The sequence below is a fragment of the Alkalicoccus luteus genome, from assembly GCF_052061695.1.
Lineage (GTDB): Bacteria > Bacillota > Bacilli > Bacillales > Salisediminibacteriaceae > Alkalicoccus > Alkalicoccus luteus.
Map to the genome: position 1 here is coordinate 1 of NZ_JBPZEY010000016.1, position 46,696 is coordinate 46,696.

A 46,696-nucleotide genomic window follows, 5' to 3' on the forward strand; every position below is an offset into this window, starting at 1 on the left:
ATTCCTGTATTTCAAAAATTGACAGAGAATGATTCATTCTCTTTCCTTCTTCTTGTCTTTTGTTTAGTTTTCAAAGGGCCGTGTTGCTCGGCGTCGCTCGTTTTGGCGACTTTATTAATATAGCACGCTGAACATTTTGCGTCAACAACTTTTTATTAAGAAGTTTTCAGCTGTTCGTTGCGGCTGCGCTGTCCTGCAGCGACGAATAATAATATATCACGATTCATTTCTATCTGACAAGAGATAATCAGAAAAAAGATATTACTTTTTTTACGGCAGCTGTTTCACTCTGCTTAATGGCAGAAAGAGGCTGGTCATCCAGCCTCTTTCTTGCCTTTGATGTGATGTTACTCGTGATCATCCTGCGGACGCATCTGCGGAAACAGCAGTACGTCACGAATGGACTGGGAGTTCGTCAGCAGCATAACGAGACGGTCGATACCGATGCCGAGCCCTCCTGTTGGAGGCATGCCGTACTCCAGTGACTCGACGAAATCTTCGTCCATCATATGGGCCTCATCATCACCCTGCTCCCGCTCTTCCAGCTGCGCTTCGAATCGGCTGCGCTGATCGATCGGGTCGTTCAGCTCGGTGAAGGCGTTAGCGTGTTCACGTCCAACAATGAACAGTTCAAACCGATCTGTAAAGCGCGGATCATCCGCGTTCTTCTTCGCAAGCGGGGAAATATCAAGCGGATGTCCGTAAACAAACGTTGGCTGGATCAGTTTTTCTTCAATAAAGTGCTCGAAGAATTCGTTCACAACATGACCGAACTTCATCGTGTCTTTAATCGGTACTCCATGCTCCTTTGCAAGAGCTCTTGCTTCCTCATCGCTCATCTCCTGCCAGAAGTCGACTCCGGTATGCTCTTTCACAGCATCGACCATGTGCACCCGCTTCCAGCGGGGCTCCAGATCTATTTCCGTGTCATCATAAACAACCTTCGTGCTGCCGAGCACCTCGCGGGAAATGTGTGCAACAAGTTCTTCTGTCAGATTCATGATGTCTTCGTAGTCCGCGTAAGCTTCATACAGCTCGATCATCGTAAATTCCGGATTGTGACGTGTGGAGATCCCTTCATTTCGGAAGACGCGGCCGATCTCATAGACCTTCTCCATACCGCCGACGATCAAACGCTTCAGGTGCAGCTCGATCGCAATACGCATGTACAGCGTCATATCGAGCGCATTGTGATGAGTAACGAACGGACGAGCTGTCGCTCCGCCCGGAATGGAGTGCATCATCGGTGTCTCTACTTCCAAGTATCCGCGATCATCCAGGTAGCGGCGCATCGACTGCAAAATCCGGCTTCTTGTGACAAACGTATCGCGCACTTCCGGGTTTACAATCAGATCAAGGTAGCGCTGCCGGTAGCGCTGCTCGACGTCTTTAAGTCCGTGGTACTTGTCCGGAAGCGGACGAAGAGATTTGGACAGGAAGATCAGCTCCTCTGCTTTTACGGAGAGCTCGCCTACCTTCGTTTTAAAAATCACGCCGCGGACACCGAACATATCGCCGATGTCTGACTTTGTAAACTGCTCGTACTGCTCTTCTCCAACGCTGTCTTTTCGTACATAAATCTGGATCTGGCCGCTTAAGTCCTGAATATGGGCAAATCCGGCCTTCCCTTTACCTCGTTTTGTCATCATCCGCCCTGCGATCGAAACAGGAACCTCTTCTTCTGCAAGGTCTTCTTTTGTCATCTCTTCATACTGCGCCAAAATAGAGGCTGCATCGTGCGATCGTTCGTATTTACCGCCAAACGGATCCATGCCGCTCTGCTGCATCTGCTCCAGCTTTTCACGGCGGACCTGCATTTGATCGGAACCTTCGAATTCTTGACTCACGTTCATCAACTCCTGGGTAGTTAAGTAGTAGTGGATACATAGAAAACTGCCGACAGCATCTACCGGCAGTTTTCGCTAATGATGAAAAACGCAGAAGCAGAACGGGATCAGCGGCCTGCTGCACGCGGCCGCTTTTCTTCCAGCTTACCGCCGATGCTGATGAGCACGTCGGCCATGCCGTCGCGCGTCGTCATCTGGTTGATTTCATTACGGAGCTCAGCAGCTCCCTTTAGTCCTTTGATGTACCAGGAAGCATGCTTGCGCATTTCCTTCACAGCGACTTTTTCGCCTTTCAGATCGATCAATCGATCCATATGCAAAATGCAGACTTCCATTTTTTCATACGGAGTCGGTTCCGGTATATGTTCACCTGATTCCAAGTAGCGGACCGTCCGATAGAGCATCCACGGGTTTCCAAGTGCAGCGCGGCCGATCATCACGCCGTCTACTCCTGAGAACTCCATCATCCGCTTGGCATCTTCCGGTGTTTCAATATCCCCGTTGCCGATAACCGGGATATTGACCGACTCTTTCACCTGTTTAATGATGTTCCAGTCTGCTTTTCCTTCATACATCTGATAACGGGTACGTCCGTGCACGGCAACTGCCTTGCCGCCGGCCGCTTCAACAGCCTTGGCGTTTTCTACCGCATAGACGTGATCGTCATCCCAGCCTGTTCTCATTTTTACTGTGACCGGTTTATCCGCTGCGTTAACAGCAGCCTGCACCATGTCATAAATTTTATCGGGATTGAGCAGCCACTTGGCCCCTGCGTCACAGGACGTAATCTTTGGCACCGGACATCCCATGTTAATGTCAATGATGTCCGCATTTGTCTGCTTATCCACGACTTTCACTGCTTCTGTAAGCGTCTCTTTTGTGCCGCCGAAAATTTGAAGGCTGAGCGGTTTTTCGCGCTCGTCTACGTACAGCATTTTCAGAGAACGCTTATTCTCACGGAGAATCGCTTTGTCACTGACCATTTCCGCACAGACGAGGCCGGTTCCGAACTCTTTTGCGATCAAGCGGAATGCCGGATTGCATACACCGGCCATAGGGGCGAGTACGACAGGATTTTTCATTTCAATATCGCCAATTTTCAGCATCTTTTCCACCTCTTCTATTTCAAACCGGGGGATTGCTCCGGTCTCCACCATTCAGCGCGGCTTTTCAGCTTTCACAATGCCGCTGTCCCCGGTGAACGCACGAGCCGCTTCTGCAGCTGTTTCTCCATCTGCCACCTGCAGCTCTGGTGCTATCTCTGCAAGCGGAAGCATGACAAATCCGCGCTCACGCATGCGGGGGTGCGGGATAATCAACGATTCCAACTCTATATTCTCGTCTCCATAGAGTAAAATGTCAAGATCTATCGTACGGGGGCCCCATTTTTTCTTGCGGACGCGACCGAGCTCCTGCTCAATCGACTGCGTTTTCTCCAATAGAGCGAGCGGGGCGAGATCCGTTTCAATCTCTACCACCGCATTCAGGAAATCAGGCTGATCTGTCACCCCGACTGGTTTCGTCTCATAGTAAGAGGATTGGTTCGTTACCTTGATATGCTCCAGCCTGTGAAGCATGTGCACAGCATCTTCCAGCTGGCTGAACCGGTCGCCTATGTTTGCCCCGAGGCTGATATACGCCTTCACGTTCCGTCAAATCCCCGTTCACGGCGAATCTCAACGGCTACCGCATCATAGTGGCCTGGAATCGGCGGATCCGGCTTCGTTACTTTCACCGTCACTGCATGCACGATGTCAAAGCGGCCTAAAATAAGCGAGGCGACTTTGCGGGTTAAGGTTTCCACGAGCTTCACCGGTTCTCCTTCAAGTACTTCCTTCGCAGATTCATACACGAGTGCGTAGTTCACTGTATCATCGAGATCATCGGTCGTTCCAGGCTTTTCTGCGTCCAGCTCCATAATGATATCGCAGTAAAAGCGCTGGCCCAGCTCGTTTTCTTCTTTAAACGCTCCGTGATAACCGTAAAATCGCATTCCCTCTACGTAGACTTTATCCATGCTTATACGCCTCCAATAGTCGTAAGTGGGTGCCGGCCTTTTCCTAGCATTGCGTCCATCATCCGGGTCATCCGGCTGATCTCCTTCACGTCGTGGACGCGCACGATGCTGCATCCTTGATCGATGCCGCGGCAGACTGTAGCACCAGTCCCTTCCATGCGCTCTTCCACAGGCAGGTCGAGGGTTTTAGCGATGAGTGATTTGCGGGAGGTGCCGAGCAGCAGCGGGTAGCCTAGCTCATTGAATTCACCGAGACGTCGCATGACAAGCAGATTATCTTCATAGCTTTTTGCAAACCCGATCCCCGGGTCGAGAATAATCCGGTCGTCTTTTACTCCTGCACGAAGGCAGCGTTCAATCGACTCCGACAAGTCCCGCTTCATATCTGCAATCAGATCGGTGTACACCGCTTCCGGGCGGTTGTGCATAAGGACAATCGGAACATCCGCGGCAGCAGCCGTTCCGGCCATGTCCGCATCCGCTTTAGCACCCCAGACGTCGTTAATGATTGATGCGCCGGCTTCCAGCGCTGCTTCTGCCGTAGCGGCTTTATACGTATCAATAGAGATCGGCGCATCAATCGTTTGTTGGAGCGCTTCAATAACTGGGACGACCCGGCTGATTTCTTCTGCCTGGCCAACCTTTTCCGCTCCCGGCCGAGTCGATTCACCACCGACATCGATGATATCAGCTCCATCCGCAGTCATTTCCCGGGCATGCCGCACCGCTCGTTCCACAGTCTCGTAACGTCCGCCGTCGGAAAACGAATCAGGCGTCGCATTTAAGATGCCCATCACGTACGTTTTTTCCGCGAAGTTCAGTTCATGCGTCTTCCATTTCATCTTCTTCATTCTCTATCACCCTGTTCTTCCTGCTGTTTCGTCTTTTCAGCTGCCTGCTTGTAAACCCGCTGCAGGCTGCGTGCCACCGGTCCCCGCTTTCCCGGAAAGATCGTATCGTCCCAGCGCTTGAGCGGCACAATTTCCTGTATGGAATTCGTTAGAAAAGCCTCTTCGGCACGGAGCGCTTTCTGGAGCGGGTACCTGCCCTGCTCCACCTGCATGCCGAGTGCACGCGCTGCATGACGGACAAAGCCTGCCGTCACGCCCGGCAGACAGCCGGTCGACGGATCAGGCGTATAAAGCGTATGGCCATCCGTGAAAAAAAGGTTGGACGTAATGCTTTCCGATACAGCACCGGCTGCGTCCAGAAAAATTCCTTCAGCAGCGTGCTTACCCACTTCCCGTTTTGCGAGAATATTATTCCAGTAATGATGGGATTTACGACGCACGGCGCCTTCTGGACTGCTGCGCCGAAGCTGAAGCGTGACGGCGACCTTTTCTTGCGCCGCCTGATTCGGCAGTGCTTTGACGTAGAGAATGATGAGGGGGCTGCGGTAAGGCTCTTGAGGCAGACCGACGCCTTCAGCACCGGCCGAGACATTCAGACGAAAATAGCCGTCTGCCATGCCGTTCCGTTCCAGAAGCTTCGGAACGGCCAAGCGGATGTCTTGCTCCAAGGCCGCAGGAAGCACAAGTCCAAGCTCTGCAGCACCTTCCTCCAGGCGGCGTATGTGATCGGAAAAGAGAAAAGGGTGCCCGCCGTAGGTCCGGAACGTCTCAAAGAGACCCGCCCCGTACAGAAAGCCGTGCTCATACGGGGAAATGCGGATCTCTTTATCGTCCTGAATCGTTCCGTTTACATAGAGGTACATGCCGGCTCAAACTCCTTGTATGCGTCAAGAAAGTTGCGGAGCATTATTTTCCCGGTATCTGTCATGATCGATTCCGGATGAAACTGCACCCCTTCTACCGGCAGCTCCTTATGACGGATGCCCATGATCTCTTTTTCATCTGTTTCCGCCGTGATGTCAAAGCAGTCCGGCAGTGTTTCGCGCTTTACGATCAGGGAATGGTAGCGTGTCGCAACAAACGGATCCGGAAGTCCTCGAAATACGCTTTTTCCATCGTGAAATACTTCAGACGTCTTGCCGTGCATAAGCCGCTCTGCCCGTACGACGTCTCCGCCAAATACCTGGGCCATTGCCTGGTGCCCGAGGCAGACGCCGAAAATTGGGATCTGTCCGGCGAATGTGCGGATCGCCTCCATCGAAACACCGGCTTCGTCCGGTGAACAAGGACCCGGTGAAATCATCAGATAGTCCGGATTCAGCTCGCGGATGTCCTCCATCGTAATCTGATCGTTACGTCTGACGACAAGCTCCTGTCCCATTTCACCGAGATACTGAACCAGGTTATACGTGAACGAATCGTAGTTATCAATCATTAAAATCATTTTGATATCCTCCTCTGCTCTTCTGCCTCTGCTTCACTCATTTCCAGCGCCCGCCAGAGAGCGGCCGCTTTCTTCAGTGACTCCCGGTATTCTGCCCGCGGTTCGGAATCGATGACGATCCCCGCTCCTGCCTGCACGTGCAGCCGGCCGTCTTTTACAATCATCGTGCGGATGGTAATGTTCAGCTCCATGTCGCCGTTCCAGCCGATCCAGCCCATCGCACCAGTATAGGCGCCGCGTCGGACCGGCTCCAGCTCCTCAATAATTTCCATCGTGCGTATTTTCGGTGCTCCGGTAATGGTACCACCCGGAAAAGCAGCGGCAATAACGTCAAGCGCATCACAGTCGGACCGCTTCGTCCCCCGCACGTTGGAAACAATGTGCTGCACGTGTGAATATTTTTCAATGACCATCAGCTCATTCACATCGACCGTTCCATATTCACAGACGCGGCCGAGATCGTTGCGCTCAAGATCCACGAGCATAATGTGCTCCGCGCGCTCTTTTTCGTTGGCGAGGAGCGTTTCTGCAAGGCGGCGGTCTTCTGCATCATCCCGCCCTCGTGAACGGGTTCCGGCGATCGGTCTCGTGCTTACTTCATCGCCTGCTGTTTTCACGAGCAGCTCCGGCGACGCACTGACGTAGGTCAGCTCCTTTGTCTGTAAAAAGCCCATGTACGGCGAGGGGTTCATGCTGCGGAGATGCTCATAAATATGGAGCGGCTCCGTCGTCTGGTTCCGCGTTTCCCGGACCGACAGGTTGACTTGAAACACGTCGCCTGCAGCAATATAATCTTTCGTTTTTGTCACAGCCTCGGCAAAGCGGGCTTCATCCATCGAACGATGCACGTCATCTGAAGCTGGTGCTGGCCGCTGCCAGCCGTCGAATGCCGATGCTGCTGCCTCCTGCCAGTCTGTCTCCATCCGCTTCAGCTTAGCTTCAAGCTCTTCGGCCGCCCCTGAAACGATACACCAGCGTATGTCTTCCTGGTGGTCAATGACATACAGCTCCTGAAACGCCAGCAGCAGGACATCATCAGTTGCAAGATCATCAGCTGCCTCATTTGGGAGCGATTCAATCTCCCGGATTAAATCATAGCTGAACTGCCCGGCAATGCCTCCTTGAAAATCGGGAAGCGCCTCCCGCTTTGGTGCCGTATAGCGCTGAAGCCACGCGCGGAGGCTCTGCAAAATGGGGCCCTCCAGCACCGTCTCTTCTCCGTTTTCACTGACGACAAGCCTGCCGTTTTTCCCTTTTAAAATCGAGACCGGATGAAGGCCGATAAAGGAGTAGCGTCCCCCGCGTCCGCTTTCCAGCAGAAGATGATTGGCACTCTGCCGGCTCAGTTTTTTATACGTTTCGAACCAAGGCTCCCGGTCTTCCGCCAGTGGGACCGGGCGGCCCTGAACATCCATAGATTGTGTCATTGCGTCACCTCCGGCCGCTGCAGGGCCGTTTCATTTTCTCCCATCATTATACGGGGGAGCCCTCTATCCTGCAATCATTGCCTTTTGAGCAGAACCGCCTGAAGCCTGCGGCAGCGATTTTCTCTATCAAAGATAAAAAAGCTGCACCCGGAACATTCCCGGCGCAGCTGGTAGATCTATAGGATCCGCTCTTTAGTTGCTCGTTGTTTCCTGTTCTTCAAACTGATAAAGCGGCGTGCTCAAGTAGCGCTCTCCGTTACTTGGAATGACGGCGACGACTTTCTTGCCTTTGCCCAGCTTTTTCGCTGTCTCAAGCGCTGCATAAATGGCAGCACCGGAAGAAACGCCCCCGAGAATTCCTTCTTCACGTGCAGCACGGCGTGCATATTCATATGCCTGCTCAGTAGAGACCTGCATCACTTCATCAAAAATATCTGTATTTAGAATGTCCGGTACAAAACCGGCTCCGATTCCCTGAATTTTATGAGGTCCTGGACCGCCTCCGGAAAGAACTGGTGAATCCTCCGGCTCCAATGCAATGATGTTCAGATCCGGGAACTTTTCTTTCAGCACTTCGCCGGCGCCTGTGATCGTTCCGCCGGTTCCGATGCCGGAAATGAACGCATCCAGCTGATCGCCGACCTGTTCAAGCAGTTCCCTGCCCGTCGTTTCACGGTGGATCTTCGGGTTCGCTTCGTTCTCAAACTGCTGCGGCATAAAGTAGCCATGCTCCTTTTGCAGTTCGAGCGCCTTAGCAATGGCGCCCTTCATTCCTTTTGCACCAGGTGTTAAGACAAGGTCAGCTCCGTACGCACGCAGTAAATTGCGTCGCTCCATGCTCATCGTATCCGGCATGACAAGTACGCTCTTGTAGCCTTTTGCAGCGGCAACCATCGCAAGACCAATCCCGGTGTTCCCGCTCGTCGGCTCGATAATCGTATCACCAGGCTTCAGGTTTCCCTGCTCCTCTGCGGCGTTCAGCATGGAAATCGCAATACGGTCTTTCACACTGCTGCCTGGATTCATAAACTCCAGCTTCAGATAGACATCTGCGTCCTGTTCCCCGGTCATGCGCTGCAGTTTAACAAGTGGTGTATCTCCAATCAGCTCCGTAATATTGTTAACGACTTTCACCATGGTACTGCCTCCCTTTTAATCCTGACTATTTTAATAGGTTTACACAGTCAGTTTAGCAGACGATTTCTGGAAAAGCAACTGAAGTTTATTTTTCCTGACGCGCAAATAAGATCTCTTCAAGCTCTGCTTTGGAAAAGAGATACTGCTCGTTACAGAAATGGCACGTCGTTTCAGCGCCTTCATCTTCATGAATCATCGCTTTGAGTTCATCCTCATCGATGCTGTGCAGCGCAGTCGAGATCCGTTCCTTGGAACAGCTGCATTCAAACCTTGTTGGCTGGGTGTCGAGAATCCGGTAGCTTCCGCCCGTGAGCTGCTCGACAATCTGCTCCGGCGTATCGCCCCGCTTTACCATCGAGGAGACCGGCGGCAGCGTCTGCAGCCTTGCCTCGACTTCATCGAGAATATCATCCGTCGCTCCCGGCATGATCTGCAGAATGAATCCGCCTGCTCCTTCGATCACATCTTCCGAGCCGATCACGACACCGAGACCGACAGAGGACGGGGTCTGCTCTGACGTTGCGAAATAATACGTGAAGTCCTCGCCAAGCTCGCCTGACACAAGGGGCACGCTTCCGGTGAAGTGGTCGCGCATGCCAAGATCCTTTACGACAGACAGGTTGCCTTCTGTTCCGACGACGCTTGCAACGTTCAGCTTGCCGCTGCTGTGACGCTCCGGATCGACAAAGCTGTTGGATACATAGCCCCGTGCCGTACCGGCAGCCGTCGCATCAATGATGATCGGGCTTGCCGGGCCGTTGCCTTCGATTTTGATCGTCAGCTTTTCATCGCCTTTCAGCATCGCCCCCATCATCGTGCCTGCTGTAATCGCACGGCCGAGGGCTGCTGTTACGGTGCGCCATGTTTTATGACGCCGCGCTGCTTCCTTGACCATATCTGTGGACCGTATGGCATAAATTCGTACTTTATCGTCATAGGCGAGTGCCTTTACGAGATAATCCTGATTCATGTTCATTGTTCCTCCTTAGCGGTATAAGCCGCTGTTTTTTTCATAAATAAACTGCAGACCCTTTAGCGTCAATAGCGGATCGGCGTGATCGATCAGCCTGCTTTCGGACGCTGCCCATTCAGCGGCAGTACCGGCAGCAACAACCGTCGCATTCGTCCCGGACTCCCGGCGGATGCGGCTGATGATGCCTTCCACTGCTCCAAGACCGCCGTAGCGATAGCCGGACTGAAGAGCTTCTGCGGTGCTTCGGCCGATGACGCGGGGACTTGCTTCGGCCCTCACCTTCGGAAGACGTGATGCTTTTTCTGCCAGAGCCTCCATTGCCAGATCGAGTCCGGGCATAATCGCGCCTCCCAGGTAGCGGCCTGCTTCATCCAGATAGCAAAAGGTAATAGCTGTACCGAAGTCTACAATAATAAGCGGGGATCCGTAAAGTGCTTTGCCTGCTACAGCATTCGCGATCCGGTCAGCCCCGACTTCGCGCGGATTTTCATAAAGAATATTCAGCCCTGTTTTTACACCGGGTCCGACAAAGTAGACGGGTGCCTGCACGTACTGCTCCAGCACCTGCTCCAACAGGGTGTCCATATCCGGCACGACTGAGCAGACGAGTGATCCTTCGATGTCCTCAGACGGAATGCTGTATAAAGCCATCATCTGGTGCAGCATCAATCCATACTCGTCGACCGTTCTGCCCCTGTCTGTTTTCCATTCCCAGCTGGCGAGCAGATCCTCTCCTTCAAAAACACCGACGGTCATCACTGTATTCCCTGCATCTGCCACAATATTCATCTGCCTCCCCCTTTCTGTGCAAAAAAGAGGAGCGCTTCCGTGCCCATTAGGCACGGGAAGCCCTCCCCGCTCATACTAATCTTCTTTACGGCGATCATCCTCGGATGGTTCGTCCGTCTGTTCCTGATGCTCGGTTTCTTTTGTGTCCGCAGAAGGTGTTTCTGCTTCACCTGCTTCAGCGTTCTCTTTTTCTTCGCCGTTGTTACCGTTGCGGCCGGTAGCGTGATGGCCTTCCGGAAGCCTGCCTTCATTTACAAGGGACTCAATTTGCTGCGCATCGAGCGTTTCATACTCGAGCAGCGTCTGAGCTACAAGCTCCAGGCTGTGCTTGTTATCCGTCAGGATCTGCTTACAGGCTGCATATGCATTTTTGAGAATTGACTGAACTTCCATGTCAATCTCGTGTGCAATCGCATCACTGTAATTTTGTTCATTATTGATATCGCGGCCCAGGAAGACTTCTCCCTGCGAGCTGCCAAACTGCATCGGTCCGAGCTTTTCGCTCATGCCGTATTCCATGACCATCTTGCGGGCGATGCCGGTAGCACGCTGGAAATCGTTATGAGCGCCTGTGCTCACTTCGTTAAACATGATTTCCTCTGCAACCCGTCCGCCGAGGAGGCCGATAATCTTATCAATCAGCTCCGGCTTCGTCATGAAGTAGCGGTCCTCTTTCGGAAGCATCATCGCGTAGCCGCCTGCCTGTCCGCGCGGCACGATCGTTACCTTGTGCACGATATCGGCATTTTCGAGCTTCACCCCGACGACGGTATGACCGGCTTCGTGGTGAGCAACGATATTGCGTTCCTTTTCAGAGATAACGCGGCTCTTCTTCGACGGTCCTGCGATCGTTCGGTCAATCGCCTCATCGATCGAAGCCATATCAATCTTCTTGAGATCCGAACGGGCAGCAACAAGCGCCGCTTCGTTCAGCAGGTTCTCCAAATCTGCTCCGGAGAAGCCAGGTGTGCGCTGGGCAATCGCCTTCAGATCGACTGTATCGTCAAGCGGCTTATTCTTTGCATGCACCTGCAGCACCGCTTCCCGGCCTTTCACATCCGGACGGCCGACCGTAATCTGACGGTCGAAACGGCCTGGACGCAGAAGGGCAGGGTCCAGAATATCCGCACGGTTTGTCGCTGCAATGAGGATGATTCCTTCATTAACACCAAAGCCGTCCATTTCGACGAGCAGCTGGTTGAGCGTCTGCTCACGCTCATCGTGTCCGCCGCCTAGACCGGCGCCGCGGCGTCGTCCGACTGCGTCAATCTCATCGATAAAGATGATACACGGTGAGTTTTTCTTCGCGTTTTCGAACAGGTCGCGTACGCGGGATGCACCGACCCCGACGAACATTTCCACAAAGTCCGAACCGCTGATGGAGAAGAATGGTACGCCTGCTTCTCCGGCTACCGCACGGGCAATCAGCGTTTTACCAGTACCAGGAGGACCTACGAGCAGCACCCCTTTCGGAATACGTGCGCCGATTTCCGCGAATTTGCGGGGATCCTTCAGGAAGTCAACAACTTCTTCAAGCTCCTGCTTTTCTTCATCTGCGCCCGCTACATCTTTAAAGCGGGCTTTTTTCTTATCTTCGCTGACGAGCTTCGCTTTACTCTTGCCGAAGTTCATCACTTTTCCTCCGCCGCCCTGAGCCTGGCTCAGAAGGAAGAAGAAGAGAATGAAGATGATGACGAACGGGATGATCGCGATCATGACGTTTACCCAGCCGCTCGGCTCATCCGCCTGTTCAATCACGAGCTCCTCAATGCCCTGCTCGCCGGCTGACGTAATCACCTCTTCCAGGAATACCTGAAGGTCCGGCACGTTAACCGTGAAAAATTCATCTTCTTCTGCCCCGCGCAGCTGTCCGCGCGCAGCATAAACATCCAGCGTCGGCTGAATGGTTAATGATTCAATATTGTCATTTTCCAGCTCCTGCTGGAATTCATTGAATGTTATCTGTTCTGTCTCGTCCGGATCGGCCTGGAAAATGCTGACGATCCCGATGATGACGAGAAAGATAAGTAAGTAAAAAATGACGTTACGAAAAATTCGATTCATCCTGGTCCTCCTCCCACATCTAATACACTTTTTTCATCGTATCATACCGACTGTTTGCCATACAACGAATTTACTTTTCGTATACTTCCGGCTTTAAAACGCCGATGTATGGGAGGTTGCGGTACCGTTCGATATAATCCAGCCCGTAGCCGACTACAAATTTATCAGGGACGGTAAAGCCTGTCAGATCCGGATAAATGTCTACCTGCCGTCCTTCCGGCTTATCCAGGAGCGTCACGATTTTAACGGAATTCGCCTGACGGTATTTGAACAGCTCTGTCAGATACTTAAGTGTATTTCCGCTGTCGATGATATCTTCGACGATAATGACGTCGCGTCCTTTTACGGTCGTGTTCAAATCTTTTTCGATTTTCACTTCGCCGCTTGATACGAAGCCCGTGCCGTAGCTCGATACGTCCATCACATCATATTCCAGGTGGGCATCGATTTTTTTAATAAGATCTCCCATAAATGGAAGAGATCCTTTCAGAATACCGATGACGAGCGGGAATCGATCCTTGTACTCCTCAGCAAGGTCTGTTCCGAGCTCCGTCACTTTCTCCTGAATTTCCTCTTCCGAAATTAATGTCTCCAAAATATCTTCGTTCATATGGATTTAATTCCTCCTAGTTGTATATAGCGGTCAAGCCCTGTCCGGAAACAAACGTCAGGTTTATCTCCTGGAGGGGGGCCGCAGGGTCGTTCGGCGGCACAGCAGCCGCAAGAAAAGGCACCCACAATATTGTACCATGACTGTCGGCGACAATGGGCCACCTGTCCCGTTCTTTTCTTGGAATTTTTGCATCAATAAACAATTTTTTTAGTTTTTTCGTACCAGAGGCCGTATGGATGCGGTCGCCGTCTTTTCTCGTACGCACGATCAGCGGAAGCGCTGCTAGGTCTGCATAAAGTGTGGCGTCCGCCTTCCCCTGCTGCCCGTGGGTTTCAAATCCGCCGGCGCCGCAGACGGCTCCGGGTTCAATGATCTGTCGGGGCGGCAGTGCCGCTTCTTGAGCACGGCGCAGCGTAACATGCGAGTAAGACCGCTCCAGCTGGATGCCGGATCCGATCGTTCCCGTTTCCGATGCATCTTGTCCGGATGCTGTCCGCTGAAACACGGCAATATGATGCTTCCCCCAAGGCATTCCGGGGTTAAGGTAGTTCAATAGTAGAGGAATGACCCGGCTTTGTAAAGCCGCAGGCACCGCCTGCCAGTCCTTTGTCGAAAAACAGACGGAATCCGGTGAAAACTGGAACCGCTCCAGCTGTTTTTGCGCCTCCTGCATCAAATACGAATCATCGAGCGCCGCCTGCTCACTCATCGATTGAGCCGCCCGGTGCAGCTGCGGATTTTCCTCCCGGAGCACCGGCATCACGCTCATGCGGATGCGGTTTCGTTCGTAAACATCCGATTGGTTGGAGCTGTCCTCGCACCAGCGGATCTTTTCGTGCTGCAGAAACTGCAGAATGTCCTCTTTGGAAACCGCGAGCAACGGACGAATAACAGTGCCAAAGGCCAGGCTGCGCCGGACCGGAATACCTTCTCCGCGGGGTGTACCTCTCAGAAAGCGCATGAGCAGGGTTTCGGCCTGATCGTCTCCGTGATGGGCCGTCGCAGCCAGCGGAATCTGACGCTCCTGCATGAGGCGGTCGAGTTCCTGATAGCGGAGCTCGCGAGCCGCAGCCTGAGTACCGGCTCCGGATTGGCGCATCCAGGCTGCCACGTCCAGATGTTTCACGTGAAACGCGAGCTCGTGTTCATGACAGAACCGGCTCAGAAAACGGACTTCTTCGTCGGCTTCACGACGCAGGTGGTGATGCAGGTACAGCACTTCCGGCTGAAGCGGGGAATAGCGGTACAGGTACCAGAGCATCGCCATGCTGTCTGCGCCGCCGGAAACAGCCGCAATGACATGGTCATGCGGCTTAAACAGCTTATGCTCCGATGCGAATGCTTCAATCGCCTGTCTCATAACGGTTTCCTATTCCTTTCCGGAAGGAGAAGACGGACAGCGCAAGCACGAGTCCTGCGGCAATCGCTCCAGCCTGCAGCATCGTTTCAACGCCGTACTCCAACCCGTTAATATAATCACTTTCAACGAAGGAAAGCATCGTGAAGTAAGCGAGACTTCCGGGAACGAGCGGCAAAATGCCGGGAATAGATAAAGTGGTCACCGGCAGCTGCACCCGCCGGGCGAGAAAATGGGCAATCACTGCGGCAGTGAACGAGGCGATCACGGTCGCTACCACGTTGGTGATTCCCATATACAGGCTGACCTGCAGCGCTGTCCACGTCCAGGCGCCGATCATGCCGCCGAGCAGCAGAGCCCGTCTCGGCACACTGAATATGATGCCAAAACCGATAATCGCTGCGAATGTCAGGATAATTTCCGTCAGTAGCTGCACGATGCTTCCTCCTTTCTTCATGATGCACGAATCTTATATGAAAATCGAAATGGCGAGGGCGACCCCGCTCGCAATCGACAGCGATGTGAGCAGAGCCTCTACGCCGCGCGACATACCTGCAAGCAGATCGCCGGAGAGCAGGTCACGGACCGCGTTTGTCAGCGGGACACCTGGAACGAGCGGCATTAACGAGCCGATAATGATCTGATCCACGTTCGTACCAAGTCCGAGTGCCACAAGAGCGATGGCACTGGAGCTGCCTGCAAAAGCCGCGGCGATTTCCGAAGCAAAGCGCACTCGCAGATAGCCTTCGATCGTCACGAGTGTAAAGCTTGAGATCATTGCAGCCAGAAAGGCCGGAATAAAATCAAACAGGCCGCCCCCGAATAAGTAGGAAAAGCCGCCGCCTGCGACTCCCGCTCCGAGGTGAATCAACCACATCGGATACTGGATTTTGGCTGCGTAGATCTCTTCCAATCTGCGTTCCGCTTCCTGTACCGTAATGTCGCCGGCGGTAAACTCCCGGGAAACCTGGTTTACCTCGGTCACCTTATTTAAATCCTGCATCCGGTCATCGACGCGGACCATCTGCATCAGATCGCCGTTCCCTTTTTCTTCTTCAAATGAAAGGAAGATTCCGGTCGTCGTTGAAAAGCAGTGCACGTTCGTAAAGCCTGCTGCTCTTGCCATTCGTTCAATCGTTTCTTCCACGCGGTACGTTTCTGCTCCGTACGTCAGCATAATCTCCCCTGCCCGCAGGCAGACGTCCATGACTTTATCTGCTTTTGCACCCATCCGGCATCCTCCTTTCCTGTCCAGCTTGTTCTGTCTGCACACGAAAAGATGCGCCGCCCTGATCCCAAGACGGACACATCCTTTTACGGTGCTGCTATCTGTTCCGGTCTCCCCGCTTCCGGTCATCGGTTTTGCTGCGAAGCGTGGAGAGCCGTTCCTCACTGTCTTTTAAAAACCGGTTCATTTTCTCTTCGAATGCAGCCGGACTTTCTTTTTTGCGCCGGCTTTTCGTTTCACTGCCGGCCTGCTTCATAGAGAGCGCAATTTTGCCGTCGTCCTTGATCTCCAGTACCTTAACCTGAACATCCTGACCAGCTTCCACAAAGTCGGATACTTCCTTCACGTAGCTTTCGGCCACTTCACTGATATGCACGAGTCCCGTTTTTCCGTCCGGCAGTTTGACGAAAGCACCAAATGGCTTCACGCCTGTCACCCGTCCGGTATAGGTCCTTCCCGATTCCACTGTCATGTCAGCTTGTGCTCCTCCTTCGCTGCTTCCGTAACGGCAAGCTTATGTGCCCTGATTATACGAAGCAGAGAAACGCGTGTCAATCATCATTCATTTGGCTGCGCGGCAGCTGGAACAATGTCTCTCCCGGTTTTGATAAAAAGAAATCGCGCCGGGCCAGCTCTGCTATGTATTCTGGATCGTGCAGCAGCTCAATTTCTTCCTCCAAGCTGCTTCCTTCAGCCTGCAGCTCTTCCAGTTCTTCCTGAAGCAGCTGGTTTTCCCGCTCACTGTCCTGAATGGCCGAATGCTGCTGATAAAGGGTGACGGAGACAATAATAACGAACAGGAGCATGAAAGCACCAAATACACTAAGACGACGTTTGAGACCCTTCATCCGGCGGCTGCGCTTCTCTTCCATTTCTTCCTGACGATGCATGTATTCTGTCGTCAGTTTTTTAATTTCCGTTTTCCGGTTACCGTCCATCAAACTTCCCCCTTTATCCATACAGCGTTTTCTCTATCGTAATGGACGAATCCACCCCTTACAAGGGCGGATTGTCTTAATCTTCCACTCTTTCTTCGGATATGACGGTGTAAAAGCTTGCTGCTTCTTCTTTCTTAGCGGTTTCGGCCGTACGCTCCACCTTCAGTGTCACCACTTTCTGGCCGAAGTGTATCACCAGCTCGTCTCCCGGCTTCACCTCCGTACCTGCCTTCGCCGTTACGCCGTTTACTTCCACCCGACCCTGGGAGGCCACCTCTTTTGCCATTGTACGCCGTTTGATGAGCCGTGACACTTTTAAATACTTATCGATTCTCACTCGGATCCCTCTCTTCGTTCGATCTTTTTCGCTTCCTCCCAATATACGTCCAGCTGCTCCAGGTTTTGATCTTCCACGTTCAGGTTTTGTTCTTGAAGCCGCATTTCGATATGACGGAACCTTGATGAAAATTTACGGTTCGTCTGTCGAAGCGCTTCTTCCGGGTCCATGCCATGGTGACGCGCTGCGTTAACAACGGCAAACAGCACATCGCCAAGTTCGCCGGCTGCTGCTTCCATCCGGTTTTCCTGCAGGTCCTGCTTCCATTCGTTCAGCTCTTCCTCCACCTTGGCCCAGACAGGCCCGTCTTCGGTCCAGTCGAAGCCGGCTTTTGCCGCTTTTTTCTGAAGCTTCCAAGCATAGTGCAGAGCAGGTAGCGATGCCGGAATGCCATCTACGAGGGACTTACGGCTTCCATTCTGCTTTTCCGATTTTTTGATTTCTTCCCAGTTCGCGAGTACTTCCTCTGCGTCCGCTGCAGCCGTATTGCCGAATACGTGCGGGTGACGGCGGATCATTTTTTCCGTGACGTGCTCAATGACATCCTGGATATCAAAATAGCCATTGTCCTCGCCGATCTGTGCATGCAGCATCACCTGCAGCAGCACGTCGCCCAGCTCCTCGGCAATATGGTCATCGTCCTGCTCGTCAATCGCTTCAAGCAGCTCATACACTTCCTCGACCGCATAGCGCTTGAGCGATTCGTGCGTCTGCTTGCGGTCCCATGGACAGCCGTCCGGCCCTCTGAGCGTTGCGATGACTTCGCGCAGCGTCTGAAATTCACGGTACAGAATGCTCTCTCTTTCTATCGGCTGCACGTACACAGCCGTTAAATTACTGACAGACACGGCCCGGTCCAGCTCAAACAGCGGCACCGTCACGAGTGACTCTGCTTCAGAACCTGCAGCGGTGACCACCGTTACTGGATAGTCGTCCGGATAGCGTTCCATAAGCGACAGCTTCACTTCGCCGGCGCTCGCGGAGTCAAAGACCTGGCTGATCAACACGTGCTGAGTGACGGCGATGTCCGGCGGATAGAGCGCGGTTCCGTCCAGCAGCTGAAAGCCATCGTTCGGGTCGATCTCAAGCGCCGTAAAGACGGCATCGAGAAAGCTCTGTCCCCCTGCTACCTGTACAGGAATTTCCGGCTGGCGCAGCAGCAGCTGCACCGTTGTTTCTGCTACCATCGGGTGACCGGGCACTGCAAACGTGACCGCTCCTTCTTCACGCGCTTTCTGCATGAGTGTTTCTGCTGTTTCCCGGTACACCTCTTCAAAGCGGTCGTGCTTTTCATACAAGGAATCGAAAGCGTGAAAAACGACTCCCTCCTGCTCCAGCTCCGCAATGATCGGATGGTCAGCCGTACGAATGTACACCTTTTCTTCCCCGAGCAGTTTTTTATACAGGCCGACAGGGAGCTGGTCCAACTCCCCTGCTCCAAGCCCGATGATCGTAATCGACGGTTTCATACGTGATTTCCTCCTTCAGATTGACGCCGGTGCGGAAGCCGGGTTCCCAGCTTCGGGAGCATCTCCCATTCGCGCACCGTAAACACAGACAGTCTCCAAATGATCCCGATATAGAGGACAGCTCCTCCTCCGGACACGAGTGCAAGCTGCACCGATGCTCCGGCTCGGCTTCCAATAGGACCTGAAGCGGCGAACCAGGCAGCCGCTGTCATGATGAGCAGCGCCGCTCCCGTTTTTACAAGCCAGGTTCCTGGTCCAGGACGCAGCACCCCTATCCGGATCAGCGACCGCACAGATGCCGCTGCAAGCAGAACGGCTGCAAGCACCGTTGCCGCTGCGGCGCCCATCGTTCCTGCAACAGGAACGAGCAGCACGTTCAGCACCGCTTTTCCTGCAAGGGCTCCCAGCAGCAGTGCAGCGGCTGTTCCCGCATGATCCGCTGCGTGCAGGAGCGCTGCTGCGGTCATAAAGACCGCTGCCGGCAGAATAGACAGCGCCATGACCTGCAGCACGGCCGTGCCGGATGCGTCGGTAAACATGCTGACATTCAACAGCGGCATCACCGCTGCCATACCGAGTGCAGCGGCTGCGCCAAAGACCGTGCAAAGCTTCAGCGCACTCCCCGCCTCTTCCGACGCCCTGCGCCGGTCGAGCGGCCACGCTTTTGCTACTGCAGGCAGGGCCGCATAGGAAAAGACCGTGATCACCACTGCGCCGAACTGAATCAGCGGCCAGCTTCTGTCATACACACCCTTTTCCTGCGCGGTCTGCAGCCCCTCGGGTAACCGCTGAACGATGGTAAACGCATCGATTAGCTGAAACAAAATGAGCAGCATCGCGCTCGCTGAGACGAACAGTCCTTTTACGAGCAGCTCACGCATCAGCCCCTGCCAGGCAGGCGGAAGCCGGAAGTCCGGGCGTATGCTTTCCTCACGCCGGACGTAAAACCAGAGTGATGCAAGTCCTGCGGCTCCGCCGGCGAACGCTCCAATGCCTGCTGACGCTCCGGCGGTATACACGCTTCCAAGCTGCATCCCCGCCCAAGCCGCCAGCAGAATGACAATCACTCGAATAAACTGTTCAATTACCTGTGACACGGCGGTCGGCAGCGTATTGCTGTCGTGCTGAAAATAACCCCTCGCAGCTGCAGCAAATGGAATCAGCAGAAACGGAAGCCCCATCCACCGGAGCGGCTCGGTCAAAGCCGGATCTCCCATAAGTGCGGCAAGCCATGGCGCTGCGAGCGTCACCGCTCCTCCCAGGAGACCGAACAGCACGATCATAATCGCCGTATAGAACGTCAGCAGCGAACGGATGCCGTCCCGGCTCCCGTTATCGATCAACGCCTTGGCAATGACGAGCGGAAAACCGTATGTTCCGAGCACGAGTACCGCTCCATAAAGCGGATATACTTGCTGGTAGACGTAAAATCCGGTGTCTCCTGTCATGTTTTGATACGGAATTTTATACAGCGCGCTCAGTCCTTTGGCTGCGAGCGCAGCCAGGGACAAATAAGCGGCGCCCTTCGCCCACGATGGCGTCGGATGCGGCATACGGATCGGCTTCCTTCCATGCAAACAGCCGGACGGCTATGCTTTCACTTCTGCATCCCGGCTGACTTCCGGCAGACGGGAAATCACCTGCTCCAGGAGAGAAAGGTAGTCTCCGTCCTCCAGCTTCTTCGTTTTAATTGAAATGACAATGCGATTATTTTCATAGCTGAGGTTCATGCTGCGGGACAGCTTGTTGACGAGCGTGAAAAGCTTTGAGCCGTCGGTCCGGTCTGTTGCTTCTCTGCTCAGCGTCACGCGGCAGGTTTGATTTTTTTCCTGAATCGTTTCAATCCCTTCACGGGCTGCGTACAGCTTAATCCGGGAGATGATGAACAAATAGTCAACTTCCTCCGGATATTCTCCAAAGCGGTCGATCATTTCGTCCTGCAGATCCTGTACTTCCTGAAGCGCTGCCACCGCCCGAAATCGTTTATACATATCGATTTTTTGACGGGAGTCTCCAATGTAGCGCTCCGGAATATAGGCGTCAGCTTTAATATCCAGCTCCAGCTCCGGCGGTGCTTCTTTTTTAGCGGCCTCTTCCTTGCCGTCCATTTCCTCTTTTCGTTCATCGATTGCCTCTTTGAGCATCTGCGAGTACAAATCAAAACCGACGGAGGCAATAAAGCCGTGCTGTTCGGCACCAAGCAGATTGCCCGCTCCTCGAATTGACAAGTCCCGCATGGCAATTTTAAAGCCGGAGCCAAGCTCGGTAAATTCCTTCATGGACTGAAGCCGCTGTTCGGCAATTTCCGTGAGCACTTTATCCCGCTGATGGGTGAAGTACGCGTAGGCGATCCGGTTGGAACGGCCGACGCGACCGCGCAGCTGATAGAGCTGGGACAGGCCCATCCGGTCGGCATTATGGATGAGGAGGGTATTGACATTCGGAATGTCGACGCCGGTTTCGATAATGGTCGTCGTCACAAGAACGTCCGCCTCTCCTTCAAGAAAGTCCATCATCACCGATTCCAGCTCCGTTTCCGTCATGCGGCCGTGTGCGAAGCGGACCGTTGCATCCGGCACCATCATCTGAACCCGGTCGGCCATCGATTCAATATCCTCCACCCGGTTGTAAAGGAAATAGACCTGTCCGCCGCGGGCCAGCTCGCGTTCCATCGCTTCCCGGGCGAGTGCTTCATTGTATTCCACCACGTACGTCTGTACGGGGAAGCGGTTTTCCGGCGGCGTTTCAATGACAGAAAGATCACGAACGCCAAGCATCGACATATGAAGCGTTCGCGGAATCGGCGTCGCCGTCAGCGTCAATACGTCAACGTTCGCCTTCAGCTGCTTGATCTTCTCTTTATGCGTGACGCCGAACCGCTGCTCTTCATCGACGATGAGCAATCCCAGATCGTTGAACTTTACATCTTTGGACAGCAGCCGGTGCGTACCGACTACGATGTCCACCCCTCCAGCCTGTAGCTTCTGCGACGTTTCTTTCAGCTGTTTGCGTGTCCGGAACCGGCTTAACAGCTCGGCGTTTATCGGAAAATCCTGAAACCGCTCGCGGATCGTCTCAAAGTGCTGCTGGGCGAGAATCGTCGTCGGCACAAGAATTGCGACCTGTTTGCCGTCCATGATCGCTTTAAACGCGGCCCGCAGTGCGACCTCTGTCTTGCCGTAGCCGACATCTCCGCAGAGAAGGCGGTCCATTGGCCTCTCCCGCTCCATGTCTGTTTTGATTTCCTCAATCGTACGCAGCTGGTCCTCCGTTTCCTGATACGGAAACGCCGATTCGAATTCACGCTGCTCCGGCCCGTCTGCCGTGAAGGCATATCCTTTGGAATGCTCCCGCTCCGCGTACAGCTTGATCAGGTCGTCCGCAATGTCCTGAACGGAGGAACGGACTTTGCGTTTGACTTTCTTCCATTCGCTTCCGCCGAGTGCGTAAAGCTTCGGATCTTTTTCTTCGGAGCCGACGTATTTCTGCACGAGATCGATCTGCTCTACCGGAACGTAAAGTTTATCGTTGCCCGCATAGGAGATATGCATGTAGTCCTTATGAATATCGCCGACTTCCAGCGTCTCAATGCCGAGGTATTTGCCGATCCCGTGGTTCACGTGTACGACCCAGTCGCCGACCTTCAGCTCCGAATAACTTTTAATTCGTTCAGCGTTGGACATCTTCTGCCGCCGCTTTGGCTTTTTCGGCGTTTTCTTCGTGAAAACTTCTTCTTCCGTAATGATGACAATTTTTTCAAGCGGCATTTCAAAGCCGGCTGTCAGCTGACCTGTCGTAATCCGTGCTTCTCCTTCATGTGGAGGCGTTTCAGGCGGAACGATGGAAGCCTCCATCTCATAGTCTCCCATGACGCGCTTCAGCCGCTCGGCCCGGTCATCAGAGGCGCATGTAAACAGCACCGCATAGCCGTTACTCTTCCAGCGGTCGACTTCGTTTTTCAGCACGTTCATTTGGCCGTGAAACTGCTGCATCGATTTCGTCTGCAGATTAATGTGATCGGCAAGCACAGCGCCTTGAATCTGCCGGGCAAACAGGCTGAAGTACAGCTTCGGAGCGTCTGCTTCCACGACTGCCGACCACGGAACAGACATTGTCAGATTTCGCGGAATCGCTCCATCCGCGAGCATCGCGGTCTGCCAGTCTGCTTCTTCACGGTCGAGCGTATCCATCGTTTCCTGCGCCCGGCCCGGTTCATCAACGACCAGCCTCGTTCCTTCCGGCATATAGTCCAAAATCGTATACGGCTGGTCATAAAGCAGCGACATGTACTTATACAGCGCTTCAAACGGCGTGCGCTGTTTCAGCTTTTCAATTTCGCTGCCGATGTTTTCTGCCAGACGGTTTTTTGCCGACTGCTCCCGGGCAGCGCGGACGCTCGTATCAAGTCGTTCCTGGAGCGCTTCTGCACCGCGCTCATACTCCTCATCGGTCAGCAGTATTTCCCGCGCTGGTCCAATTTGTACGGCAGAGGCCTGTTCAAGCGAGCGCTGGGAGCCGACGTCAAAAAAGCGGAGAGAGTCCACCTCGGTATCGAACAGCTCAATTCGGACCGGATGCGTTTCCGTAAGCGGATAGACATCGATGATTCCTCCGCGCACGCTGAACTCACCCGGCGCGCCGACCATGTCTTCGCGGTGATAGCCGAGTGTTACCAGGCGGGTCATAAATGCTTCCAAGTCCAAATCAGTGCCGGTCTCGACGCGCAGCTGCGCCTCCTTCCACATTTGAGGAGGAGGAAGCAGCCTCCGGACGCCTGCGGCCGGTGTGACAATAATGCCGCGGCGGTTTTCAGCCCAGTGGTTCAGCGCCTCCATGCGCTGGCTCCGCAGCTCCGGACTCGCTACCGCTACTTCAGCTGAAATGAGCTCGTTCACCGGATAAAGGTGTACGTCCTCCTCGTCGACAAACGACAAAAGATCATCGTACAGCTTTTGCGCCTGCAAGAGGTTATGTGCCACGACAAGCTGGGAACCGCCGCTCTGCTCATAGAGAGAGGCCAATACGGCTGCACGTGACGAACCGGTGACTCCCGATACGAGTCTGTCGCCCTCGCTGGAGGTCAGTTTTTGTAAATCTCCTGATGTCTGTAACCGTTCTAGAAAGCCTTTCAACGCGTTCCCCACCTTTTTTCTTCAAGTTCCTGCCGGACGGCTTCAAGAGGGTCAGCCCCTGCGTCCGAACCGGACATCAGAAACCCACCCTCGCCATGCTTTTCTTCTGCTGTGAATGGATCAGTTAAAGCGGTTCATCACCTGAAGAAACGATTCGTCCTTCCATGCGTCCACCGCTTCTGCAGCGCGATTGGCTGCATCCTCCACTTTATGGAGATCCTCCGGCGAAAATCTGCCGAGAACATAGTCCGGCACGGGAATTCCAGGAGACGGACGGCCGATGCCGATGCGAATCCGGTTAAATTCATTGCTGCCGGTATGCTGGATGATCGATTTTAATCCGTTATGGCCGCCGTGGCCGCCCTTTTGTCTCAGGCGGATGCGTCCCGGTTCCAGATCGAGATCATCATAAATCACCAGCACGTTTTCGATTGGTATGTTGTAGTACTGCATAAGCGGTGCGATCGATTCACCGCACAAATTCATGTACGTAAGCGGTTTGAGCAGGAATAATTTCTCCGTACCGTTCCTTTCCACCCCGTACACGCCTTTAAACTTCTGTTCGTTCAGGTCAAGCGACCATTTGTCCTGCAGCCGGTCGATGACGTCAAAGCCGATGTTATGCCGGGTGCGTTCATATTTACGGCCGGGGTTCCCCAGTCCGACGATCAGTTTCATGCTCGTTGCTCCTTCATGCTCTTCCTGGTGTCTGCGCCGGAACAGTTTATCCAACAGCTTCATCCTGTTCCTCCTTCGCGTTCCCTAAAAAAATCCTCCACGGCATCGTGGAGGATATATATGTGTCGAAGCCGGAATCCGGCTGAAAGCAGGCTTCCAGCTTCTCCACGTGCAGGCGTTGTTTTTAGAACCTGTCTTTCGTGTTATTCGCTCTTTTCTTCAGCGTCTTCGGATGCTTCGCCTTCTTCAGCGTCAACAAGCTCCGGCTCTTCATCCACTTCTACTTCCGGCTCTTCCGGCTCTTCGTCCGGAGGCGTGATGGAAACGACAACCTCATCCGGGTCGTTGTTGAATTCGTACTTCTCGCCAGCTGTCAGATCACTGACAGAGAGAGAATCGTTTACTTCCAGCTTCTCCACGTCCACTTCAATCTGGTCCGGGAGCTCCTGTGGAAGCGCACGTACAGACAGCTCATAAACAGCCTGCTGCAGAACACCTCCGTCTTTTACGCCCTGTGCTTCCCCAATGAGGGACACTGGTACGTCTGCATCCATTTCCACGTTCATGTCTGCTGCGTAGAAGTCTACGTGTACGACTTCGTTTTTCAGCGTATCGTACTGCAGGTCATAAATCATGACGTCAGTCTTCGTACCGTCGATGTCCATCTTGAAAACGCCGGTCTTACCTTCCTGACGCATCGTCTTGATGAAGTCGATCGAGTTAACAGAAACTGCTTTGCTTCCGAACTTCTTACCATAAACAACAGCCGGGATGTTTCCCTGCTGACGAATTTTTGTTAGACGGGATCCGCGAAGATCCTCTCTTACCGCGGCTTTCAATACAGTAGCCATCTCAAAATCACCTCAATAGTTTTTTCAGATCCTAAATGCACCTTCCCCAATTATAGAGCAATGAAACGTCTTTTTTCAAGAGGGGATCCGGCATCAGTCAAACAAACGGCTGACAGAACGCTGCTCGTGCACGTGTACAATGGCTTTTCCGATCAGCGGAGCCACTGACAGCTGTTTAATTTTGCTGATTTTCTTTTCATCCGGAAGCGGAATGGAATTCGTAATGACGAGCTCTTCCAGCTGCGAATTCTGAATGCGGTCGATTGCCGGACCGGAGAGCACCGGATGTGTGCTGCATGCGTAAACGGCTTTTGCCCCATTTTCAATCATGGCATTGGCTGCAAGCGTCATCGTGCCGGCCGTATCAATAATGTCGTCGATAATGATCGCCGTCTTGCCTTCAATATTCCCGACAATGTTCATCACTTCAGACATGTTCGGCTTTGGACGGCGCTTATCAATGATCGCAATCGGCGCCTTCAAGCGGTCTGCCATCTTTCTGGCACGTACGACACCGCCGTGGTCCGGTGATACAACCACAATGTCATCAAGCTGTTTGGCTTCGAAATAATCTGCCAGAATCGGCACACCAACGAGCTGGTCCACCGGAATATCGAAAAAGCCTTGAATTTGTGTCGCATGGAGGTCCAGCGTGATAACACGGGTGGCACCTGCTGTTTCAAGCAGATTTGCAACGAGCTTGGCCGTAATCGGTTCTCTGGAACGAGCTTTTCTGTCCTGACGGGCATAGCCGTAGTAAGGCAGCACGACGTTAATCGTTTTTGCCGAGGCGCGCTTCAGTGCATCGATCATGATGAGAAGCTCCATGATGTGTTCGTTGGCCGGTGAGGACGTGGACTGAATAACGTAAATGTCACAGCCGCGGATGCTTTCTTCAATATTAATCTGGATTTCTCCGTCGCTGAAGCGCTGTACAGAGCTTTTTCCTAACGGCACGCCGATTTCTTCCGTGATTTCATATGCCAGGTCCGGATTGGAGCTGAGCGTAAATACCTTTAACTTGTTGTCTGCATACTGAGCCATCCAAATGCCCTCCATTGTTATCTAGTCATCGTCTTACGATTTGCGGGTATAGCCTTCTTTGTTTGTCTGACGCTGACGGGCGATCGCCAGTGAGTCCCCTGGCACATCGTCGGTAATCGTCGATCCTGCTGCGACGTAAGAGCCTTTTCCGACCGTCACCGGCGCAATCAGGTTAGAGTTGCATCCGATAAATGCATCGTCTTCAATCGTCGTCAGATGCTTGTTTTTACCGTCATAATTAACGGTGATCGATCCGCAGCCTACATTAACGCCTGCTCCGATATCCGCATCCCCGAGATAGCTCAGGTGGGAGGCTTTGCTGCCTGTGCCCATACGCATCTTTTTCAGCTCAACGAAATTGCCGACCCGCACCTCATCCTCCAGTGCCGTTTCCGGACGAATATGCGCAAACGGTCCTACTGCCGCTCTGCTGCCGATGCTGCTTCGATGTACGACGGACTGGCGGATCACCGTCTCGTCTGCGATGCGGCTGTCACGGATTTCGGTGTGCGGGCCGATTTCGCAGCCGCTGCCGATTTGTGTATCCCCTTGGAGCATCGTGCCCGGATACAGCACGGTGTCGCTGCCGATCGTCACGTCCGCTCCAATGTAAACGGAATCCGGATCTGTGATCGTTACTCCTTCACGCATCCAATGCTCATTGATCCGCTTCTTCAAGTGCGTTTCCGCCTGACTCAAGGCTACACGGTCGTTGACACCCATCGTTTCATGAAAATCGCTGCTCTGATGGGCGAACACGGGCTCTCCCTGCTCCTGCAGAATCTCAATCACATCCGGCAGGTAGTATTCTCCCTGTGCGTTGTCGTTCCCTACGCGGCGAAGCGTGTCGAACAGCGCTTCATTATCGAAGCAGTACGTGCCGGTGTTAATCTCCTGCACCTGTTTTTCTTCCTCTGAGGCGTCTTTTTGTTCCACAATTTTAACGACTTTGCCTGCACCGTCACGGATCACGCGCCCGTAGCCGGCCGGGTTTTCAGCGTGAGCTGTCAGAATCGTTGCTTTTGCCTGCTTTGATTCATGAGAACCGAGCAGATTTTGAAGCGTTTCTGCTGTTAAAAGCGGCGTGTCGCCGCAGACAACAAGCGTTGTGCCGCTTTTTCCGCCGAGCTGTTCCTCTGCCTGCATAACTGCATGACCGGTACCAAGCTGCTCTGCCTGCAGCACATAATCAGTAACGCTGCCGAGCTGCTCTTTTACCGTATCGGCCCCATGACCGACAACCGTAACCATCTTTTCGAGACCGCACTGCTGTAGCTGGTCGGTCACATGCTGGACCATCGGCTTGCCGCCGACAGGGTGAAGCACTTTGTAAAGACTGGACTTCATTCGCGTGCCTTTTCCGGCGGCCAGAACGACCGCAAATCGATTTGTCATATTAAGTACCCTCCACGGCCAGAATTTCCTCTATGAATATATCTTATATCCGACTTCATTTCAAGCGAACGCGGGCTTTTCGCCCATGCTGAAAAAGCCCGGTACATTCCGCATCCGGACTTTTTGTCTATGTGTCTGTAAAACGACTACGATGTGCCAGCCTCTTCAAACGTTTCTGCGTTTTCACCGGCCTCTTCATAGGCTTTCAATACAGCATGCTGAATTTTTTCCCGGGTTACTGAAGATATAGGATGGGCAATGTCGCGGAACTCCCCGTCCGGAGTGCGCTTACTCGGCATCGCTACAAATTTCCCATTGTTCCCATCAATGACACGGATATCATGTACGACGAATTCCTCATCGAATGTGATTGAGGCAATTGCCAGCATCCGTCCCTCCGTTTGCACCCGGCGGAGCCTGACGTCGGTCACTTCCATGTCTGCCACCACCTTTTCTCTATATTTATAACTGCCTGCTGGTAATACTTCTTTAAGCAGCAGTTGAAATCCTTTTTATTTCATAAAAAAAATTTACATAAAAGAACAAAAGGTAAAAAAAGGCTTCAGCGTCTCCGCTGAAACCTGCAGCCGATTCCGACGTATCCTTTTGCCACGCGGCATGGAAACGACAAAAAACAGGCTGAGCCTGTTTTTCAGAGTGTTGATAACGTCATTTCAGGTGAATCACGTTGCATCTGCCTGTATCTGCGGCCCCTCGCTTTTCGGAGGGAACGGGCTCGGCTTTCCCTCCAGCTGTCGGCCGGATCTTCGCCTCGTTCTGAGCCGAGACCCTTCGATGCCGGCAGCTGGCAGACCGTTTCACGTACCTGGTTCGGACTGCACGATTGGCTTCCATACAGATAGACTATTCCCTATGAGGCGTTTCGATGTTGAATAGGGGGTGTCCGTACTTCTAGAAATCATGATAAATGTAAAAAGCAGTCGCACCTGCCTGACGTGACGTTGTTCTCCAAGAATCTGAGTCGTTTCCCTGATGTGTCCGGCGTGCCCGTGGAAGCCGCGCCATCCTCCCGTGCCTTTCTTCCCTTCATACAGGGTCACCCTGAGAAATATCTGAAGGTCAGCCCACGGCAGGCTAGGTAAGCAGAGAAAAATACAATCAAACGAATAAACATGTAAGTTGAAAGACTTTTTCAACAGCCTAAAAACAGGCTGAGCCTGTTTTTACGAGTCGAATATGCTTCCTTTGCGGACGGTGATTTTCTTTCCTCTTGCATCGACCTTGTCGAGACGTGCGAGGGAAACGTAGTCGTCTACCAGCTTCTCGTGCTCGTGCACCGCTTCCATCAGCACGCCTGCGCCGACCACCTCTGCCTGAAACTCTTCTGCAAGGTCCATCATGCCGCGTATCGTGCCGCCGGCCTTCATAAAGTCATCGATAATCAGCACTCGGCTGCCAGCTTCCAGGCTGCGCTTGGAAAGCGACATCGTCTGTACCCGGTTGGACGATCCGGAAACATAGTTGATGCTCACGAGCGAACCTTCTGTCACCCGCTGCTCATGCCGGACAATGCTGACCGGCGCACGCAGATGGGAAGCCACCGCATAGGCGAGGGGAATCCCTTTCGTCGCCATCGTCATCACCGTATCCACCTGTGCGTTCTCATAGCAGGACGCAAAAATTCGGCCCAGCTTCTGCATCCACTGGGGGTCCCCGATGATGTCCATCATGTATAAATAGCCGCCCGGGAGCAGCCGGGAAGGCTCTTCCAGTCTGCTGCACATCTGCTCCACCGCATGAACGGCTTCGTCGCTTCCTATCAGCGGTATGTAGGTTACGCCGCCGCTCACCCCTGCAGAGGTCGACAGCCTGCCGATCCCTTTTTGTTCAAATACTTCTTTGATAATGCCAATGTCTTCACTGATGGAAGACTTTGCCGCACCATACTTGTCTGAAAAAAACGTCAGTGAAACAGACTGGTGCGGATGCCGCAGCAGATACTCCGTCATATCCACCAGCCGGCCGCTTCGTCGGTACTTCATGCTGCCACCTCCTGTAAAACCCGAATATTCCACCTGTAATATATCATTTTTGTACGGGTTTCACAATATGAACTTACAGTTCGTGGCGCATTCCCATCATCCGGACCACGTAGACATGATCCATAAAGCCTTTTAATCCGTTGTAAAGCCGGTCTGCGCGTGATTCGCTTTTCGCCAGTGCAAACACTGTCGGCCCGCTTCCGCTCATGACCACTCCGTCTGCCCCGTACTGCTGCAGCCGCTCCTTAATGACTTTCACTTCAGGCTCGAGCGAGAAGGTCGCCGGCTCCATGACGTTTTGCAGGCGGCTGCAAATGCCGTAAAAATCCTGCTGCTTAAGAGACTGGATCATGCCCGCTGTGTCCGGGTGAGCCATCGTATGAAGCTTGAGGCGGTTGTAAATATCCTTCGTAGAAACGCCTGCCCGCGGTTTCGCGAGCACGACCCAGCAGGAAGGCGGCGCCGGCAGAAATTCCAGCTTTTCTCCACGGCCTGAAGCGAGCGCTGTGCCGCCATAGACGCAGAAAGGAACATCCGAGCCTATTTCTGCACCGATCTCCGCGAGCTCCTCCATCGAGCAGTTCAGTTCCCAGAGCCGGTTTAATCCGCGCAGTACGGCTGCCGCGTCGGAGCTTCCGCCTGCAAGTCCTGCTGACATCGGAATTTGTTTATTTATGTAGATCTGCACACCTTTCTCCGGGGCATAACGTTCCTGCAGCTTCCTAGCCGCCTGCCACGCATGGTTGGAATCATCGAGCGGCAGATAGCCGTTATTTGATTCGATCCGGATCACCGGGCGGTCGAGACTGGTAAGCTCGATTCTGTCTGCCAGATCGACTGTCGTCATCACCATCTCGACTTCGTGGTAGCCGTCCTCTCGTCTGCGAAGCACATCCAGCGTCAAATTGATCTTTGCCGGTGCCTTCACGGTTAATGTATTCAACGTTCGTCACCTTCTTTAATTAATCATTGATAGGCAGGGAACCCGCCGCTGTACACGTACTGCTTTTGCTATTCTATCATTTACCGACGCGAAAAAGAACCGCCGCTCCACCCGCTGCGATTCCAGACAAAAAGAAAAGCTTACCCAGACGTGATATTCTGGATAAGCTTTTCTTCCGATGCATATGGGTCGTGCTTAAGCCTGTACGCCGTCAAGTTCACTGCCATCCGGAACGGACAGTTTCACTGTTTCGGTCAGTACATCTGTATAGCTGTAGGAAAGCCTCTCGATTGAATACTGCTCTTTATCGAGTTTTACGGTGAATACAGAAGGATAAATTCCTTCCAGCAGGCCGGAACGTTCAATTGTCTTCTTCCGTCCGCCGTTCGCGTGAATCGTAATCTCTTTACCGACATTTGCTTCTAACGACTGTTTGATTTCCGCTAATGTTTTAGCCATCCACGACACCTCACTTAACGTTATTATACCCTAAGTGGTGCCGATAAGTCAAATAAAATTTAAATTATAGCAACGCCAAGCCGGCGTGTCAACGAATAAATTCTGGTTTTCTTTACTTTTTTGGGTCCTTTTCGAGTACCGAATAGACGCGCTGCTAAAAATTCCTGCGCTGCATACCCGCCGCTTTCAAAGACGGTGATCAAGCTGGCAAACGTCAAACAGCCAGCCGGGACTCTCCGGCTGGCGCAAGCGTGCAGATAAAATGTCAAATGCGAAAAAAGGCGCTCGTTAAGGCAGCAAACTCTTTCATCGTCAGTGTTTCAGCCCGGCGCGCTCCATCGATCCCGATCCGCTGCAGTGCGTTGGCGGTTTCCTGCTTGCTGAGCTTTTCCTGAAAGTGCTTAGATAAGTTATTTAAAAGGGTTTTGCGCCGCTGTACAAACGACGCCCGGACAATTTCAAAAAACAGTGCTTCATCCACGACGTCCACCGGCGGCTCTTCCCGCCTTGTCAGTCTCAGGATGGCCGAATCAACGTTTGGAGGCGGCATAAAGACCGTTCGCGGCACCGTAAACACCGTTTCTGTGTGTGCGTAATACTGCGCAGCGATGGATAGAGAGCCGTAAGCCTTTGAGCCTGGAGAAGCAGCAATGCGTTCTGCTACTTCCAGCTGCATCATGACGACCATCACTCTGACTGGAAGTTTTTCTTCCAGCAGCTTCATCAAAATTGGTGTTGTCACGTAATAAGGCAGGTTGGCGATGACCGCAAGATCCTGTCCCGGAGTAAACGCTTCTCCGATCCGCTGATGCAGATCTGCTTTCAGGACGTCTTCGTTCACGACGCTCACGTGCGGATAGGGAGCCATTGTTTCCTTTAAAATCGGCAGCAGCCGCTGATCAATTTCAAAAGCGAGCACGTTTTTCGCTTTCCGTGCCGACTGCTCTGTCAGTGCGCCGATCCCAGGGCCGACTTCAATGACGCCTGTTTCCTCGGTTACGCCGGCAGCATCGACAATGTTCGCGAGTACGTTCGGGTCAATCAGGAAATTCTGTCCGAGGCTTTTTTTGAATCGGAAGCCGTGCCGCTCCAGAATGTCTTTCGTTCGTTTCGGTGTTGCAATATCTTTCATCATGATTGGTCATCCTCCAGCTTTGCCGCCGCATCATAAAATTCGCGGCGGCTGATTTGAAACTGCTCCAGCCGCTTTAACAACTGCTTGCCATTCGCATAGCCAATATGCAGCGCCTCCCCGAGCTTTCGTCTTTTTTCCTTAGCTCCGGGACCGGCAAGCAGACCTGCTTCGTGCAGCTCCAGCCAGCCCGGGCTTTCTTCCCGGATCTCTTCAGGAATGACGGTACGGACCTCCCGCAGCGCTTCCAGCAGCGCCTCTTTGCTGGCATGCTCAATTCCGACCTTTCGTTTCACATGGTCAACAGCTTCTGCTTTTGGCAGAAAGGCATGGCGGCATCCCGGCACCGTCTTGTCGATCATATGACGGATCTTTTCTCCGGGGTAGTCCGGGTCTGTAAAAATAATGATGCCCCGCCGTTTTTGCGCTTCCCGAATACGCGCCATCGTTTCAGACGTCAGACCGGTTCCGCCTGTTTCTATCGTCGTACAGTCCAAAAACCGCTTCAGCCGATGTGTATCGTTTTTGCCCTCTACGACGATAATCTCCTTTATTTGCACGCTAGTCGTCCCCGCTTCCATCACGTTTATCTTTATTCATTCTACACAAATTCGATGCGGACACAAGCACCTTAACCATTTCCAGTCGTTATTTCCCGGGGAATAACCTTCGGACGCACTTATTTTCCTGCACGCAAAAAAAGCTGATCCGCAGGTGGCAGCACCTGCAGGATCAGCCTGTTTTTATCAATCAACAACGCGTACCTGGACACTCTGACGTCCAAAGGAAGTAGCACTGCCACGGTCCGACATGAAAATATCAATTTTATTGCCGTTAATCGCACCGCCGGTATCCGCTGCAGTAAATGTTCCATGGCCTTTCACTTCGACCTTGGAGCCGAGTGGGATAACAGAAGGGTCAACAGCGATCACGTTTGCATTCGGGTTCGCCTTTAAGTCGACTCCGGTCGCCGTCACACCTGAGCATCCATTACAGGAAGCGGTGTAGGCAGTAGCCTGGAAAGACTCCCAGCTGCTGCCGGAACTTTCTGATTCAGAGCTCGAGCTGCTGCTGGAGCTTTCGTTTTCTGAAGAAGAACTGCTGCTCTCAGACGAGGAGCTGCTCGAGGAGGCAGCTTCCGTCCCGCTGGACGAGCTGGCTTCCTCCTGTGAAGACGAGCTCGCTTCTGCTGTTTCTGTCTCGCGCTCAGAGGATGCGGTCGTTTCTTCCGCAGCCGGCTCTTCCTTATCCGTTCTTTCTTCAGAAGCGGAGGAACGGCCCCGCGACACGGTTTCCTGCTCCATCGTTCCGACTGCGATGATGCGGTCACTGCTCTCTTCCACAACTTCTTCTTCAATCAGCTCACGGGAGACTTCTTCTCCGTCTTCTAAAACAACTTCATACGTTTTTTGAAGAGTGCCTCGTTCCCCCTCCTGCTCCACTCGTTCCGTGCCAGCTTCCAGCGAGTCATCGTTTTCACGAACTGTGGCAAAGGATACAGACTCCTCGATCGTTTCCGTAATCATGTCTACTCGCGTAATGGTTACATCTGCATCAGCGGTCAGTGTTTCATCGATGTCCGGCTCCACCTGGTCCATCTCGCCAAGGTCGATATTTTGTTCATCCAGGACATCTTCTACAGTGGCAGCTACCGTCCAGATCTGGGAGGATTCTCCATCATGCACGACCCTTACCGGAAATGCTTCTTCGTAAGCAATAGTCATGCCATCTTCAATTTGCGCATGCAAAGATGGCTCCACTTCATCGTGAGAGGAAACTGCAACGTCCAGCTCTTCCATCAGTTCATCAACGGTATCAACTGTCGTCCACACTTCTTCCTCGCTCCCATCCAGGGATACGTTCACGTGCTGTGCAGGTACATACTCTATAATAAGGCCCTCTTCTACTTCAGCAGAAAGCGGCGGTTCTACGTCATCATGTTTAATCAAATCAATGTCTTGTTCTGCCAGTACATCGCCGACCGTTCCGGCGTGTGTTTCCACCGTAAATGATTCTCCGTCAGCTGATACTGTTACTTCTGTCTTCGTCACATCATAGATGACAACAGAAAGCAGGCAGAGAACAGCAATTATTCCAATGTTTGCGGTGAGGTCCGACTTTCGTACGATATGTACAAAAAACGACTTAATCCTCTCAATCATGGCAAACCCTCCTTCTAAGACGCAGATTATACGCACGCCCTCAAAACGTGTCAAACGAATATCCTAAATAAACGTCATCGAATAGGATAATATCCGCCGTATTACATGAGAAACAGCGCGCCCTGCCTGCAACGAACGTCTTACTTTACAGTTTCGTTACAAATCGCTGAACCGCCGCTCACAGTACGCTTTCATCGATGTTTTCATGTCGCTTACTACGGATGCTTATTTCACGCAAAAGGGGGTGTTTTCTGCGCCCAAACGTCCGTTTCAACTGCCTCAACAAGGTCATTAGTCGCATGTCTAAAGATAACAAAATGATGTGTCTGGTTTTGACCTCGTCCTTCTTTTTCATTTGTTTGTTTTTCCGGACGCCATTTTCCATGCAAAAAAGCCGCCTCTTGAAGAAGGGGCGGCCCGGATGTGCTACAGGCGAAACAATGTTTCGGCATTTTTCGTTGTTTGTGCTGCAAGCTCTTCATAGGTGATACCACGCAGCTCGGCAAGCTGTTCGGCAACAAGCCTCACATAAGCCGGTTCATTTCGCTTGCCGCGGTACGGATGCGGTGCAAGATAAGGAGCGTCGGTTTCGATCAGAAGCCGGTCGTCCGGAACGATTTTTGCGACTTCCTTTGGCAGCTTCGCGTTTTTAAACGTAACCGGTCCCCCGAATGAAATGTAAAAATTCATGTCGAGACATGCTTTTGCCATCTCCTCATCACCCTGAAAGCAGTGCATGATACCGCCTGCTTCCGCTGCCTCTTCTTCCCGCAAAATAGCCGTGATATCCTCGTGCGCTTCGCGGTCATGAATAATGAGTGGCAGCTTCACTTTCTTTGCAAGTGCGATCTGTTTTCGAAATGCTTCTTTCTGTACATCATGCGGAGACTTGTCCCAGTGATAATCAAGACCCGTTTCCCCGACTGCGACAACTTTCGGATGCCTGGTCAGCTCTTCCAGCCAGGCAAGCTTGTCATCATCGAAATCAACAGCGTCTACCGGGTGCCATCCGACAGCCGCATACAGAAATGGATACGTTTCAATCAGCTCCATAGCGAGATTGATGGTTTTTGTATCAAAGCCGACAACGACCATTTTATTTATGCCAGCTTCCTGCGCCCGCCGAATGACGTCATCCACGTCATCAGCGAACTGATCCGCATTCAGATGCACGTGCGTATCGATCAGCATGATGGACCTCCTTCCTTTCTGTCTATTTAACCTGAGCACCGTTAGGGAGTGATTCTGCTACGGTCGCAAGCGTCAATGATTTGTCGTGAGAGCCGGCAAGGATCATTCCCTGGGACAATTCGCCTCTCAGCTTCACCGGCTTCAGGTTCGTCACACAGATCACTTTGCGCCCGATTAAATCATCCGGCTCGTAGTATTTGGCAATGCCGGAGACGACCTGGCGCTTCTCGTAGCCGAGGTCGAGCTGAATTTTTAACAGCTTATCCGCTTTCTTCACCTTTTCTGCTCCGATCACCTCTGCGACGCGCAGATCCACCTTCGAGAAATCATCGATCGTGATTTCTTCTGATTCAGGAGCTTCCGGCAGTTCTTCCTCCTTCGGCTCGTCAGCTGCTTTCACCGTGCCGCCCATCATCTCCACGATTGCTTTGACCTCCTCGTCAAAATCAAGACGCGGGAACATCGGCTCTCCTTTTTCAATGATACGAACACCCTGCTTCAGACGTCCCGGCGTCCGCAGCGTATCCCACTCCATCAGCTCCTCTGGAATCGCAAGCTGGCGCCGGATGTTTTCCGGTGTTTTCGTCAGGAACGGGCGCAGCATGATGGAAATCTGGCGGATCGATTCTGTCAGGTGATGAAGAACGGAACCGAGCTGCTCGTTTGCCGTTTCGTCTTTGGCAAGAATCCACGGCTGTGTTTCGTCGATATATTTATTCGTGCGGCTGATCAGCTGTCCAACTGCTGTCAGTGCAACAGAAAACTGCATGTCTTCCATTGCATCCTCTACTTTATCTACCGTAGCGTCAATAAGCTCGACAAGCGGTGCATCAAAGGACGTCGCATCCTTCACATAAGCAGGCAGTTCTCCATCAAAATATTTGTTGATCATGGCAATCGTTCGGTTAACGAGATTGCCGAGGTCATTCGCCAAATCATAGTTAATCCGGTCTACAAATGCCTCCGGTGTAAAGACGCCGTCAGATCCGAACGGCACTTCGCGCAGCAGGTAGTAGCGGACAGCGTCCAGACCGTAACGGTCAATCAGCGGCACCGGATCGACGACGTTACCTTTTGATTTGGACATTTTCCCGTCCTTCATCAGCAGCCAGCCGTGACCAAACACTTTTTTCGGAAGCGGCAGGTCGAGTGCCATCAGCATAATCGGCCAATAAATCGTATGGAAGCGGACAATTTCTTTCCCGACTAAATGCACATCCGCCGGCCAATGGGACTGGTAGAGGCTGTCATCGTCTGTTCCATAGCCGAGCGCCGTAATATAGTTGGATAGCGCATCAATCCATACGTAAACAACGTGCTCTGGATTGCTCTTTACGCTCACACCCCAGTCGAACGACGTTCGGGATACAGCGAGATCTTCCAGTCCAGGCTTGATGAAATTGTTGATCATCTCATTTTTACGAGATTCCGGCTGAATAAACTCAGGATTTTCTTCATAGTATTTCAACAGCCGGTCCGCATACTTGCTCATCCGGAAGAAATATGACTCCTCCCGCACTTTCTCTACCGGATGGCCGCTGTCCGGACTTTTTCCGCCAACGATATTTCCAGCTTCATCGTATTCTTTATCCTCGAGCTGCAGCTCCGTGTAAAATGTCTCGTCTGAGATGGAATACCAGCCCTCATACTCATCCAGATAAATATCGCCTTTTTCCAGCAGACGCTCGAAAATATCTGCTACTACTTTTTTGTGGCGCTCTTCTGTCGTTCGGATGAAGTCATCGTAAGAAATGTCCAGCTTGCCCCACAGGTCGCGAATATCTTTCACGATCCCGTCGACAAATTCCTGCGGAGTTACTCCGGCTTCCGCTGCTTTTGTTTCGATTTTCTGACCATGCTCATCTGTTCCGGTTAAATACCGAACGTCATAGCCGCGCAGCCGTTTATAGCGGGCCATCGCATCACCGGCCACCGTCGTATAAGCATGTCCGATATGCAGCTTTGCACTCGGATAGTAAATTGGTGTTGTAATATAAAATGTCTTCTTTTGATCTGTCATGGTGACAGTCTCCTCCTTCAATCATGTTTCGCTGCAGGCATACTAAAAAGCCCCCGCCCCACATACTGGGACGAGAGCATAAGCCCACGCGGTACCACCCGGTTTCACCGGATTTAATCCGGTCTCGGTCGAACTGCGGCTGGCAGTTCTGCTGCGTAACGTGCAGCGGACGTGCAGGCCTTACGCTTAAACGCTCGACCATACAGCCTCTCCCAGGACCATGTTCAAAAGACCTTCCGCACCGGTTCTCAGCTTCCCCGGCTCTCTGCAAGCGGACGGCGGCTCTCTACTCATCCCATCATTGAAGCGTATGCGTATTCTCTCTGCAATATACCGAATGGCTCGTCCTCTGTCAATAGAAGCGTGCTGCATGGCGGTTTTTACCAATTCGGGCACCGGGGGTATATGGTATTTCGACAAGCTAAACATTGTACAAAGTTTGTACATTCTTTATAATGAAGAATTTTTTTCTTGCATTTTTGTTATATTCTTCCCTTTTTTGGGTATAGTGCTATACGTGATGTCAGATGTCGAATTCAGTCGACAATGGAGAGGAGGGACGGGGTGCGGTTTATGACAACCTGACAGACTGCTTCCAGTGAAACCAGCTTCAGAGCATAGCTGCACGCCATATAATAAAAAACTTATTTCCTTTTTATATCATTTTAATTGACTTCATTTGGAAGTGCTGGTATTATACTCTTAACAGAATTTTGTCGAATCATGACGTTTCGAGACTTCTGGAATAACACACAGGATTACAGAGAGGGGTATTAACATGAAATCAACAGGTATTGTAAGAAAGGTTGATGAGCTGGGCCGCGTCGTCATTCCTATCGAGCTGCGTCGTACACTGGATATTGCTGAAAAGGATGCGCTGGAGATTTACGTGGATGATGACCGCATCGTTCTGAAGAAGTACAAGCCAAACATGACATGCCAGGTGACGGGTGAAGTCTCTGATGACAACCTTTCCCTTGCGAAAGGCAAAATCATCCTCAGCCCTATGGGTGCCAAGGAGATCATCAAAGACCTGGAAGAATATATTTCCAAGCAGGAAAATTAATCTCTAAAAAGTACGCCCGTCTAGTCGACGGGCGTACTTTTTTTGCTTTCAGAAAGCTAAGCTGGGGCACAGAGCGCTGCCACTGACACCTTTTAACTAGCTCCAGTGTCGTGATAAGCCGCATACACGTCGCGCTTCGGCATGCTCCGGTCCACAGCCGTCTGTTTGATCGCCTGCTTGGAAGAGTGGCCTTTGTCGATATGGTGCTCGACATGCTGCTTCAGCGACAGCTCCTGCCACCATTCCGTTCCGGCAGCTGCCGCTTCCTCCTCACCTGCACCTTCGATCAGAATCACGCACTCTCCTTTGATGTCTGTCCCGGCCGCCCAGGCTGCAAGCTCCTCAAGTGTTCCGGTCATATATGTTTCAAACTGCTTCGTCAGCTCACGTCCGACGGCGGCCCGGCGGGGGCCGTATACATCAAAAGCGGCCTGCAGCATTTGATCAAGCCGGTGCGGAGATTCATAAAAAATCAGCGTAGAGCGGGCTGTCCGCCACTCTTCCAGCAGCTCAGTGCGCTTTCTCTTTTTTCGTTCAGAAAAGCCGAGAAACGTAAAGGAGGTGGTCGGAAGTCCAGAAGCGGTCAGAGCCGTGACGGCTGCATTTGCTCCGGGCAGTGCGGTCACAGTCAGCCCTTCCTGCCGGCATGCGTCAACGGCTGCCCAGCCCGGGTCGGAAACACCCGGCGTTCCCGCATCGCTGACGAGCGCGACCTTTTTACCGCTGCGGATTTTTTTCAGCAGCTCCTCCAGCCGCGTATCGCTGCTGTGTTCGTGAAAGCTGATCAGCGGTGTCTCAATTTCGTAGACATGACACAGCTTCCGCGTATGTCTCGTGTCTTCTGCCGCAATAACGTCCGCTTCTTTCAGCTCGCGGACAGCACGAAATGTCATATCCTCCAGGTTGCCAATCGGCGTCGGTACGAGAACCAGCATGCCGCCATCAGCCTGATACGTTCGCTGCTCATGCATGAAGACCCTCTCCTTTCACCATGTAGTCGTAAAACGCCGGTTCATATTCTCCATTTTCCTGATAAACCGTCCACGGAGACTCTACTTTCATACCCGGAGACCCGTCTTTCACCGCTTCCACGAGTAGAATATTCGCTTCCCGTCCCGGCTTCGGATGAATCAGCTGCACCCGTTTCGGCTCCAGATTTACCCGCTGCATAGCGGCAAATAGTTCCGACATCCGCTCCGGACGATGGACAAACGCAGCTTTTCCTTTAGGGCGGACGAGCGCTGCGGCTTTTGCTGTAACGTCCTGCAGCGAACAGGCCACTTCGTGACGGGCGATCTGCTTCGCTCCCGCTTCCTTCAGCGGCTGCTTCATTTTCGGGGCCGCAAAATAGGGCGGATTGCACGTGACCAGATCAACCGGTCCATCCACGGCGGGGTGCAGGGTAAGCAAATCGCGTTCCTCCACCTGGATGCGCTCCTCAAGACCGTTTGCTGTAACCGAGCGTTCCATAAGTCTGCACAGCTGCGGCTGCAGCTCCACTGCCCGAATGAAAGCTTTCGTTTTCGATGCAAGCAGCAGCGGAATCGCCCCGGTACCCGCGCATAAATCAATGACAGACTCTGCTCTGGCAGCATCCGCAAACATTGCCAGCAGCACCGCATCCATCGAATACGTAAAGACGTCGGGCCGCTGATGAATGATCGTTCCTCCAGGCAGATAATCTGCTCGTTCCTCTGTTTTCGTCATCGTTCAAACGCCTCTTTCTTCTATTACTAACGCTCTCTTCTTCCCCCAATGCGCTTCCGTGCAAAGCGGTACTGTCCTTTCAAAAAGAAAAACGCCCAAAAGCAGCGCTTCTGAACGTTTGCGTCATTTATTCCTCCCGATTCAGGAAGGAAAGACAGAATAGACAGTCTCCCTCTTTGCGGATGCTTCCATAGTGCAGGTTGCAAATATGGAACCCCTCCTGGTAAAGACGCGCCAGATTGTCGTAGCCTTCTCCAAATCCCGGCTTCAAACGCGGACCGGCAGCGCCGACTCCTGCAGCCTCTGCTGCTTCTTCCTCCTGGTTCATCCGCTCACGCAGGTGCTCATTTTCCATCTGCAGATGCGTATTCTCCTCGAGAAGCAGCGCCAGCTGATCCTTTAGTTCACCCAGCTCGTGATGGAGACCGCCGATGCGCTCTTCCATCTGGCTGACGCGTGTAAATATCTCATTTTTGTTCACGATGCGCACACCTCATTATTTCGTGGTTTCCGTGGCGATCGCTCCTTCTTCCAGGAGTTCATCCAGCGTATACTCAATGACCTGCTTAGACTCGAAAATCTCGACCTGAACGAGCCGCTCCAGCATGTTCAGTCCAACGACCTTCCCGCGGCCGTAGCTCGTATTCAGCTTCTGATACAAATCAGGAAGCACTTTTTTCGCTTCCTCATACATATCGTTTTCATATTTCAGGCAGCACATCAGCCTTCCGCACAGTCCGGAAATTTTCGTCGGATTAAGCGACAGGTTCTGATCCTTTGCCATTTTAATAGAAACCGGCTCAAAATCACCGAGAAACGTCGAGCAGCAGAGCATGCGGCCGCACGGACCGATACCGCCAAGCATTTTCGCCTCATCCCGCACGCCGATCTGACGCAGTTCAATGCGTGTACGGAAAACGGAAGCGAGGTCTTTGACGAGCGTCCGGAAATCGATGCGCCCGTCCGCTGTAAAGTAAAACAGTACTTTATTTCGATCAAACGTGTATTCTACATCAACCAGCTTCATATCAAGGTTGTGCTCCGTAATCTTCTTCAGGCAGACATCGAATGCTTTCGCGGCTTCCCGCCGGTTTTCTTCGATAGTCAATTTATCCTTCTCCGTTGCCTTGCGCAGTACTTTTTTCAGCGGCAGGACAACGTCTTCTTCGGCAACTTCCTTCATGCCGATTACTGCTTTTCCGAATTCGACGCCACGCGCCGTTTCGACGATTACGTAGTCATCCTTCTCTATATGAAAATCCCCGGGTGAGAAATAATAAATCTTCCCGGTTTTTTTGAAACGAACTCCGATCACTCGATGCACATTTATCCCTCCTGTAGACGAAGAAGCAGCTGTTCCATGAGCAGCTGCGGCGCTGCGTTGGCACTAAGCCGGCGCCTCGCATCCATCACTGCCTGGAGGTTGTTACCGAGTTTCCCTTGAGAGAGCTGGAAAGCCTGTTTGGAGAGACTGTCTTCCTGATCGATAAACACAATTTGCTCGGACTGGCCGACCTGCATGCGCAGCACGTCCCGGTACCAGAGCATGATCATATCCAGTGCGGTTTCCAGATCCTTGCGTTCTGTAAAAAACGGCATCACCGTTTCATGCAGGGTAATATAGGAATCGCGCGGTTTGCGGATAAGATCGTCAACTAATTGTATCACTTTCTCCCGCCCCTGTGAAATCCATTCCTCGCCAAAAAGTGCCTCAGCCTCCGTCAGATCAGAGGTCAGCCGGGAAGCAAGGTACGCTTCTTTTTCCGGATAGCCTTTGCGGACAAGCTCCCTCGCAGCGGCTTCCGGCGGCAGCGGCACAAAGCTGAGCATCTGGGCACGGGACAGAATCGTCGGAAGCATTAGACGGGAGTTAACCGTCATGAGAACAGCCAGTGCCTCGCCATCCGGTTCCTCTAAAAATTTCAGCAGGCTGTTCGCTGCACTCGCTGACATTTTATCGGCTTCTTCCACGAGGTATACCTTTCTGCCGGATTCCATGCCGCGCATGCTGAACTCCCGCTTCAGTTCACGAATCTGGTCTACTTTGATCACGGCTCCGTCCGGACGGAGCACGTGCACATCCGGATGATTCCCAGAGGCTGCACGCCTGCATTCCGGACAGGCCAGGCAAGGATCTGCACCGCTCAGATTTCGGCACAGAAATGCCTGAGCCGCAAGCTGGGCCGCAAGCTTCTTCCCCGTGCCGCGGCCGCCTTCAAAAATATATGCATGGGCCAGCCGGCTGCGGCGGATGCTGTTTTGCAGCACGCGCGCTACAGCCGGCTGTGTCTGTTCAAGCTCCTGCCAATGCTGCATGGCTGTCTCCTTCATTTCTAAAACTTTTCGAACCGTTCAACCGGAAGAATAAAGACGGTCGCACCGCCGACCTGTACTTCCACCGGGTATGGCACGTAGGAATCTGCATTTCCCCCCATTGGTGAGATCGGCGCCACCAGCTGTTCTCTCGCCTTGCAGTTTTCTTTTATCAATTCCAAAACAGGCTGTACCTGATCATCTTCCACACCGATCATAAAGGTCGTATTCCCTGCTTTTAAAAATCCGCCTGTGCTTGCAAGCCTGGTCGCCTGAAAATCCTGATCCACCAGCGCATCCGAAAGACGGTTGCTGTCTTTATCCTGGATTACTGCAACGATCAGCTTCATAGTCATCTCCTCCATCGAAAGGGGTTACTCGTATTATAACAAGAAACTGCTGCGCAGGCGTGTGATTTGTCAGATTTACCGCGTTCAGCGGCTAAGTTTTTTATGTATTTCTTCCCACGCCTTTTTCACTGTGTCGGCAGGCGTACCTGAAGCGTCAATTTGCCGAATCCGCTCTGGTTCCTGCTGCTGCAGCTCCCGGTACATGCTGCGCACTTTTTCATGAAACGGCAGTGCTTCAGCGTCCAGCCGGTTGATTTCGTGTCCTCTGCCAGAGGCAATGCGGGCAAGACCGATTTCCGGATCAATATCAAAATACAATGTCAGATCAGGCATGCGGTCTTCTGTCGCAAAGCGATTCAGTTCCCTTACTGCTTCTACGCCGATGCCCCGAGCATACCCTTGATAAACGAGGCTGCTGTCGACAAACCGGTCACAGAGCACAATGCCTCCTTTTTCAAGGTGCGGGAATACTTTTTCTACAAGATGCTGCCGCCGGGCTGCTGCGTAAAGCAGCGCTTCGGTGCGGGCGTCCATCTCTGTATGGGACGGATCGAGAATGACCGCACGAATTTTTTCCGCGATTACACTTCCTCCCGGCTCTCTCGTAGCCAGGACCTCCCAGCCTTCCTCTTCCAATTTTTCCTTCAGGTAGAGCATCGCCGTCGTTTTACCGGCTCCCTCTCCTCCTTCTACTGTAATAAACCATCCGCTCACGCTGTTCATCCTTTCTTATGCTCTAGTTTTAAAGACACGAACATAGTCGTCGTCCCCTTTGATACGTATGCCCGCCCTCCGCAGCTGGTACAGCTTCTCAATGTGCCGCTTTGTCAGCTGTTCGCCGCGGATGACAAGTGGCACTCCCGGTGGATAAGGAATAAGCTCAGCTGCACTGATTCTTCCCTTGGCTTCGTGCAGCAGACAGCTCTCAGTGGGAAGCATCGCCATTTCCTCCTGCCGGAGAGCAGGACGACGCAGCCTTACCTCCGGCTCCGCATGCCAAAATTCCGGCGCTGCAGCTGAACGGTCCCCAAATACCGGGACGCTTGCTGTCATGCGATGGATCAGGTCCGCATCGAGCGGAAGCGTGAGCAGGAACAGCTCCGGTGTACGAAGTTCTGCATAGCCCCCCGCTGCTTCCAGCAGGTTCTCCATATCTGCTGTGCTCCTGTGCAATGAGGCGGCAAATGCTGCCTTCAGCGGATCACGGCGCCAATTGCCGAGCTGCGCCGGGAGAACCAGTGCTCCCGTCTTCCGGCACAGCTCCTCTGCCGCCTGCGCAATCTCCTTCCAACCTGTCACTTCTGCGAGAAAAGCCCGGGCCGCATCAAGCGAGGCCAGTATCGGATACGAGGGGCTGCTCGATTGAATCATTTGCAGCATCCGGTTTAAAGCTGCTTGGTTCACGCGGCTGGTGCCGATATGCATCCACGCTCCCATCGTGAGGGCCGGGAGCATTTTATGAGCGGACTGAATGACGAGATCCGCTCCATGCTGCAGAGAGCTCTCAAAAAAGGGCAGCTCTGCCCCTGGCAGAAAATGCGCGCCGTGCGCTTCATCTACAATAAACAGCGCATCGTGCTCGCGGCACAAGGCTGCATGCTGATGAAGCGGCTGGACGTACCCTTCATAAGATGGATTCGTCACCAGTACGGCCGCTGCTTCCGGCACTTCTTCAAAGGCCGTTTGAAGAGCGTCGGAGGGGATGCCGAGCGGTGTGCCTGTCTGTGCTTCTATATCCGGTTCGACGAGCACCGCTTCTGCCCCTGCGAGCTCCAGCGCGTGAAACACGGATTGATGGCAGTTTCGTTGCACAATGACTGTTTGTCCACGTGAAACAGAGGAAAGGACTGCAGCAAGGATACCGGAAGTAGAGCCGCCGACTAATAAGCGGCTGTCCCGGCTCTGATACAGCTGGCTCAGCAGGATCTCTGCTTCCCGAATAATCCCGGAAGCATCGTGCAGGTCATCAAGCCCGGTGATTTCTGTTTTATCAACCTGCATCACGGCTTGCAGGATTTCCTCTGTACCCTCCGGCAGCAGCGTTCCGTTCTTGTGACCGGGAACGTGGAACGAATTGTCGCCCCGCCTGTTCATCAACGCTTGTACGATCGGCATATGTAACATGGTACGCTCCTTCTGCTTCCTCCGCTCCACTTGCACTCCTGTCCTGCCTCTGGTTAACTGGAGGAAACAGCTGTGAAAGGGGCCTTATGTGAAACGTTATATTATTCTATTTCTCCTGTTAACAGCCTATGCCGTCTTTGTAGCACCAGGTGCACAAAATGCAGATGATCCATTTTTATCAGCCATCATCGACGGTCGTATTCAGGACTTGAATCCGCTGACGGTCGCTGTGTTTACGATGCTCGGCATTTACCCGCTGCTGTTTTTGTTTCTGCTGCTTCCAAAGGATACAAGACGCGTTCCTGCCTGGCTGTTTGCTCTGTTTTCCTTCGGATTAGGGGCCTTTACGATATTGCCGTACATGGCCGTTCGCGGCCGGAAGACGCGGGAGACGCCCCGTGGTCCACGCTTTCTGCAGCACGCCCTCACGCATCCGGCAGCTTATCTGCTTGCAGGTATCGCGGGTGCCGCCGTGCTCCTCTCTGCGCTTGGCGGCAGTGTAAGCGGCTATATAGAAGATTTCCAGCAGTCTCATCTCGTCAGCGTGATGTCTATTGACTTTCTCGTCGTCGTCTGGCTTGCCTACGACATTTTAAAGCGTGAATGGGGCGTCGAGCGTTATGCGTGGCTTGCCTTTATTCCGGCGGTCGGTCCAGCGCTGCTTCTTTGGATGAACCGCCGGCAGGCTGCTGATTAGTCTCGGCGCAGTTCATCTGCCAGCTTCCTGCCAAAAGCACCAAGCCTGCCATCAGCATAAGCATGGATCACCTCAGGCATAAGTGAAGCTAACGCCTGGCGGATGTAAAGCTCCTGCCATCCCTCTTGCCGCAGCTGCTCTTCAAGAGCGGCTGCGGCTTTTACAGCTGCTTCCGTCGCTGTCCGGTTCAACGTCTCTACCGTTTTTTCCTCACCGTTAATGACGTCTCCCAGTGCTTCAAACCGCAACTTCAACGTTTGGTCCGACGCCGCCTCAGGAGAAACAAACAGCACCGCCTCGCCCCGCCTTAACGTTTCAGCATGAACAGCTGCCTTCATGCCGGCAAAGCGATGCTCTGGAAACTGCTTCCGAAGCGAAGCGGTCCCCTTTGTCGTCGCCATGTTGACAAGCGTCGTGCGGCGCATGTTCAGGCCGCTCTGTTCGAGATCCTCGATAAATGGTGCAATGCTGTCAGCTGGAAGAGCCAGAACCAGGTAATCCAGATGCGGCAGCTCTTCCTTTGCCGCTTCTCGTGCCCCCGCTGCAGACGATGCTGCCGCGCGGCGTCTATGTTCATCAGGGTGGTATATCTCTGTCGTCAGTCCTTGTCGGTCCCAGCCGGCAAGGAGCGCTGCTCCAATTTTACCGATTCCAGCCAGTCCCCATCGAATCGTTTCGCTCATCGTCATTCCTCCCTGTCTCCATCATAGCGAATACGGCGCTCTGCTGAAAGGCGTATCCATGGAAAAAGGAAACCAACGCAAAAAAAGAGGGTGCCGCCCGGGAACCAGGGTCTGGTTCCGGGAGACACCCTCCGGTGACCCAGCAACGTCCTACTTTCGCAGGGGGAGAGCCCCCAACTATCATCGGCGCTGGTGAGCTTAACTTCCGTGTTCGGCATGGGAACGGGTGTGACCTCACCGCTGTCGCTACTGGAT

At 52.9% G+C, this 46,696-nt stretch carries 47 protein-coding genes and 1 rRNA gene; 2 read left to right on the forward strand and 46 right to left on the reverse strand.

Annotated elements, in window-relative coordinates; translation table 11 throughout:
- Positions 1–347: 347 nt before the first annotated feature.
- From lysS to metG, 36 genes are all read right to left on the reverse strand, one after another.
- On the reverse strand, positions 348–1,817 hold the full coding sequence (gene lysS / locus ACSZLD_RS15860; RefSeq protein WP_440898602.1) for a lysine--tRNA ligase: 1,470 nt from the start codon (positions 1,815–1,817) through the stop codon (positions 348–350).
- 137 nt (positions 1,818–1,954) lie between these two features.
- On the reverse strand, positions 1,955–2,953 hold the full coding sequence (gene dusB / locus ACSZLD_RS15865) for a tRNA dihydrouridine synthase DusB (protein WP_377910383.1): 999 nt from the start codon (positions 2,951–2,953) through the stop codon (positions 1,955–1,957).
- Positions 2,954–3,004: 51 nt separating this feature from the next.
- Complete coding sequence (folK, locus tag ACSZLD_RS15870; protein ID WP_377910382.1) at positions 3,005–3,493, reverse strand: 2-amino-4-hydroxy-6-hydroxymethyldihydropteridine diphosphokinase; 489 nt, start codon at positions 3,491–3,493, stop codon at positions 3,005–3,007.
- Positions 3,490–3,864, reverse strand: a complete 375-nt coding sequence (gene folB / locus ACSZLD_RS15875; RefSeq protein ID WP_377910381.1) for a dihydroneopterin aldolase — start codon at positions 3,862–3,864, stop codon at positions 3,490–3,492. The genes folK and folB overlap by 4 nt, the downstream gene beginning before the upstream one ends.
- A 2-nt stretch (positions 3,865–3,866) precedes the next feature.
- Positions 3,867–4,715, reverse strand: coding sequence for a dihydropteroate synthase (folP, locus tag ACSZLD_RS15880; RefSeq protein WP_377910380.1), 849 nt, complete (start codon positions 4,713–4,715; stop codon positions 3,867–3,869).
- Positions 4,712–5,578: an aminodeoxychorismate lyase gene (gene pabC, locus ACSZLD_RS15885; protein ID WP_377910379.1), complete on the reverse strand. Its 867-nt coding sequence runs from the start codon at positions 5,576–5,578 to the stop codon at positions 4,712–4,714. The genes folP and pabC overlap by 4 nt, the downstream gene beginning before the upstream one ends.
- Positions 5,563–6,159: an aminodeoxychorismate/anthranilate synthase component II gene (gene pabA, locus ACSZLD_RS15890; RefSeq protein ID WP_444685762.1), complete on the reverse strand. Its 597-nt coding sequence runs from the start codon at positions 6,157–6,159 to the stop codon at positions 5,563–5,565. Before pabA ends, pabC begins: the two co-directional genes overlap by 16 nt.
- Positions 6,156–7,586, reverse strand: coding sequence for an aminodeoxychorismate synthase, component I (gene pabB / locus ACSZLD_RS15895; RefSeq protein WP_377910377.1), 1,431 nt, complete (start codon positions 7,584–7,586; stop codon positions 6,156–6,158). The genes pabA and pabB overlap by 4 nt, the downstream gene beginning before the upstream one ends.
- 192 nt (positions 7,587–7,778) lie before the next feature.
- Positions 7,779–8,723, reverse strand: coding sequence for a cysteine synthase A (cysK, locus tag ACSZLD_RS15900; RefSeq protein ID WP_377910376.1), 945 nt, complete (start codon positions 8,721–8,723; stop codon positions 7,779–7,781).
- Between the two features lie 85 nt (positions 8,724–8,808).
- The gene (gene hslO / locus ACSZLD_RS15905; protein ID WP_377910375.1) at positions 8,809–9,693 is read right to left on the reverse strand and encodes an Hsp33 family molecular chaperone HslO; all 885 of its coding nucleotides are present in this window, start codon (positions 9,691–9,693) and stop codon (positions 8,809–8,811) included.
- A gap of 15 nt (positions 9,694–9,708) precedes the next feature.
- A complete protein-coding gene (locus tag ACSZLD_RS15910; protein WP_444685763.1) occupies positions 9,709–10,485 on the reverse strand; it encodes a type III pantothenate kinase in 777 nt (258 codons plus the stop codon).
- 75 nt (positions 10,486–10,560) lie between these two features.
- Complete coding sequence (gene ftsH / locus ACSZLD_RS15915) at positions 10,561–12,549, reverse strand: ATP-dependent zinc metalloprotease FtsH (protein WP_377910373.1); 1,989 nt, start codon at positions 12,547–12,549, stop codon at positions 10,561–10,563.
- 70 nt (positions 12,550–12,619) lie between these two features.
- Positions 12,620–13,159, reverse strand: coding sequence for a hypoxanthine phosphoribosyltransferase (gene hpt, locus ACSZLD_RS15920; protein ID WP_444685764.1), 540 nt, complete (start codon positions 13,157–13,159; stop codon positions 12,620–12,622).
- 16 nt (positions 13,160–13,175) lie between these two features.
- Positions 13,176–14,522: a tRNA lysidine(34) synthetase TilS gene (gene tilS, locus ACSZLD_RS15925; RefSeq protein ID WP_377910371.1), complete on the reverse strand. Its 1,347-nt coding sequence runs from the start codon at positions 14,520–14,522 to the stop codon at positions 13,176–13,178.
- A complete protein-coding gene (locus tag ACSZLD_RS15930) occupies positions 14,506–14,955 on the reverse strand; it encodes a threonine/serine exporter family protein (protein ID WP_377910370.1) in 450 nt (149 codons plus the stop codon). The genes tilS and ACSZLD_RS15930 overlap by 17 nt, the downstream gene beginning before the upstream one ends.
- 33 nt (positions 14,956–14,988) lie before the next feature.
- A complete protein-coding gene (locus tag ACSZLD_RS15935) occupies positions 14,989–15,750 on the reverse strand; it encodes a threonine/serine exporter family protein (protein ID WP_444685765.1) in 762 nt (253 codons plus the stop codon).
- A 94-nt stretch (positions 15,751–15,844) separates the two neighbouring features.
- Complete coding sequence (locus tag ACSZLD_RS15940; RefSeq protein ID WP_377910368.1) at positions 15,845–16,219, reverse strand: S1 RNA-binding domain-containing protein; 375 nt, start codon at positions 16,217–16,219, stop codon at positions 15,845–15,847.
- Between the two features lie 79 nt (positions 16,220–16,298).
- A complete protein-coding gene (locus tag ACSZLD_RS15945; protein ID WP_377910367.1) occupies positions 16,299–16,685 on the reverse strand; it encodes an FtsB family cell division protein in 387 nt (128 codons plus the stop codon).
- Between the two features lie 76 nt (positions 16,686–16,761).
- Positions 16,762–17,022: an RNA-binding S4 domain-containing protein gene (locus ACSZLD_RS15950; RefSeq protein WP_377910366.1), complete on the reverse strand. Its 261-nt coding sequence runs from the start codon at positions 17,020–17,022 to the stop codon at positions 16,762–16,764.
- The gene (yabN, locus tag ACSZLD_RS15955) at positions 17,019–18,491 is read right to left on the reverse strand and encodes a bifunctional methyltransferase/pyrophosphohydrolase YabN (RefSeq protein ID WP_444685766.1); all 1,473 of its coding nucleotides are present in this window, start codon (positions 18,489–18,491) and stop codon (positions 17,019–17,021) included. Before yabN ends, ACSZLD_RS15950 begins: the two co-directional genes overlap by 4 nt.
- The gene (locus tag ACSZLD_RS15960; RefSeq protein WP_444685767.1) at positions 18,488–20,044 is read right to left on the reverse strand and encodes an oligosaccharide flippase family protein; all 1,557 of its coding nucleotides are present in this window, start codon (positions 20,042–20,044) and stop codon (positions 18,488–18,490) included. Before ACSZLD_RS15960 ends, yabN begins: the two co-directional genes overlap by 4 nt.
- 36 nt (positions 20,045–20,080) lie before the next feature.
- Positions 20,081–23,623, reverse strand: a complete 3,543-nt coding sequence (gene mfd, locus ACSZLD_RS15965) for a transcription-repair coupling factor (RefSeq protein WP_377910363.1) — start codon at positions 23,621–23,623, stop codon at positions 20,081–20,083.
- 120 nt (positions 23,624–23,743) lie between these two features.
- Positions 23,744–24,301 carry an aminoacyl-tRNA hydrolase gene (gene pth, locus ACSZLD_RS15970; RefSeq protein WP_377910386.1) on the reverse strand — a complete coding sequence of 186 codons (558 nt, stop codon included), beginning with the start codon at positions 24,299–24,301 and terminating at the stop codon, positions 23,744–23,746.
- A 203-nt stretch (positions 24,302–24,504) separates the two neighbouring features.
- Positions 24,505–25,152, reverse strand: coding sequence for a 50S ribosomal protein L25/general stress protein Ctc (locus tag ACSZLD_RS15975; RefSeq protein WP_377910362.1), 648 nt, complete (start codon positions 25,150–25,152; stop codon positions 24,505–24,507).
- A 93-nt stretch (positions 25,153–25,245) separates the two neighbouring features.
- Positions 25,246–26,196 (reverse strand): ribose-phosphate diphosphokinase, encoded by a 951-nt coding sequence (locus ACSZLD_RS15980; RefSeq protein WP_377910361.1) that lies wholly within the window; start codon positions 26,194–26,196, stop codon positions 25,246–25,248.
- A 33-nt stretch (positions 26,197–26,229) separates the two neighbouring features.
- Entirely contained in the window at positions 26,230–27,591 is a 1,362-nt protein-coding gene (glmU, locus tag ACSZLD_RS15985; protein WP_444685768.1) for a bifunctional UDP-N-acetylglucosamine diphosphorylase/glucosamine-1-phosphate N-acetyltransferase GlmU, read from the reverse strand.
- A gap of 146 nt (positions 27,592–27,737) precedes the next feature.
- A complete protein-coding gene (spoVG, locus tag ACSZLD_RS15990) occupies positions 27,738–28,028 on the reverse strand; it encodes a septation regulator SpoVG (RefSeq protein WP_377910359.1) in 291 nt (96 codons plus the stop codon).
- Positions 28,029–28,775: 747 nt separating this feature from the next.
- Positions 28,776–29,594: a pur operon repressor gene (purR, locus tag ACSZLD_RS15995; RefSeq protein ID WP_377910358.1), complete on the reverse strand. Its 819-nt coding sequence runs from the start codon at positions 29,592–29,594 to the stop codon at positions 28,776–28,778.
- 73 nt (positions 29,595–29,667) lie between these two features.
- A complete protein-coding gene (ispE, locus tag ACSZLD_RS16000) occupies positions 29,668–30,537 on the reverse strand; it encodes a 4-(cytidine 5'-diphospho)-2-C-methyl-D-erythritol kinase (RefSeq protein WP_444685769.1) in 870 nt (289 codons plus the stop codon).
- 195 nt (positions 30,538–30,732) lie between these two features.
- Positions 30,733–30,996, reverse strand: a complete 264-nt coding sequence (locus tag ACSZLD_RS16005) for a Veg family protein (protein ID WP_168009043.1) — start codon at positions 30,994–30,996, stop codon at positions 30,733–30,735.
- Between the two features lie 265 nt (positions 30,997–31,261).
- The gene (gene rsmA / locus ACSZLD_RS16010; protein ID WP_444685778.1) at positions 31,262–32,128 is read right to left on the reverse strand and encodes a 16S rRNA (adenine(1518)-N(6)/adenine(1519)-N(6))-dimethyltransferase RsmA; all 867 of its coding nucleotides are present in this window, start codon (positions 32,126–32,128) and stop codon (positions 31,262–31,264) included.
- Positions 32,128–32,688, reverse strand: coding sequence for a ribonuclease M5 (gene rnmV / locus ACSZLD_RS16015; RefSeq protein WP_444685770.1), 561 nt, complete (start codon positions 32,686–32,688; stop codon positions 32,128–32,130). The genes rsmA and rnmV overlap by 1 nt, the downstream gene beginning before the upstream one ends.
- 186 nt (positions 32,689–32,874) lie before the next feature.
- Positions 32,875–34,290, reverse strand: coding sequence for a ubiquitin-like domain-containing protein (locus ACSZLD_RS16020; RefSeq protein WP_444685771.1), 1,416 nt, complete (start codon positions 34,288–34,290; stop codon positions 32,875–32,877).
- A 230-nt stretch (positions 34,291–34,520) separates the two neighbouring features.
- Entirely contained in the window at positions 34,521–34,679 is a 159-nt protein-coding gene (locus ACSZLD_RS16025; RefSeq protein WP_444685772.1) for a hypothetical protein, read from the reverse strand.
- Between the two features lie 37 nt (positions 34,680–34,716).
- Positions 34,717–35,481 carry a TatD family hydrolase gene (locus ACSZLD_RS16030; protein ID WP_444685773.1) on the reverse strand — a complete coding sequence of 255 codons (765 nt, stop codon included), beginning with the start codon at positions 35,479–35,481 and terminating at the stop codon, positions 34,717–34,719.
- A 22-nt stretch (positions 35,482–35,503) separates the two neighbouring features.
- On the reverse strand, positions 35,504–37,501 hold the full coding sequence (gene metG, locus ACSZLD_RS16035; RefSeq protein WP_444685774.1) for a methionine--tRNA ligase: 1,998 nt from the start codon (positions 37,499–37,501) through the stop codon (positions 35,504–35,506).
- A 778-nt stretch (positions 37,502–38,279) separates the two neighbouring features.
- Between metG and abrB the strand changes: the two genes are divergently transcribed.
- Positions 38,280–38,567 (forward strand): transition state genes transcriptional regulator AbrB, encoded by a 288-nt coding sequence (gene abrB, locus ACSZLD_RS16040; RefSeq protein WP_090844546.1) that lies wholly within the window; start codon positions 38,280–38,282, stop codon positions 38,565–38,567.
- A 92-nt stretch (positions 38,568–38,659) separates the two neighbouring features.
- Here the strand turns inward: abrB and rsmI are convergent, their stop codons facing one another.
- From rsmI to ACSZLD_RS16080, 8 genes are all read right to left on the reverse strand, one after another.
- Positions 38,660–39,538, reverse strand: coding sequence for a 16S rRNA (cytidine(1402)-2'-O)-methyltransferase (gene rsmI / locus ACSZLD_RS16045; protein WP_444685775.1), 879 nt, complete (start codon positions 39,536–39,538; stop codon positions 38,660–38,662).
- A complete protein-coding gene (locus ACSZLD_RS16050) occupies positions 39,531–40,274 on the reverse strand; it encodes a tRNA1(Val) (adenine(37)-N6)-methyltransferase (protein ID WP_377910350.1) in 744 nt (247 codons plus the stop codon). Before ACSZLD_RS16050 ends, rsmI begins: the two co-directional genes overlap by 8 nt.
- A gap of 127 nt (positions 40,275–40,401) precedes the next feature.
- On the reverse strand, positions 40,402–40,755 hold the full coding sequence (gene yabA, locus ACSZLD_RS16055) for a DNA replication initiation control protein YabA (protein WP_168009079.1): 354 nt from the start codon (positions 40,753–40,755) through the stop codon (positions 40,402–40,404).
- Positions 40,756–40,770: 15 nt separating this feature from the next.
- Positions 40,771–41,598: a PSP1 domain-containing protein gene (locus ACSZLD_RS16060; protein ID WP_377910349.1), complete on the reverse strand. Its 828-nt coding sequence runs from the start codon at positions 41,596–41,598 to the stop codon at positions 40,771–40,773.
- 2 nt (positions 41,599–41,600) lie between these two features.
- A complete protein-coding gene (holB, locus tag ACSZLD_RS16065) occupies positions 41,601–42,590 on the reverse strand; it encodes a DNA polymerase III subunit delta' (protein ID WP_444685776.1) in 990 nt (329 codons plus the stop codon).
- A gap of 17 nt (positions 42,591–42,607) precedes the next feature.
- The gene (gene darA / locus ACSZLD_RS16070; protein WP_168009027.1) at positions 42,608–42,937 is read right to left on the reverse strand and encodes a cyclic di-AMP receptor DarA; all 330 of its coding nucleotides are present in this window, start codon (positions 42,935–42,937) and stop codon (positions 42,608–42,610) included.
- Between the two features lie 84 nt (positions 42,938–43,021).
- Entirely contained in the window at positions 43,022–43,651 is a 630-nt protein-coding gene (tmk, locus tag ACSZLD_RS16075; RefSeq protein WP_377910347.1) for a dTMP kinase, read from the reverse strand.
- Between the two features lie 15 nt (positions 43,652–43,666).
- Positions 43,667–45,061 carry an aminotransferase class I/II-fold pyridoxal phosphate-dependent enzyme gene (locus ACSZLD_RS16080; protein ID WP_444685777.1) on the reverse strand — a complete coding sequence of 465 codons (1,395 nt, stop codon included), beginning with the start codon at positions 45,059–45,061 and terminating at the stop codon, positions 43,667–43,669.
- Between the two features lie 88 nt (positions 45,062–45,149).
- Here ACSZLD_RS16080 and ACSZLD_RS16085 point away from each other — a divergent pair, with 88 nt between their 5' ends.
- Complete coding sequence (locus ACSZLD_RS16085) at positions 45,150–45,758, forward strand: hypothetical protein (protein WP_377910345.1); 609 nt, start codon at positions 45,150–45,152, stop codon at positions 45,756–45,758.
- Here the strand turns inward: ACSZLD_RS16085 and ACSZLD_RS16090 are convergent.
- Positions 45,755–46,441, reverse strand: a complete 687-nt coding sequence (locus tag ACSZLD_RS16090; RefSeq protein ID WP_377910344.1) for an NAD(P)-binding domain-containing protein — start codon at positions 46,439–46,441, stop codon at positions 45,755–45,757. The two genes, ACSZLD_RS16085 and ACSZLD_RS16090, sit on opposite strands and share 4 nt — an antisense overlap.
- Before the next feature lie 137 nt (positions 46,442–46,578).
- Positions 46,579–46,695: ribosomal RNA gene (rrf, locus tag ACSZLD_RS16095) — 5S ribosomal RNA — on the reverse strand.
- Position 46,696: the final 1 nt, after the last annotated feature.

What these genes read in the sequence shown, in the direction of transcription:
- lysS (WP_440898602.1), bottom strand. Translation starts at nt 1,817, where the DNA reads ATGCAGGTCCGCCGTGAAAAGCTGGAGCAGATGCAGCAGAGCGGCATG.
- dusB (WP_377910383.1), bottom strand. Translation starts at nt 2,953, where the DNA reads ATGCTGAAAATTGGCGATATTGAAATGAAAAATCCTGTCGTACTCGCC.
- folB (WP_377910381.1), bottom strand. Translation starts at nt 3,864, where the DNA reads ATGGATAAAGTCTACGTAGAGGGAATGCGATTTTACGGTTATCACGGA.
- folP (WP_377910380.1), bottom strand. Translation starts at nt 4,715, where the DNA reads ATGAAGAAGATGAAATGGAAGACGCATGAACTGAACTTCGCGGAAAAA.
- pabC (WP_377910379.1), bottom strand. Translation starts at nt 5,578, where the DNA reads ATGTACCTCTATGTAAACGGAACGATTCAGGACGATAAAGAGATCCGC.
- pabA (WP_444685762.1), bottom strand. Translation starts at nt 6,159, where the DNA reads ATGATTTTAATGATTGATAACTACGATTCGTTCACGTATAACCTGGTT.
- pabB (WP_377910377.1), bottom strand. Translation starts at nt 7,586, where the DNA reads ATGACACAATCTATGGATGTTCAGGGCCGCCCGGTCCCACTGGCGGAA.
- cysK (WP_377910376.1), bottom strand. Translation starts at nt 8,723, where the DNA reads ATGGTGAAAGTCGTTAACAATATTACGGAGCTGATTGGAGATACACCA.
- hslO (WP_377910375.1), bottom strand. Translation starts at nt 9,693, where the DNA reads ATGAATCAGGATTATCTCGTAAAGGCACTCGCCTATGACGATAAAGTA.
- ACSZLD_RS15910 (WP_444685763.1), bottom strand. Translation starts at nt 10,485, where the DNA reads ATGAATATTGTGGCAGATGCAGGGAATACAGTGATGACCGTCGGTGTT.
- ftsH (WP_377910373.1), bottom strand. Translation starts at nt 12,549, where the DNA reads ATGAATCGAATTTTTCGTAACGTCATTTTTTACTTACTTATCTTTCTC.
- hpt (WP_444685764.1), bottom strand. Translation starts at nt 13,159, where the DNA reads ATGAACGAAGATATTTTGGAGACATTAATTTCGGAAGAGGAAATTCAG.
- tilS (WP_377910371.1), bottom strand. Translation starts at nt 14,522, where the DNA reads ATGAGACAGGCGATTGAAGCATTCGCATCGGAGCATAAGCTGTTTAAG.
- ACSZLD_RS15935 (WP_444685765.1), bottom strand. Translation starts at nt 15,750, where the DNA reads ATGGGTGCAAAAGCAGATAAAGTCATGGACGTCTGCCTGCGGGCAGGG.
- ACSZLD_RS15940 (WP_377910368.1), bottom strand. Translation starts at nt 16,219, where the DNA reads ATGACAGTGGAATCGGGAAGGACCTATACCGGACGGGTGACAGGCGTG.
- ACSZLD_RS15945 (WP_377910367.1), bottom strand. Translation starts at nt 16,685, where the DNA reads ATGGACGGTAACCGGAAAACGGAAATTAAAAAACTGACGACAGAATAC.
- yabN (WP_444685766.1), bottom strand. Translation starts at nt 18,491, where the DNA reads ATGAAACCGTCGATTACGATCATCGGGCTTGGAGCAGGGGAGTTGGAC.
- ACSZLD_RS15960 (WP_444685767.1), bottom strand. Translation starts at nt 20,044, where the DNA reads ATGCCGCATCCGACGCCATCGTGGGCGAAGGGCGCCGCTTATTTGTCC.
- pth (WP_377910386.1), bottom strand. Translation starts at nt 24,301, where the DNA reads ATGAAACTGATCGTCGGACTGGGGAACCCCGGCCGTAAATATGAACGC.
- ACSZLD_RS15975 (WP_377910362.1), bottom strand. Translation starts at nt 25,152, where the DNA reads ATGGCTACTGTATTGAAAGCCGCGGTAAGAGAGGATCTTCGCGGATCC.
- ACSZLD_RS15980 (WP_377910361.1), bottom strand. Translation starts at nt 26,196, where the DNA reads ATGGCTCAGTATGCAGACAACAAGTTAAAGGTATTTACGCTCAGCTCC.
- glmU (WP_444685768.1), bottom strand. Translation starts at nt 27,591, where the DNA reads ATGACAAATCGATTTGCGGTCGTTCTGGCCGCCGGAAAAGGCACGCGA.
- spoVG (WP_377910359.1), bottom strand. Translation starts at nt 28,028, where the DNA reads ATGGAAGTGACCGACGTCAGGCTCCGCCGGGTGCAAACGGAGGGACGG.
- purR (WP_377910358.1), bottom strand. Translation starts at nt 29,594, where the DNA reads ATGAAGTACCGACGAAGCGGCCGGCTGGTGGATATGACGGAGTATCTG.
- ACSZLD_RS16005 (WP_168009043.1), bottom strand. Translation starts at nt 30,996, where the DNA reads ATGGCTAAAACATTAGCGGAAATCAAACAGTCGTTAGAAGCAAATGTC.
- rsmA (WP_444685778.1), bottom strand. Translation starts at nt 32,128, where the DNA reads ATGAAAGATATTGCAACACCGAAACGAACGAAAGACATTCTGGAGCGG.
- ACSZLD_RS16020 (WP_444685771.1), bottom strand. Translation starts at nt 34,290, where the DNA reads ATGATTGAGAGGATTAAGTCGTTTTTTGTACATATCGTACGAAAGTCG.
- ACSZLD_RS16030 (WP_444685773.1), bottom strand. Translation starts at nt 35,481, where the DNA reads ATGCTGATCGATACGCACGTGCATCTGAATGCGGATCAGTTCGCTGAT.
- metG (WP_444685774.1), bottom strand. Translation starts at nt 37,501, where the DNA reads ATGACAGATCAAAAGAAGACATTTTATATTACAACACCAATTTACTAT.
- abrB (WP_090844546.1), top strand. Translation starts at nt 38,280, where the DNA reads ATGAAATCAACAGGTATTGTAAGAAAGGTTGATGAGCTGGGCCGCGTC.
- rsmI (WP_444685775.1), bottom strand. Translation starts at nt 39,538, where the DNA reads ATGCATGAGCAGCGAACGTATCAGGCTGATGGCGGCATGCTGGTTCTC.
- ACSZLD_RS16050 (WP_377910350.1), bottom strand. Translation starts at nt 40,274, where the DNA reads ATGACGAAAACAGAGGAACGAGCAGATTATCTGCCTGGAGGAACGATC.
- holB (WP_444685776.1), bottom strand. Translation starts at nt 42,590, where the DNA reads ATGCAGCATTGGCAGGAGCTTGAACAGACACAGCCGGCTGTAGCGCGC.
- darA (WP_168009027.1), bottom strand. Translation starts at nt 42,937, where the DNA reads ATGAAGCTGATCGTTGCAGTAATCCAGGATAAAGACAGCAACCGTCTT.
- ACSZLD_RS16080 (WP_444685777.1), bottom strand. Translation starts at nt 45,061, where the DNA reads ATGTTACATATGCCGATCGTACAAGCGTTGATGAACAGGCGGGGCGAC.
- ACSZLD_RS16090 (WP_377910344.1), bottom strand. Translation starts at nt 46,441, where the DNA reads ATGAGCGAAACGATTCGATGGGGACTGGCTGGAATCGGTAAAATTGGA.